Source organism: Mucilaginibacter endophyticus (assembly GCF_003351025.1).
Classification (GTDB): Bacteria; Bacteroidota; Bacteroidia; order Sphingobacteriales; family Sphingobacteriaceae; genus Mucilaginibacter; species Mucilaginibacter endophyticus.
This window is the reverse complement of the sequence record NZ_QPCG01000001.1, coordinates 1,557,132-1,614,802: the sequence shown is the minus strand read 5'-3', so window position 1 is coordinate 1,614,802 and position 57,671 is coordinate 1,557,132. Positions and strand designations below refer to the sequence as shown.

The 57,671-nt window shown below is 42.6% G+C and carries 48 protein-coding genes and 3 tRNA genes (2 of these 51 cut by a window edge); 22 read left to right on the top strand and 29 right to left on the bottom strand.

The features are described from left to right. Positions 1-1,206: the 5' portion of a DHA2 family efflux MFS transporter permease subunit gene (locus DUL71_RS06575; RefSeq protein ID WP_114937270.1), read on the bottom strand. The gene continues 342 nt to the left of window position 1, outside the view; the window shows 1,206 of its 1,548 coding nt (coding positions 1-1,206); its start codon is at positions 1,204-1,206; its stop codon lies off the left edge, out of view. Between the two features lie 234 nt (positions 1,207-1,440). On the opposite strand from DUL71_RS06575, the gene DUL71_RS06570 reads away from it, so the two are divergent. Continuing rightward, entirely contained in the window at positions 1,441-3,126 is a 1,686-nt protein-coding gene (locus tag DUL71_RS06570; RefSeq protein ID WP_114937269.1) for a hypothetical protein, read from the top strand. Positions 3,127-3,187: 61 nt separating this feature from the next. On the opposite strand, the gene DUL71_RS06565 is transcribed toward DUL71_RS06570, so the two are convergent. From DUL71_RS06565 to DUL71_RS06555, 3 genes are all read right to left on the bottom strand, one after another. Beyond that, a complete protein-coding gene (locus tag DUL71_RS06565) occupies positions 3,188-3,550 on the bottom strand; it encodes a VOC family protein (protein ID WP_114937495.1) in 363 nt (120 codons plus the stop codon). Positions 3,551-3,639: 89 nt separating this feature from the next. Then, entirely contained in the window at positions 3,640-4,086 is a 447-nt protein-coding gene (locus DUL71_RS06560) for a GNAT family N-acetyltransferase (protein WP_114937268.1), read from the bottom strand. A gap of 309 nt (positions 4,087-4,395) precedes the next feature. Further along, positions 4,396-5,379: an aldo/keto reductase gene (locus DUL71_RS06555; RefSeq protein WP_114937267.1), complete on the bottom strand. Its 984-nt coding sequence runs from the start codon at positions 5,377-5,379 to the stop codon at positions 4,396-4,398. Positions 5,380-5,555: 176 nt separating this feature from the next. Here DUL71_RS06555 and DUL71_RS06550 point away from each other — a divergent pair, with 176 nt between their 5' ends. Further along, positions 5,556-6,452 (top strand): helix-turn-helix domain-containing protein, encoded by an 897-nt coding sequence (locus DUL71_RS06550; RefSeq protein WP_114937266.1) that lies wholly within the window; start codon positions 5,556-5,558, stop codon positions 6,450-6,452. A 71-nt stretch (positions 6,453-6,523) separates the two neighbouring features. Here DUL71_RS06550 and DUL71_RS06545 read toward each other — a convergent pair whose 3' ends face one another. The 15 genes from DUL71_RS06545 to DUL71_RS06480 form a co-directional block, all read right to left on the bottom strand. After that, on the bottom strand, positions 6,524-7,198 hold the full coding sequence (locus tag DUL71_RS06545; RefSeq protein ID WP_114937265.1) for a peroxiredoxin: 675 nt from the start codon (positions 7,196-7,198) through the stop codon (positions 6,524-6,526). Positions 7,199-7,219: 21 nt separating this feature from the next. After that, positions 7,220-7,381 (bottom strand): hypothetical protein, encoded by a 162-nt coding sequence (locus DUL71_RS31890; RefSeq protein WP_154402331.1) that lies wholly within the window; start codon positions 7,379-7,381, stop codon positions 7,220-7,222. A gap of 84 nt (positions 7,382-7,465) precedes the next feature. Beyond that, positions 7,466-8,113 (bottom strand): Crp/Fnr family transcriptional regulator, encoded by a 648-nt coding sequence (locus DUL71_RS06540; RefSeq protein ID WP_244228707.1) that lies wholly within the window; start codon positions 8,111-8,113, stop codon positions 7,466-7,468. Between the two features lie 116 nt (positions 8,114-8,229). After that, entirely contained in the window at positions 8,230-9,438 is a 1,209-nt protein-coding gene (locus tag DUL71_RS06535) for an FAD-dependent monooxygenase (RefSeq protein WP_114937263.1), read from the bottom strand. A 138-nt stretch (positions 9,439-9,576) separates the two neighbouring features. Continuing rightward, on the bottom strand, positions 9,577-12,183 hold the full coding sequence (gene ppsA / locus DUL71_RS06530) for a phosphoenolpyruvate synthase (RefSeq protein WP_114937262.1): 2,607 nt from the start codon (positions 12,181-12,183) through the stop codon (positions 9,577-9,579). A gap of 136 nt (positions 12,184-12,319) precedes the next feature. Next, positions 12,320-13,330, bottom strand: a complete 1,011-nt coding sequence (locus DUL71_RS06525) for a phosphotransferase (protein ID WP_114937261.1) — start codon at positions 13,328-13,330, stop codon at positions 12,320-12,322. 13 nt (positions 13,331-13,343) lie between these two features. After that, entirely contained in the window at positions 13,344-13,775 is a 432-nt protein-coding gene (locus DUL71_RS06520) for a MarR family winged helix-turn-helix transcriptional regulator (protein WP_114937260.1), read from the bottom strand. A 220-nt stretch (positions 13,776-13,995) separates the two neighbouring features. Beyond that, positions 13,996-15,324 (bottom strand): hypothetical protein, encoded by a 1,329-nt coding sequence (locus DUL71_RS06515; RefSeq protein ID WP_114937259.1) that lies wholly within the window; start codon positions 15,322-15,324, stop codon positions 13,996-13,998. A gap of 466 nt (positions 15,325-15,790) precedes the next feature. Then, positions 15,791-16,972, bottom strand: a complete 1,182-nt coding sequence (locus DUL71_RS06510; RefSeq protein WP_114937258.1) for a GAF domain-containing sensor histidine kinase — start codon at positions 16,970-16,972, stop codon at positions 15,791-15,793. Positions 16,973-17,119: 147 nt separating this feature from the next. Further along, positions 17,120-18,556, bottom strand: a complete 1,437-nt coding sequence (locus tag DUL71_RS06505) for a DUF3863 domain-containing protein (RefSeq protein WP_114937257.1) — start codon at positions 18,554-18,556, stop codon at positions 17,120-17,122. Between the two features lie 21 nt (positions 18,557-18,577). Continuing rightward, positions 18,578-23,140, bottom strand: a complete 4,563-nt coding sequence (locus DUL71_RS06500) for a DUF3320 domain-containing protein (protein WP_114937256.1) — start codon at positions 23,138-23,140, stop codon at positions 18,578-18,580. 219 nt (positions 23,141-23,359) lie between these two features. Continuing rightward, positions 23,360-23,449: transfer RNA gene (locus tag DUL71_RS06495), tRNA-Ser, on the bottom strand. A gap of 83 nt (positions 23,450-23,532) precedes the next feature. Further along, positions 23,533-23,619, bottom strand: a tRNA-Ser gene (locus tag DUL71_RS06490). Between the two features lie 83 nt (positions 23,620-23,702). After that, a tRNA-Ser gene (locus tag DUL71_RS06485) sits at positions 23,703-23,789 on the bottom strand. 83 nt (positions 23,790-23,872) lie between these two features. Then, entirely contained in the window at positions 23,873-25,942 is a 2,070-nt protein-coding gene (locus DUL71_RS06480) for an HD family phosphohydrolase (RefSeq protein ID WP_114937494.1), read from the bottom strand. Positions 25,943-26,056: 114 nt separating this feature from the next. Here DUL71_RS06480 and DUL71_RS06475 point away from each other — a divergent pair, with 114 nt between their 5' ends. The 10 genes from DUL71_RS06475 (at position 26,057) to DUL71_RS06430 (ending at position 35,963) form a co-directional block, all read left to right on the top strand. Further along, the gene (locus DUL71_RS06475) at positions 26,057-26,914 is read left to right on the top strand and encodes an SPFH domain-containing protein (protein ID WP_114937255.1); all 858 of its coding nucleotides are present in this window, start codon (positions 26,057-26,059) and stop codon (positions 26,912-26,914) included. A 4-nt stretch (positions 26,915-26,918) separates the two neighbouring features. Then, entirely contained in the window at positions 26,919-27,446 is a 528-nt protein-coding gene (locus DUL71_RS06470; protein WP_114937254.1) for a hypothetical protein, read from the top strand. A gap of 1 nt (position 27,447) precedes the next feature. Further along, the gene (locus DUL71_RS06465) at positions 27,448-27,621 is read left to right on the top strand and encodes a type II toxin-antitoxin system antitoxin (protein ID WP_114937253.1); all 174 of its coding nucleotides are present in this window, start codon (positions 27,448-27,450) and stop codon (positions 27,619-27,621) included. A gap of 219 nt (positions 27,622-27,840) precedes the next feature. Then, positions 27,841-29,019, top strand: a complete 1,179-nt coding sequence (locus DUL71_RS06460) for an acetyl-CoA C-acyltransferase (RefSeq protein ID WP_114937252.1) — start codon at positions 27,841-27,843, stop codon at positions 29,017-29,019. Positions 29,020-29,117: 98 nt separating this feature from the next. Beyond that, positions 29,118-30,044, top strand: a complete 927-nt coding sequence (locus DUL71_RS06455; protein ID WP_114937251.1) for a hypothetical protein — start codon at positions 29,118-29,120, stop codon at positions 30,042-30,044. A 121-nt stretch (positions 30,045-30,165) separates the two neighbouring features. Then, the gene (locus DUL71_RS06450) at positions 30,166-31,644 is read left to right on the top strand and encodes a POT-type proton-dependent oligopeptide transporter (RefSeq protein ID WP_114937250.1); all 1,479 of its coding nucleotides are present in this window, start codon (positions 30,166-30,168) and stop codon (positions 31,642-31,644) included. Between the two features lie 111 nt (positions 31,645-31,755). Then, on the top strand, positions 31,756-32,487 hold the full coding sequence (locus DUL71_RS06445) for a polyprenol monophosphomannose synthase (protein WP_114937249.1): 732 nt from the start codon (positions 31,756-31,758) through the stop codon (positions 32,485-32,487). Between the two features lie 153 nt (positions 32,488-32,640). Next, positions 32,641-33,663, top strand: coding sequence for a Holliday junction branch migration DNA helicase RuvB (gene ruvB, locus DUL71_RS06440; RefSeq protein WP_112574353.1), 1,023 nt, complete (start codon positions 32,641-32,643; stop codon positions 33,661-33,663). 28 nt (positions 33,664-33,691) lie between these two features. Further along, positions 33,692-34,894 (top strand): Gfo/Idh/MocA family protein, encoded by a 1,203-nt coding sequence (locus DUL71_RS06435; protein WP_114937248.1) that lies wholly within the window; start codon positions 33,692-33,694, stop codon positions 34,892-34,894. Positions 34,895-35,069: 175 nt separating this feature from the next. Next, the gene (locus tag DUL71_RS06430; protein ID WP_114937247.1) at positions 35,070-35,963 is read left to right on the top strand and encodes a polysaccharide deacetylase family protein; all 894 of its coding nucleotides are present in this window, start codon (positions 35,070-35,072) and stop codon (positions 35,961-35,963) included. A 97-nt stretch (positions 35,964-36,060) separates the two neighbouring features. Here the strand turns inward: DUL71_RS06430 and DUL71_RS06425 are convergent, their stop codons facing one another. Both DUL71_RS06425 and DUL71_RS06420 read right to left on the bottom strand, forming a co-directional pair. Next, positions 36,061-36,249, bottom strand: a complete 189-nt coding sequence (locus DUL71_RS06425) for a hypothetical protein (protein ID WP_114937246.1) — start codon at positions 36,247-36,249, stop codon at positions 36,061-36,063. 10 nt (positions 36,250-36,259) lie between these two features. Then, positions 36,260-36,628, bottom strand: coding sequence for a SpoIIAA family protein (locus DUL71_RS06420; protein WP_114937245.1), 369 nt, complete (start codon positions 36,626-36,628; stop codon positions 36,260-36,262). 161 nt (positions 36,629-36,789) lie between these two features. On the opposite strand from DUL71_RS06420, the gene queG reads away from it, so the two are divergent. Then, positions 36,790-37,722 (top strand): tRNA epoxyqueuosine(34) reductase QueG, encoded by a 933-nt coding sequence (gene queG, locus DUL71_RS06415; RefSeq protein ID WP_114937244.1) that lies wholly within the window; start codon positions 36,790-36,792, stop codon positions 37,720-37,722. Positions 37,723-37,856: 134 nt separating this feature from the next. Here the strand turns inward: queG and DUL71_RS06410 are convergent, their stop codons facing one another. Continuing rightward, entirely contained in the window at positions 37,857-38,882 is a 1,026-nt protein-coding gene (locus DUL71_RS06410) for a 3'-5' exonuclease (protein WP_114937243.1), read from the bottom strand. A 125-nt stretch (positions 38,883-39,007) separates the two neighbouring features. On the opposite strand from DUL71_RS06410, the gene DUL71_RS06405 reads away from it, so the two are divergent. Beyond that, on the top strand, positions 39,008-40,981 hold the full coding sequence (locus tag DUL71_RS06405) for a DUF3857 domain-containing protein (protein WP_114937242.1): 1,974 nt from the start codon (positions 39,008-39,010) through the stop codon (positions 40,979-40,981). Continuing rightward, on the top strand, positions 40,981-42,891 hold the full coding sequence (locus DUL71_RS06400; protein ID WP_114937241.1) for a DUF3857 domain-containing protein: 1,911 nt from the start codon (positions 40,981-40,983) through the stop codon (positions 42,889-42,891). The genes DUL71_RS06405 and DUL71_RS06400 overlap by 1 nt, the downstream gene beginning before the upstream one ends. On the opposite strand, the gene DUL71_RS32280 is transcribed toward DUL71_RS06400, so the two are convergent. Together DUL71_RS32280 and DUL71_RS06395 are read right to left on the bottom strand one after the other, a co-directional pair. Further along, positions 42,878-43,018, bottom strand: a complete 141-nt coding sequence (locus DUL71_RS32280; protein ID WP_167443287.1) for a hypothetical protein — start codon at positions 43,016-43,018, stop codon at positions 42,878-42,880. The genes DUL71_RS06400 and DUL71_RS32280 overlap by 14 nt on opposite strands. 47 nt (positions 43,019-43,065) lie before the next feature. Continuing rightward, entirely contained in the window at positions 43,066-43,632 is a 567-nt protein-coding gene (locus DUL71_RS06395; RefSeq protein ID WP_114937240.1) for a C40 family peptidase, read from the bottom strand. A gap of 161 nt (positions 43,633-43,793) precedes the next feature. Between DUL71_RS06395 and DUL71_RS06390 the strand changes: the two genes are divergently transcribed. Continuing rightward, positions 43,794-44,210, top strand: coding sequence for a hypothetical protein (locus tag DUL71_RS06390; RefSeq protein WP_114937239.1), 417 nt, complete (start codon positions 43,794-43,796; stop codon positions 44,208-44,210). A 172-nt stretch (positions 44,211-44,382) separates the two neighbouring features. Here DUL71_RS06390 and mutS read toward each other — a convergent pair whose 3' ends face one another. Further along, a complete protein-coding gene (gene mutS / locus DUL71_RS06385) occupies positions 44,383-46,992 on the bottom strand; it encodes a DNA mismatch repair protein MutS (RefSeq protein WP_114937238.1) in 2,610 nt (869 codons plus the stop codon). Positions 46,993-47,213: 221 nt separating this feature from the next. Between mutS and DUL71_RS06380 the strand changes: the two genes are divergently transcribed. Further along, complete coding sequence (locus DUL71_RS06380) at positions 47,214-47,996, top strand: hypothetical protein (protein ID WP_114937237.1); 783 nt, start codon at positions 47,214-47,216, stop codon at positions 47,994-47,996. A 3-nt stretch (positions 47,997-47,999) separates the two neighbouring features. Here DUL71_RS06380 and DUL71_RS06375 read toward each other — a convergent pair whose 3' ends face one another. Both DUL71_RS06375 and DUL71_RS06370 read right to left on the bottom strand, forming a co-directional pair. Continuing rightward, positions 48,000-49,934, bottom strand: a complete 1,935-nt coding sequence (locus DUL71_RS06375; protein ID WP_114937493.1) for an LTA synthase family protein — start codon at positions 49,932-49,934, stop codon at positions 48,000-48,002. 232 nt (positions 49,935-50,166) lie between these two features. After that, a complete protein-coding gene (locus DUL71_RS06370) occupies positions 50,167-50,730 on the bottom strand; it encodes a KilA-N domain-containing protein (RefSeq protein WP_112574341.1) in 564 nt (187 codons plus the stop codon). Positions 50,731-50,939: 209 nt separating this feature from the next. Between DUL71_RS06370 and DUL71_RS06365 the strand changes: the two genes are divergently transcribed. Further along, entirely contained in the window at positions 50,940-51,338 is a 399-nt protein-coding gene (locus tag DUL71_RS06365) for a ribosomal maturation YjgA family protein (RefSeq protein WP_114937235.1), read from the top strand. Between the two features lies 1 nt (position 51,339). Further along, a complete protein-coding gene (locus DUL71_RS06360) occupies positions 51,340-52,110 on the top strand; it encodes an oxygenase MpaB family protein (protein ID WP_114937234.1) in 771 nt (256 codons plus the stop codon). Positions 52,111-52,121: 11 nt separating this feature from the next. Here the strand turns inward: DUL71_RS06360 and DUL71_RS06355 are convergent, their stop codons facing one another. Further along, positions 52,122-52,673 carry a sugar O-acetyltransferase gene (locus DUL71_RS06355; protein WP_114937233.1) on the bottom strand — a complete coding sequence of 184 codons (552 nt, stop codon included), beginning with the start codon at positions 52,671-52,673 and terminating at the stop codon, positions 52,122-52,124. A 210-nt stretch (positions 52,674-52,883) separates the two neighbouring features. On the opposite strand from DUL71_RS06355, the gene DUL71_RS06350 reads away from it, so the two are divergent. Next, entirely contained in the window at positions 52,884-53,342 is a 459-nt protein-coding gene (locus DUL71_RS06350; protein ID WP_114937232.1) for a hypothetical protein, read from the top strand. A 66-nt stretch (positions 53,343-53,408) separates the two neighbouring features. Here the strand turns inward: DUL71_RS06350 and DUL71_RS06345 are convergent, their stop codons facing one another. Continuing rightward, positions 53,409-53,975, bottom strand: coding sequence for a DUF6252 family protein (locus tag DUL71_RS06345; RefSeq protein WP_146750091.1), 567 nt, complete (start codon positions 53,973-53,975; stop codon positions 53,409-53,411). A gap of 164 nt (positions 53,976-54,139) precedes the next feature. On the opposite strand from DUL71_RS06345, the gene ppnP reads away from it, so the two are divergent. Both ppnP and gltB read left to right on the top strand, forming a co-directional pair. Then, positions 54,140-54,421, top strand: coding sequence for a pyrimidine/purine nucleoside phosphorylase (gene ppnP, locus DUL71_RS06340; protein WP_114937231.1), 282 nt, complete (start codon positions 54,140-54,142; stop codon positions 54,419-54,421). Between the two features lie 686 nt (positions 54,422-55,107). Further along, positions 55,108-57,671, top strand: the 5' portion of a protein-coding gene (gene gltB / locus DUL71_RS06335; protein WP_114937230.1) for a glutamate synthase large subunit. It continues 1,954 nt past the right edge of the window; only the first 2,564 of its 4,518 coding nucleotides appear in the window; the start codon lies at positions 55,108-55,110; the stop codon falls past the right edge of the window.

The following is a 57,671-nucleotide window of genomic DNA, read 5'->3' as shown; positions in this document are numbered from 1 at the left end:
GCGCATCATATTGTTTAGGCCTGTACCCTGACCTATCTCCGCCCCTTTTAAACCGCCGATGGCGATAGTAGTAAGCGGCACAAAAAGCAAGGATAAACCGATACCCCTGATGGCTAATGGCCAAAAGAAATCACCGGTACCTGAGGCCAAAGTTGAGCCGCTCATAAACCAGGAGAAAACAAAGAACAATATCATGCCAAATACAGCCATAAACTGCGCTGGTAATCCTTTATTCAGCATAATACCTACAAAAGGCATCATCATAATGGTGAACAAACCACCAGGCAACAAGATCTCGCCGGTTTGTTGTGCCGAAAACCCCAGCAAATTCTGACAAAAAACAGGGAACACGAATTGGGAGCCGTACAAACCGACACCTAATATAAACGAGGTAACCATCCCTGCCGAAAAGCTCCGGTGCCGCATGATCTTGAAGTTAACAATGGGATGGTCGGTACTTAACTCACGCCATAAAAAAAGCAGTAATCCAATAACCGCGGTGCAAGTAAGTACGATGATGTAAGTAGTGGCAAACCAGTCTTCGTCCTCCCCTTTTTCTAATATAGTTTGTAAGCTACCTACTGTAATAGCCAGTAATGCAATCCCCCACCAATCGATAGGTTTATCTTTTCCATCGCGGGATGTTGCCTTTACATACATCACCGTAAATATGGCCGCCAGAATCCCTACAGGTATGTTCACATAAAAGATCCAACGCCAGGCGGCATGGTCTGTTATGTACCCACCAATAGTTGGGCCTATAGTTGGCCCAACAACGGCACCTAAACCAAACAGCGCCGTAGCGGTACCCAATTGCTCGGCAGGCCATGTTTCAATAAGGATGGCCTGTGATGTTGAAAGTAAACCTCCGCCTGCTAAACCCTGTAAAATCCTGAAAGCAACAAGCTCAGTTAAGCTATGGGCATTACCGCATAAAAACGAGGCGATGGTAAATACAATGATGGAAGTTAAAAAGTAATTTTTACGTCCGAAAAAGCTGCTCAGCCAGCCCGACATGGGCAAAATGATAACGTTTGCCACGCTGTACCCGGTAACAACCCAGGCAGCATCTGTTATGGTGGCCCCCAGGTTACCTTGAATCTGAGGGATAGAAACGTTAACTATGGTGGTATCTATTAATTCTAACAATGAAGCGATAATTACCGTAATGGTAATTATCCACTTTTTAAATCCTGACTCGGCCATTTGATAAAAGTTTTGTGTCTTAAATAATGGCTCAAAATTAATCAATCGTTTGATTAAAACATTTGTTTAAAACACAGACATGGTTTTATTACGCTTAGGTGACAGGCAACTTTAAACCGAACCATTATAAGACAGTTCAGGACAGTTGAACTTTTTGTTATAAATAGCTTAGCCTACCATTATAAGCTTTAACAAAGGAATAATCTTAGATACCCTGTACGCGTCACCTTTGCCATGAAAAACATCGTTCATATTTTCCGAATCATTACCGGTATTTTTTGCATCTGTATATCAGGATGGCTTCCCTCCTACGGCCAAACTACTCCTGCAAAAGAGCCTTCAACGCCAAGGATAGTTAACATCGTTAATTTCATTCGCTTGCTTGAACCACGTGACGCGGCTATTACCGAGGATGTGCTTTACCAAACTGTAGTAAAGCAAGTGGAGATCATGAAAAAATATAAGCTTGGCGGCACATTTCTATTACAGTACGATGCGCTGATAGATCCCCGGTATCAGAAACTATTAAAAGCTTTACCACGCAATTCATTTGAGATTGGCGCCTGGTGGGAAATTCCGCAGCCGCAAGTTGAAAGGGCTGGCATGAAATGGCGTGGCCGCTATCCCTGGGACTGGCGCGCAAATATTGGTTTCTCTACCGGTTATACTCCCAAAGAGCGCGAAAAACTGATAGATGTTTACATGACCGATTTTAAAAAGATCTTTGGCTATTATCCAAAATCTGTCGCTTCATGGTTCATCGATAGCTACAGTTTAGAGTATATGTATCAAAAGTACCATATTGTAGCATCCGCCAATTGCAAAGATCAGTATGGTACAGATGGCTATACCTTATGGGGAGGCTACTGGAACCAGGCTTATTACCCCAGTAAGATTAACTCATACATGCCTGCACAAAATGCTGTCAACCAGATTCCGGTGCCTATTTTCAGAATGCTGGGCAGCGACCCGATTCGCCAGTATGATAACGGCCTTGGCACAACACGCCAGGGCGTAGTAACACTGGAACCTGTTTACAAATTTGGAGGCGGCGACGCAGATTGGGTTAATTGGTTTTTCAAATCGTTTACAGATGATAAGGCACTCGGCTTTAACTATACGCAAGCAGGTCAGGAAAACTCTTTTACCTGGGATGCCATGGCCAAAGGTTTTGAAATCCAGATGCCTTTGATTGCTCGCCTGAGGGATGAGCGTAAGATCAGGGTGGAAACGATGGAGACATCAGGCCGTTGGTTTAAAAAGCAGTATCAAGTAACTCCGGCCACCTCATTTACCGTAAGCCATGATCTTGGCGAAAGTGATTTAAAAACCGTTTGGTTTAACAGCCTTTTTTACCGCGTTAACCTGTTATGGGAAAAGGGCAATTTGCGAATCAGGGATCTTCACTTGTTTGATGAAAACTTTCCATCAGTTTATACCAAGCAGGTAGCCACATCAAACGAATGCACCTTTTTCACTTTGCCGGTGATTGATGGTTATATATGGAGCAAACCCGATCAGATTGCCGGGCTCAGGCTTAAGGCTTTAATTAATGGCAATGAAGTTCTTCTGGAAGGAAAAGATCCGGTTTATACCCACCCCACACCCGGGAGCTTGCGTATATCGTGGCCACTCACAACGATTAAAGGCGCTTTGGAGATAAACCTGAACGAAAAACAATTATCCATGAAACTGGTAAGCGCACAAACTAACAACTGGTATTTTGACATGACAACAGCTTCCGGAATAAAATTGCCTTTTGAAAGCATCAGGGATAAGCAGATCAATTGCCGCTTTGAGGAAACACGATATGCTTTTAAAGCCATCAAAGGCACTTTTTCCGAACCAGGAAACGGAACCATATTTCGACTAAAACCTAAGGGCAATAGCATAGTTCTCGATCTGTCGTCAATTAAATAGTGTTAAAAACAACGAATCAGTTTATCGGCTTTTGGCTTTGTGCCTTCTGCTTTTAGCTCTATTAAAAGAACTCGCCAAAATGCCAGAGTATCCCGGAGGGATCGTGCAGAAAGCACTCCCTCCCCCAATGATCAACCCTGATGGGAGTTAATCGCACACCTGCATATTTGGCAGGGAGGTTTAAGGCTACCAATTCGTTCCAATAGCGATCAACGTCATCCACCTCTAAAAAAAGCATGGTGTTATCTATCCAGTCTTTAACGTAGGCATTCTGCAGGTAAAAAGCAAGCTGACCGGTCTTAAACACCGACATACCGGCATCCAGTACAACCTCTTCAAACCCCAGATCACGATAAAAGCTCCGGGATATTTCAAAATCTTTAGCGCCGATAAACGGTCTGAGCGATGTTGCCTTGTGTTGCATATTTGCAGCTTTAATATTGGCTGATGCCGGTAACAAATAATCAAAAACTAAATTACCTGATTATTGCCGGTTTTCATAATTGGCTATTGTTAAAGCGTTAGTTCAAATACACAATACGCCTCATTTCGCCCTACATAGGTAAAACCTAACCTCTTACAGATATTTACTGCTTTTGTATTATCGGCATTTACCTCGGTACGGCATTTTTTAAAGCCTTTCAGTGTTAAATCTTTCACTGCAAATTCAACAAGCCTGCGGCCGTATCCCATTCGTTTAGTAGATGGGTCAATAATCAGCATCGAAATAAATCCAATTTTATTAACGTAATCGTTAGCGTAATAAGCTAAAAAACCAAGTAAGGCATCCTGTGCCATAATGGTTATGATAGATGCTCTATCAATAAGTTTGTCAATGTAACCATCCAGGTCCCCAACTTCAAACAAACCACTTTCGTCGTTGATCATCAGGTTCATCAGATCATAAATTTTCGGTTTTAAGTAAGAGCTTTGTTCAATCATAATCGGTTCAAATTTCATTTAGTGAAAAAATCATTTAAAATCGGTTATATCAGCTCAAGGGAGCGGCAACAATACAGAAACGTTAATATCCGGAAGGTGTATTAACAGGGTACAGAAATCAATAGTAGCGATGTAAAGGTGACTGATATTTAGATTATGAGCCTAATTTATAGGTCTGCTTTTAAACAAACAAGGAATATAAAACAATGAGATTAAATTGTAAACATGCTGCATACAGGCTTTACAGTATTTGTAAACCGGTTTCGCAAAAACAGAAGAGGCATGAAGTATATCCCTCGTGCCCCGTTTCGGTAATTCAAGTATAAATTATTTTCCAACCCTTTTTTGCAGATGCTCGGGGTAGCGTGCGCCTTCTATCTTAATTTCTGAGGCAGCTTTTTCGATCTGGCTCAGATCATCGGCTGTTAATATTATATCTACAGCGCCAAGGTTTTCTTCCAGGCGATGCAATTTAGTAGTTCCGGGGATAGGAGCAATCCATGGCTTTTGAGCCAATAACCAGGCCAATGCTATTTGAGCAGGAGTAGCTTGCTTTTCATGGGCTATTTTGGTGAGCAGATCAACCATTGCCTGATTTGCAGCTCTTGCGTCGGGGGCGAAACGTGGTACAATGTTTCTAAAATCTGTCTTGTCAAAAGATGTACTCTCGTTGATTGCACCTGTTAAAAAACCTTTCCCAAGTGGACTGAACGGAACAAATCCGATACCTAACTCTTCCAGCAAAGGCATTATCTCATCTTCGGGTTCGCGCCACCATAAGGAGTATTCGCTTTGTAAAGCGGCCACTGGCTGCTCGGCATGTGCTTTCCGGATGGATTGTATACCGGCTTCTGACAAACCAAAATGTTTCACCTTTCCTTCCTGTATCAGATCTTTAACTGTCCCGGCAACATCCTCAATAGGTACATTTGGGTCAACCCGATGTTGATAGAATAGATCAATACGACCGGTTTTTAATCTTTTAAGCGATGCTTCAACAACTTCCCTGATACGTTCAGGACGGCTATCCATACCATCTCCCGGTTTGCCATCTTTGAAACCGAATTTAGTAGCAATAACCAATTTATCGCGGTAAGGCGTAAGTGCCTCGCCCAAAAGCTCTTCGTTTGTAAAAGGGCCATAAGCTTCGGCAGTGTCAAAAAAGGTAACCCCTCTTTCAACCGCGGCATGTAACAGCTTAACGGCATCTTTTAAATCAGTTGCGGGGCCGTAACCAAAGCTTAAACCCATACAGCCTAACCCCAATTCGGATACTTCGAGGCCGCTATTACCTAATCTTCTCGTTTTCATATATTTAATAAGTTAAACAGATCATCATTCTAATTATCAACACAAAGGTGGGATGTATTTTTAAAGCAACTGTTATACCAATTACTGTATTGCTTACCAATATCACTGATTAAAACGTCAATATAAGGCAAACCTTAAAAGAAGGTTTAACTTTGATATAATTGAAAGGGATAGTTATGGAAAATATCATTAAGGTGGACTCGATAAGCCAATTCAACGCGCTCAACAACCATGAAACGCTTCATCCGCTTATCAATATTGTTGATCTGTCGAAAGCAGATATACGCCTGAACCGCCGCGTCAACTACAACTTTTATACTGTATTTTTAAAAGAAATCAAATGTGGCGATCTGAAATATGGTTGCAATTACTATGACTACCAGGAAGGGTCGTTGATATTTGTCGGCCCCGGACAAGTGATAGGTCAGGATGACAACGGGGAGTACTACCAGCCAAGAGGCCAGGCATTGGTTTTTCATCCAGATCTGATCAGAGGAACCTCACTTGGCCGCCATATTCTGGATTATACCTTTTTTTCGTACGATGTACATGAGGCGCTGCACTTATCCGAAAGTGAAAGAAAGATCATTACCGATTGCTTTGAAAAGATCAGATACGAACTCGAACACGCTATAGACAAACACAGCAAAACCTTAATTGTAAGTAACATCGAATTGTTCCTGAACTATTGTCAACGTTTTTATGACCGCCAGTTCATCACCCGCGACCTTGCCCATAAAGGTGTATTACAACGGTTTGAAAGCTTGCTGGATAATTATTGGACATCAGATAAACCAACTACGATAGGTTTACCTTCCGTTGGTTACTGCGCAGATCAGTTAAACCTGTCGGCCAATTACTTTGGCGATCTCATCAAAAAAGAAACCGGAAAATCGGCCCAGGAGTATATTCAATCAAAAGTAATTGATGTTGCCAAGGAGAAGATCTTTGACACCAGTAAGTCGCTAAGCGAGATTGCATATGGCTTAGGCTTTAAATACCCGCAGCATTTCACGCGTTTATTCAAGCAGCGTGTCGGATACTCTCCTATTGAATACCGCTCGTTAAATTAATATTCCAATGCAAAGCGCGCATGTCCGGGCAAAAAATGCGCGCTTTGCAGATGGATTTCTCTTTAAAAAAATTAATTCATAACAGTTTCACCCGGTTGCGCTACTATACGCAGGTAAGGCTTAACGGTTTTCCAGCCGTTGGGAAATTTTTCTTTAGCCTCTTCATCAGATACGGCAGGAACAATAATTACATCTTCGCCGTTTTTCCAGTTTACCGGTGTAGCCACTTTGTAACCGGCTGTTAGCTGCAATGAATCCAGTACACGCAATATCTCGTCAAAATTGCGGCCTGTAGCCATTGGATAGGTAAGCATCAATTTAATTTTTTTGTCCGGGCCAATGATAAACACCGAGCGCACGGTTTGATTGGTAGCTGCAGTGCGTCCTTCTGAGGTTCCTGGTTCATCGGCAGGTAACATATCGTATAATTTTGCTATAGCCAGGTCAGGATCACCTATCATGGGGTAGTTTACCGCGTATCCCTGTGTTTCGTGGATATCTTTTGCCCACTCAGCATGACGACCAACCGGATCGACACTTAAACCAATCACTTTACAATTACGCTGCCGAAATTCGGGCGCAAGTTTAGCCATGTAACCCAGTTCGGTAGTGCAAACAGGGGTAAAATCTTTAGGGTGCGAAAAAAGAATTGCCCAGCCATCCCCTATCCAATTATGAAAATTGATAGTTCCTTCAGTTGTTTCTGCCTGAAAATCTGGTGCTGTGTCGTTTAGTCTGATACTCATGATGTTTATAGTTTTAGATGGTTAAAAAATAAATTGATCGTCTTTACAGGTCGCCAGGTTTACAGAGCCAATAAAACGAATAAGTTTTACAAGAATACTCATGCAAAAACCAGCAGGGCTTTTAAAGCCTGCAAATGGTTTTATATTAAAACTTACAGTGGATTGAAGGGCTTGGGTTTTCATGGTCTGTTGCTTTTGACATAACAAAGATGCAACAGAAAGCAGGGCATATTTTGTAACAAAGGATACAATTGCATGTAACAAAAGTTACAATTCGCTCAGTAATTTGATCTGATTGTAGTAAAGCAGCAATTTATTATCTGTTTCCAGTTTCTTCAGCAGGCGTGATACAACAACCCGGCTTGTCCCCAGATCGTCACCAATTTGCTGATGCGTTAGGTTAATGAGTGAAGAGCCAGTTGTTTTAGCCTTTTCCTTGAGATAATTAACCAGCCTGTCATCTAATTTTTTAAAAGCAATATCATCAATGCTTTTCAGGATCTCGGTAAAACGGTTCAATATGGTTTGCATTACAAAGCGTTTCCAGGTTGGGTATTTTATCATCCATCCGTCCATCACATCCATTGGTACGCAAAGCAATTCGCTGTCCTCCTCGGCAGTTCCCCTAATCACACTGAAATGCGACATCATACAGCAGGTAAATGTCATGGCACAGCTCTCGCCCTCTTTAACATAATACAGCAGTATTTCCTGCCCCTCGTCATTTACACGACTTACTTTGAATGTACCGCTTAACAGCAGCGGAACCGCCCGAATGGTTTGCCCCGGATTAAGCATGGTATCACCGCCTTTTACATTCATCAGCATAGAACTGGCTTCAAGTTCGGCTAATAATGCGGGTTCAAATGTGGTTTCAAACTTTTTAACGGCGGCTTTTACATCAAACATTGTCATAGGTTTTTAGGAAACCTAAATTAGTTAAATTATAACATTTCAGGATGATAAGGGCCGTTGTGTGAAGTAAATTGTATAAGTAAAATCAATAAAATGGTTATCGCGAAATTTTAATATCAACACACTGTATCAGCTAAGACTCCCATTTGTTCATAACCGGGTAAAACGATGGCATTTGCAGCTTTTAACGGCATTTCAATCATCATATTTTTCCATGGGGTATTAGGGAGTATTTTCCAGATCTGACGACTCATCCATAGTTTGAACCTGGTTTGCGGTACAAACCATTCGGCCCCTTCTGCCAACTTCTGGCATGCCGTTGTTAAGGGACGCATTTTTGTTTCGTAGTTTTTAAAGGCTATCGAATGATCTCCGGCTGAGGCTTGCAGTTCGCCTGCCAAAATGTAGGCACCAACTACGGCCATGCTGGTACCCATACCCGACATTGGCGATGCGCAATAACCGGCATCTCCCAACAATACCACCCTGCCTTTGCTCCAGCGATCCATCCTGATCTGGCTTACCGAATCAAAATAAAAATCGGGTGCTTCATCCATCAGCTTTAATAGCTGCGGCACCTGCCATTGTTCAGCACTAAAACGGCCACGGATCATTTCTTTTTGCTGCGCGAGATCCCTGTAATTATAGTCGAGTTTTGGCGATGCGAAATAAAACGAAGCACGAGCTTCGGTGTCTTCTTTGGCACTAAACACACCCACCCTTTTACCCAAAGTGCCATAGTATAAACCTGCCATATCTTTGAGGTTCATAAAATTGGGGGTGCTAAAAATGGCAAAGTAAATATTCAGGTGGTGCATAAACCGCGCTTCATCGCCAAAGGTCAGCGTGCGTACGTTGGAGTGTAATCCATCGGCACCGACAAGCAGGTCAAAACGCCGCGTTTCGCCGTTGCTAAAGCTTACATCAACGCCGTCCGAATCTTCCTGTATGCCGGCGATGCTATTATCAAACAAGTATTCGGTATCGTTTTTTGTCGCTTCGTAAAATACGCCCGCCAGATCTCCGCGCATAATTTCCAATTCACCACTGGTAAACGCATCGGGCATACTGGCCAACTTTTTATTATTTTTATTTGCGATGGTAATCTTACCAGCACGGGTTTCATGTTTTTTGATAGCATCGATCAAGTCCATTTGCTCCAAAACCTGCATGGCGGGCCCGCGAAAATCAACAGCGTAGCCACCTGGCCTAATGCCTGGCGCACGTTCAATAATGGTTACTTCAAAGCCATAACGATTGAGCCAGTAAGCCAAGGCAGGCCCCGCAACGCTGGCACCTGAAATCAATATTTTATTCGCTTTCATGGCGCCAAAACTATGGCTAAGCTATATGCAGGGCAATCACAAACAGGTTAAGCAACAAGGTTAATCGGTAAAAGCACCTTTTTTAGCGGTGAAGTTGAATGACACCTGCTCTTATCCTTTTCCCATGGCTATTTCGCCTCACAGTATCTCCACAAAACCATCCGTTCCATTAACCCTGATCCGCTGTCCGTCTTTGATTAGTTTAGTGGCATTCTCCACTCCCACTACTGCCGGTAAGCCATATTCGCGGGCTATAACGGCGCCATGGGTCATCAGGCCACCAACTTCAGTAACAAGGCCTTTTATAGATACAAATAAGGGTGTCCAGCTGGGATCAGTAAACGTGGTGATCAATATATCACCCTCCTCCAGGTCGGCATTTTCCATGTTTAAGATAACCCGTGCCCTCCCCTCAATAACCCCGGCAGAAACAGCTAAACCAACCGTAGCCCCGCCAGGAAGATTTTCACGGTTATACTTACCTGAAATAATTTCACCATCGGATGTAATAACCCGCGGCGGGCTTAGCTTTTCATGCAGTTGGTGCTCAATTTTGCGTTGATGGATAAGTTCATAATCCAGTTTGCCCACGCTTATAACTTCTCTAAACTCTTCAAAACTGAGGTAATAAATATCCTCTTCCTGGGGTATAATACCGGCTTGCACGAGCAGTTCGGCTTGTTTCAGCAATGCATGCTTATAAACCCACAGCCGGCTAACTATGCTATATTTTGGATATTCGCGATACCCGGCAAAATTCCTGATCAACCCGATCTTTTGTCTTGTTTCTTCTGCTTTTTGATCTCCATCCGGCAATTGTTTCAATCGCTCCATCAACTCCTGCTCTTTTCTTAAAGCCGCTTGTAACCCCATTTCAAATTTTTGTTTGCCTGCGCCAGGCTCAAAATTTTTAATATTATTGAGGATCATAGGGACAAGCGTAACCGGCTTTTCCATCCAGCGGGCTTTGGTAATATCAATTTCGCCGGCACAACGCATTCCGTATTTATCAAGATAGGAATTGATGGCAGCCAAAGATTCTTGTCCGCCGTTAAGCTTTGTCAATTCATCCAGAAAGTCACCTTTTGCCTGTTGCAGATAATTAATTACTTCCGGATAAGGACGGATTACATCGGCAACATCCAGTAGCTCAAGGCCCATTTCTGAGGTGATATTGTTTGTTACCGATTGTGAAAGTATATCCGCGGCATTCTTTTCGCCCAACCACTCCTGCATGTTTTCATTGATCCATAACGCGGCATTCATGCCAGCCATAATAGCAGCAATGCTTTGCGGGGCAAATAGTTCTTTCCTCATTTCCTGAAGATCTTCCAGGATAAAATCAAACAGATCAGTTCCTGACCTGGCTTGAATAGTTTGCTTTAATGTAGCCAGGGATGACTGACTGTTCCGGATCAATTCGGCAGCAATTGCCGGGTCATTAGCTAATTGCGGCGGCTGTGCCCAGGTTGCCGTAACCTGTTTGCTTTTAACTGTATCTTGTTGTTCTTCCGGTAAAACCTTTACAAAATCGCCACGCGCTATAATTGTTGTCAACGCATCTTTTATCAGCGGATCATGCTGCCCCATCGCTTTTAACAAAGTTGCCCGGCCCGTTGCAGAAGCCAGGCTATCGGTTACATCAACAAACAATCTTCCACCAGCTTTATACATTGGCCGGGCGGCTGTTAGCTGCCATAAAGATAGCCCTAAAGGCCTCATAGCATCGGTCATCATTTGCTGGTGACCTACGGATATGAAAACGTGATTCTTTCCGTCGTTAATATCAGGAACAGGATATAGCTTGGTAATCGGCCTGCTTTGTACAATGTAGAAAGTATCATTAGCCATGCACCATTCAATATCCTGCGGATTGTTGAAGTGCTTTTCGATTATTCGGCCGATGATGTTCAGTTGTGAAATTTGCTTATCCGTCAGCACCTGATCATGCTGCAACTCGGGTTCAATCCCCTGCTCTTCGGTACCGCCATCTTTTAAAGCATAAACAGCCAGCTGCTTAGCCGGGATCTTTTTGCCGATGACGTTGCCATCGCGAACTTTATAGTTGTCGGCATTCACCAGGCCAGATACCATGGCCTCTCCAAGCCCAAAGCCTGCATCAACAGAAAGTATCTTCCGGTTACCGTTAACAGGATCGGCAGTGAATAAAATCCCCGATGCCTGCGGAAAAACCATTTGCTGAACAACTACTGCGAGCCGAACTGTACGGTGATCAAAGCCGTTTTGAATACGATAGGTTACCGCCCTATTGGTAAATAATGATGCCCAACACTTACTAATGTGTTTAAGGATAGCGGTCTTCCCAATGACATTTAAATAAGTATCCTGTTGCCCGGCAAAAGAGGCCGTAGGTAAGTCTTCCGCAGTAGCACTTGAACGTACAGCAAACGCGGTATTTTCATCAAACTTTGAGAGATAGCAGGCGACTTCTTCAGCTACAGCTTTGGGAACAGGTCCTGTTTGAATTACAGCCCGAATCTTTGTGCTGATCTCATTAATAATTCCTCTATCATCGGCTTTGGCATGTGATAGCTGACTCAACAGATCATTAAACTCCAGATTGTTTTCCGTTATGATTTTATAGGCTTCCGTGGTAATGCAGAAGCCGTCAGGTACTTCAATTTCTTCAATCCCCGACAGCTCGCCCAAATTAGCCCCCTTGCCGCCAATCAAGGCAAGTTTTGAAATATCTGCATCCTGAAAACCGATCACATAATAGCCCATACTTTTCCTGTTAGTTTGATTAACAAGCCGAAAATAATGAGCCTGTGATAACTTTTACAGGCTTTTGAAGTATATTTTTTCACACGCAATAAGCATGCAAACAACACGTTATCTTTACAACAAAGCGGAAGAAATCTTAAATCATTTCGGCAATAGATGAGGCAAATCGTGGGGATTGCATACTGTTCAGCGCTTCATTAATCAAAGCTTTACCAAATAGTAATTGGCCTTTGTAAGCAGCAAGGCTTATCTCTCCCGTGCCTAATTTTTCTTTTACATTTTTCAGGCTGATGCCCTCCATATCCGGATCATGAGCTGTACCGCTATTTGACATATATACCAGTTTAAACATTAACATAGCATAAACCAACCTGCATATTTGGCGCATCAGAAAGAAACGTGCCCTATGATAATCTGTTAAACTGTCGCCAAAGTAGGTTTCAAGGAAAATATTTTCATGTTCGTCATTAGAAACATAAAAATTTGCTGTTATAGCCAGGTCAACGTAGCGGTCGTTTGTAAAAGCTGCGTCCCAATCAATAATCCATATTTTTTCACCATCAAAAACCATGTTGTTAGGGTTAAGGTCATTATGACTAAAAACCTTATCAGCATCATTCCATGGGTAATGTTTTCTAATTTCGTCGTAATAAGCAAAACCCTCATCAAAAGCCGCTCCCGTTAACATTCCCGAAGTTCTAAACTGAACGATAAGCCCATCCACAGTATCTGCTAAACTATTCCCGGTTGGCAAAGCCGGCAACCCATGTATTCGTCTGATCGTTTTGGCGATTTCGGGCAACAAAAATTCAGGCGACTTATAAATAGCCTGCAATGGCATGTTTTTTATAAAGCCCGTAATGGTTACCCCTGCTACCCTGTTCAAATAATAAACGGGCGGAGCAATGCCTGCTTGAGCGGCAACTTCCATACAGCTGATATTTTGACCATCAACAACTACGGGAGAGCTATCTATTTTTAAAATGTAGGGTTGATCGTTAACCACAATTTTAAATACTGAGGATGCTGATAATCCGCCAGCTAATAATATTATTTCCGCTACTGTAGTTGTACCAAAAGTCTGTAATAACGCGCTTTCAACTGCTAATAAACTTGAGGCAGGGATAATGGAATTTAGTGTTTGCATTTGTAACAGGCAATTAGGTGATATTACCGCCAAGTTTGGCGAGGATATTTGTTAACGAAGTAATATCTTTTGATTCTTTAGCGGGTATAATTTCAAGCGCAAGGGCATTGGCTGTCTTTTCTGCATCTGTAAACAATTGCTTGCCGGCAGGGGTAAGTACTACATAACTTACCCTTGCATCACGCTCATTGGCTTCGCGGGTTACCAATCCTATTTTTTCCATTGGCAACAGCATGCGAGTTATCCCGGAAGCGGTTATCCCAATTTTATCTGCTAAATCAATTCTCCGTGCCTTTCCGTCTGCCGATTGCTGCAAAAGATAGAGGATCACAAATTCGGTAAATCCAATGCCATGCACGTTCAGACGGTCAAACCTGCGGGCCATAACGGCTTGCACTTTCGCAAGGTTTATTAGGGTTTTGAGCGATGGATTAATTACCGACATATACTTGATTACTCAATGATTTTACAAGTATAAATATATTTCATTAAAGCACGGAATTAATAAATTAAAAACATTGCTAAAACGAAGAATATAATTGAGGTTATAACTTTACAACACAGCTCAGATGTAGAAATTCATTTAAAATCCATTCGCACATCTGAGCCGTTTCCGATTAATGAACTTAACCGGCAAGTTCAAAGCATCTTCTCTTACCCGATATTTATTTATTTGACACTGGCTTTTCCAGTTGGCTCACCCGTTTCTGAAGGGAACGTAATTGATCATCCTTTTCCTTCATTTCCGATTTCAGATCAATCAGGTAAAGTGTTAGTTCTTCTACCTTCTTCAATAACAGCTTATTCATTTCGCCAAGGTTTTGTCCGTCTTTTTCAATTTGCTGAGCCGATGGCATTTCAGGGAGGTGCTGATTTTCGCTGATAAACTGTTTCACGGAATTTAGCTCCGGAAGCTTGTAGTCTTTTTTAAACACATAGTCGGGCCAACCGGTTGTTTGCACAGAAACCGCTTTTGCATAGGTTACACCGTTAGCACCAACTTTAAATGTAATACTACTCTTAATATCGAGGTCGGTAAGCGTTTTTTGTGTACCGCCCGTAGTAGGTAAAGGGGCGAAGTAAATATTTCCGGCAAGATCTCCGTAAATAACTCCCCCGCCATTATTAACGTTATCGCTGTCAATTATCCAACTTGCATTTGAGCCACTCCCGCTGCGGGCGGCATTGAATCCCATATATGATGTACCGTAGGCAAGGTTAACACCTGCAGCGTTACCGGCACTAAATTTTGCAGAATTGTTATTTACCTGAAAATTAGAAACCGGGGCTGTTGTGCCGACACCCACATTCCCCCCCTTTATAATCAATGATGGATTTGAAGGGGCTGTACCAATATTACTGAAATTAATACTGCTGCCCTGGATGTTGACCGGAAGAAAAGTAGTTGCTGCACGGTCATAAGCCTGAAAATAACCTCCGCTCGTTGGATAATAAAATACTTCAACTCCGGCTCCAACTCCTCCAGTAGGATTACTACCGGTAAAGCGTCCGGTGCCGTTAACCTCAAGAGAAGACGTCGGTGTTGCAGTACCTATACCCACATTACCATTATAGTCTATGGAAAGGCGGCGGACGTTACCGGTTATCAAACTAAGTGATGGCGTATTTCCATAAGGGTTACTGCTTTCAAGTATCATCCCCCCCATTTTGTTGGTTTCCGTAGGTGCTTCGTTAGAAAGTTTCATTAGAAAACCCATCTGCCGCTGAACAGCGTCTGCATTCACTCCCTGGTGATACATAGTTACCAATTCGGAAAAAGGAGTAATACCCTGTCCGGTTACAATATTAAATTTGGGCGTAACCCCGGGAAAAAGAGCGGCCGCACTATTGATAGTGAGCGGGGCGGTAGTACCTACAACGACACTGCCGACATTAGTATTGCTGATATGATCGCCGTTTGTGGCCCATTGTTGGGCAAACACGCTACCTAAAGTTCCTAAAATGAGGGTACCGGTTAAGATTAACTTACGCATTGCTTAAATTTTATTGCTTTATGAGAAAATTGTGAGGTTTTTAATTATTAAGGAAATAGCCACTTTCCGCAGAAGGATAATGCTTTTCATTCGCTGTTCAATGATGCTTAGCGAGTGCCACACTGCTAAAGGTGAGTGGAGACAATTTCTGTTTCAATAAGTGTTTGATGAAATGTAAAAGAATGATAATTCCTAACCTTATCTGGTTCTAAGGTCGGCCATAGTCAAAAAAATAGCTCGAAAATAACTTTTGAGATTTGCGCATGTGAATAAGGTTTTGATTGCATAAAAGTAGCGTTTTATTTGATATGATAAAAAGTTAGACAACAAAAGTCTTTTTATTATCAGCCAACATTATAATTACCTTATTTGGCAATAAGAGACAAACCTTTGAAGCTAATATCAAATAAAAAACGTCATTAATAAATGACAGATTAATTACCAGATACGTCTAAAATCCAAGGATTTAAACAGGTAATGTAAACCAAAAATTGCTCCCCCTGCCCTGCTCGCTTTCAACACCAATTTCGCCACCGTGTTGTTTAACAATTTCGGAGCTTATGTATAAGCCTAATCCAAGACCGGCCTGAGGGGCTCCGTTCTCAGAACGAAAATAGCGCTTGAATATATGCGGCAGCTGATCAGAATCAATGCCGGGCCCATTATCTGATACCTCAACGCGGACATGATCCGACCACCGGGAAATCCGGATTAAAATTATCCTGGAGTCCGGGGCATATTTCATTGCATTTTCTATAAGGTTAACAAGTACCTGTTCTACCCTTTCCTCGTCGGCAACAACCCGAACAGATAAATCACCTTCAATATCCAGCTCGTGTTTACCCGAAACCTTAAGCAAATCACAACAATGATTAATGAGTTTGCCTAAATCAAAATACGTTTTGTTTAAACTGTATTTACGCGCTGCAAGTCTGCTGGCGTCAAATAAGTCGTTTACCAGGAAAGCCAATTTGTTTACGCTTCTGTTGGCCTGCTCTATCATAGCTTTTTGCAGGGCTACAGTGCCGTCATCCTGATGGGTATGTAAAATCTGTACCGCAGCCTTTAACGCTGTTACCGGGGTTCGCATCTCGTGGCTGGCTACGGCAATAAATTCGTCCCGTTGCTGAAGCAGTGCAAGATTTTCGGCCCTTAGCTGCGTTTGCTCCATCGCCACAACTGCGAGCTTTTTTAATAATTTCTTTTCCTTTTCTGAAATAGATCGCGGCTCCGTATCAATCAAACATAACGTACCTATGATATAACCGTCGGGAGTAATGATGGGCGCTCCGGCATAAAAACGGATTCGCAGTTTATCTGTAACATAAGGGTGATTAACAAAAAGTTCATGTTGATGAGTATCTTCAACCAGGAGCAAATCAGGCTGCAAAATGGCTACAGCGCAAAAACCTTCATTACGACTTACATATTGAATACCGTTCAGGCCCACTTCGGCTTTAATAAACTCTGTATCAGAATTCAAAAACGAAATATGACTGATCGGGCATGAGAACAATTCGCATGCAAGCTCACATATGCTATCGAAGGCTTTTTCTCGGTGTGAATTAAATATTTGGTAACGGTCAAGCGCGGCAACTCGTTCCGCATCATTATCCGGTATCAGGTTAATTCCATAAACGTTGTCCATAAAGCGGTTGTAGGTTTCTCTAAAGCTAATATATTATTTATTAATTAAATACTTCATAAAATACCTAATAAATACAATACACCATTTTGATTTCTTTTAAAAACTTCGATTATTCTGTAAGACAGCTTAGGTCTAAACTTAATAACCCTATTTAAACAGCTCTGGATAATGCCTTGCAATCATATCTTTTTCGTCATTCTTCAGGTCCGATAATAAAACCGGTGTATCCTGGGGCCTTACACCTTTCTGGTTGATCCGGTTCATCAAACTCCAGTCTTTTACCGGCTTTTCCGGCGATGGATCGGCCGGTTCTTTTGCAGGCAGATCGTAGCGCGTAAAATCTACAACCATTTCCGGTGTATTTTTATGCCAGTTCCTTAGCGTTGCCAGGCGAAACTCCTTATTCATATACCACTTGATTTCCTGATTGCCCCAGGAATTGCCTATACCAAGTCCTCTTTCTTCAAACCTATAGTTCCAGCGGCTATTATCCCGGTATTGGCTGCGCCACAGCTCGCCATACTCTCCAAAGGTTACGAACTTCACATCGGGCCAGCGCTGCACTGTGGCACTTGTCCATTTCTCCAATGCCCGGTAGGCCAGCGTGTCATCCCAATTTTTACGTTCGGCTATTTTAACCAGGGCGGCCTCCCATATGTTGGGGATCCAGCCGAAACCGTTAAGTTCAAACCCGCGGTCAAAATGGATAGACTGCGTATGCATAACCGAAAGATGCCCAATCTCCAGCCCCCAATCGCCATAACTCTCTATCGGACCAACGCCACGGCGACTTGCAGCGCCATTAAAAGGTGTTGTTCCCCATACATTTCCGCTTTGGAGCGCGCACAAAAAGTCGACACTCCAGCCATCCAGATTTACACAATCAATAAAATCACTTTTACCTTGTGCGGGCTTACAAAAGTGTTCTTTTGATGGATAGAACGGATACGACGGAGATCCATCCGCACCGCCGCCATCAGTTTCATGCTGGCTCCAGATCACTGCATGTGCCACATGGATATTTTCCTTTTCGGCCAGATAAGCCAGGTTATCAGCAGATAAAAAACCTCCCATTACGCTTTTGGGGCGATATCCCTTACCAACCATTGCAGTTATACGCTGCAATGCCTCGGTCATCTCCTGGTTTACACGGTGCCGGGGTAGGTACATGGCGGGGAAATATCCCGGAAAATAAGAGACCTCATCACCAAATTTAAGCTGACACTCCGCGGCATAATTGCGGATATCTACATAATTCTGGCGGTTATCTTCAAGTGCGTTTAACGTAAAGCCCCAGGTTAGCCGCCCTCCAGGTACATTCTTCGCAAAAGTTTCCCTTAAACGCTGCACAACTTCCAGCGTATGCGCAAAACCTTCATCACGTTTGATCAGCTTCACATCCCGCGATACCTCCCATGGCGAAGTGCGGATCATGATACAAAAAGTTACAAAACGGTTGCCCATTAAAGATGTAGGAGGATTTCCGGTCAGGAAACCTAAGGAATCAGCTTTCCCGATTAAGGGATTAGCCAATACCGCGGCACCGCCAAGCAATGTATTCTTAAAAAAAGTTCTTCTTTCCATTTAGCAGAAATATAGACCGGCTTATGCCAGCTTCAGGTTGACGCCTTCAAAAGTTAAGATCCCGGACTGAATTGTTTTTCCTATCGCTTCAGAAAGCTGCTGACGCATTTCTTCAGTAAGCCTGGCAAAGCCCAATTGTTTGGCTACTAACGGCAAGGCATCTTCCTCGGTAATTGAAATAGCACCACGCACCACATCCCTAATGGCCTCATAAATTTCTTCGGGCGCTATCAGTGCTATTTTTTTATAGGCAGATGGTAACTTACTCCGGTCGCGCACAATGGGCCGCTCCATTTCCGGCGCCCACAAAAAATCATCTTTAACAATCACCCTGCCTTCATCTTTAGCTTGTTGAAGGGCTTGTGTTAGCGTGTAACGGATCCTCGACCCCATTTTGGCTATCCCGGCTGCTTCGGTGATCCGCTTGGCCATTTCATCGAAATGAACCGGGCTTTCTACCTGTACAACCTCCGAGATCCAGTTCCCCAATTCGGCGAAAGTATATAGCTGAAATTCGTCGCGAAGATGTTCAATGTGAATATCTACCAACTTGTATTCCTGAACCACAGGAGCGGCTTCGGGTATGGCTTCCCGGCGGATCTCATCCGGTAAAATATCGGCCTCCACATCATTACTTTCGGTTGAATGTTTAGCTGCTTCAATAGCGCTAAGTAAGCGGTTCAATTCACGTGCCGGGTTGCGGTACCAGTCGGTACTCCATACCTGGTATAAATTCCAGCCAAACAGCTCCAACACCTGCCCCCTTAAACGGTCGCGATCTGTTGCTGATGCCGCACTGTCATAAGCCTTACCATCACATATAAGTCCTAAAATATAACGGCCCGGATTTTCAGGATCAACAACAGCCAAATCCAGATAGAAACCTGGAGAGCCCACACGGTCCCGCACAATGTAACCGGCTTTTTTGAGTTGTTGTGCTACTTCTTCTTCAAACGGTCTGATCTCTTGCGGGATAAACGTCTCAGGCTTATCAAATTTGGCGTGCTGCGCAAAATACAGGAAGCTTTTGAGTGCACGGATACCGAAGCGTGCTGACTCACCCGTTTTGATGTCTTCAGCAGTGATATTGGTAAACACTTCGCAGCGCATCTTGGCCCTTGTAATCAAAACATTCAATCTCCGTTCGCCGCCTTCGTTATTCAGCGGGCCGAAGTTCATTGGTATTTTGCCATCTTCTGTACGGCCATAGCCAATACTGATCAGGATGACATCCCGCTCGTCCCCTTGTACATTTTCAAGGTTTTTGATAAAGAACGGTTCATCCGGTCGCCCGGCAAAAAAACTTTCCGTTGCGGGGTTAGCCTTTCGCTCAATTTCAAGCGCCGCCTGTATAGCTTGCGCCTGGGCTGTGCTGAATGCAACTACACCAAGACTTTGTGCAGGATATTTGCCGGCATGTGCTATTACCGCTTTGGCAACGGCCTGCGCCTCTAAGGGATTGCTGCGCGTTTTACCACGGTCATAAACAGCATCGGGCAAATGATTAAAACGTAAGCCAAGGTTCTGTCTTGAACCCGGACTTGGAAATATCACCAGCTTATCCTCGTAAAATTCATGGTTAGATAACGTGATCAGCGATTCGTGCTGACTGCGGTAATGCCATTTGAGCATGCGGGTAGGAGCTCCCTGCCCGTCGCACATCCCCAAAATACTTTGCATATCTGCCGTAACGTTCTCTTCTTCCTCAATATCGGTATTCAACTTATCAAAAAAGCTGGTTGGAGGCAACTGGCGGGTATCACCCACTACCACTAATTGTTTACCGCGCGCAATGGCTCCGATAGCATCTACCGGTCGCACCTGGCTGGCTTCGTCAAAAACAACCAGGTCAAAGTCGATAGCGCCCGGCGGCAAAAAGTTGGCTATAGACATAGGGCTCATCATCCACACCGGTTTAACAGCCTGCATGGCTTTGCCCGCCTCTTCTACCAGTTTACGAATTGGCATGTGCCGTGCTTTTTTGTTGAATTCGGTTTTAAGGGTATTTACCTGCCCACCGGCGCCGTTTTTGGGCAAACCTTCCCAATGCCTAAGCGCCACTACTGCCCTGTTATAATAAAGATTAACCTGATCAAGCTTTTTAAACTTAGCTATAACCTCTTCATGACTGGCCCGCTCGAACTTGGTAATTTCCGGACTGGTTCTAAAAGCCTGTTCTATCAAATACTCATACCAGGTTTTCTGCAGGCTGATCTTTAGCAAATCCCTGGCTTCGTCCCAGTTTGCGGCCAGTGTGGTCAGGAACGATAAACCTTCTTTGTCGGCCTGCGCACAAAGCTGGTTCCAATCGATAGCCAATTGCAACTCTCCAAAATGCGCTATCCAGCTTTTCCATGTATGTTCCTGCTCTGCATAAGTTTTCGGAAACGCATTCAATTTCAACGCAAGCAATGCCCTAACCCGCTGCTCACTGTTCACTTTTAACCCGTTACGGAGCTTGCTTAGATGATCGGCCGCTATCGCAGGCGATTCGAGCTTGCTTAGATAGCTTAATAAAACCGGATCGTTAATACCCGCTAAATAGTTAGCAGCCGCGTGTAATGACCGCCAATCCGAACGTTGTTTAAGCCAGCGGTTACCAAAAATACTTAGCGCAAAGGCATCATATTGCTGTAATTGACTTTCCAGCCTGCGTGCCTCCGAGATAGCATCTACTAATCTGAGTTTTTCAGAAGCATCATCCGGTAAGGTAATTTTTAATAAAGATGCCAGTTGCTGTTTGCTTTTGCGGTAATCGCCATTGAAGATTTTATACCATTTATCGCCGTAGCTAACGATATTACGCCGAATCTCGAGGATATCCTGCGACCATGCTTCGGCTACAAAAGTATCTTTATATTGCCGGTATAAATTTTCAAGTTCTTCGCCGGTATCCAGTAACTCTTTGATATCGGCAGCCTTAGTACGCCAGATAGGATCTGTGATATTTAGCTCTTTCAAATCTGGTGCCGAAGCTGCTTTTTCCAACAGCACTTCTAACGCGGGGACACCTTCGTCTGTCAAGGGAATTGCGAAACCCGTACCTGCATGGATACCATTCAATAAGCTTAACAATTCGCTTACTGCCTGCTGCGCGGCTTCCATATATGATAAAATTGTTCCCTTTTCGTGCGGGAGCAACACCATCAACCCGGTTCCGTAAAAGATCAGGTTGGACGGCGTTCCGATATCTTTAAGCCGTGCCTGTATACGGTCGGCCCATTCTTCGGCCAGTCGAACTTTTTCGGCATCCCAGTCTGCCATATTTTCAATAGGCAGCTTAATCAAGTTACGGCCAGCGGCAAGTCCATCAATCTGCAATAAAAAACCGATTACCTGCTGCGCGGTTAAACCGCTTCCTGAAAGCTGGTTGTTGATTGCACGGCAATAATCATTAAGCTCGGCCCGGTAAATCTCCAGCATCCTGATCTCGAGTTCAAGCTTAGCGGTTTGAGGTTTACCGAGATCCATAACACGTTTTATTTCCTGCAACACATCTCGTTTGTTGGTTTTATGGCTGTGCAGTTCAAGACATACCGTACCCAGATCAATATTATCCAGCCTTCGTTTTACTACATCAAGCGCCGCCATTTTTTCGGCCACGAATAAAACTTTCTTCCCCTGCCCCACGGCATTGGCAATAATATTAGTGATAGTTTGAGATTTACCGGTACCCGGCGGCCCCTGTATCACCAGGTTACTGCCTTCCTGTACCGCCAGCATTGCCATTAACTGAGAGCTATCAGCATCAACCACCCTGAAAAGTTCGTTAGCTTTGGTATCAGCATCAAGGTCCTGCTCATCCTCCGGTACATCTTCATGAAACCCATTATCTAAAAGCGACTGCACATTAGGATGATTTTCCGGCTTTACAGTTTTTGGCCATTGATCGGTATCCAAATCATTATAGATGAGAAATTTGCCGAAGGAAAAGAAGCCAAGCTCAATGGCATCAGGTTTAACCGACCAATTGGCTTGTTTCCCGATATGCGACCGGATATCGGCAATATAATCGTTAAAAACAAACTCTTCATCATCCGGCATGTCGGGTATAGTGATATTAAAATCACTTTTCATTTTGGCCTGAAGGGACAGGTTTGCACCAATCTCGGCACCGGTATAACGTAACCTGAAGCGTTCCTGGGCGCTTGACCGTTCCAAGCTTACCGGTACCAACACCAGCGGTGCCGAACGTAATGTTTCGGCGTCCCCGGCATCACACCAATGCAGCATACCTAATGCAAGGTATAACAGGTTAACGCCCTGCTCTTCAATGCTGGTTCTTGCAAAATAATAGGTATTTAGCAGCCGAGTCTGGAGTTTTTGTTCATCCTCATCGGTTTGCAGCCTGGTGTCCTGGTATTTGCCCTCATCCTCCGGAAAAAGCTGCCCTTCCTTTAGCGCCAGAAAGGTCATGGCTTTTTGCTGCCGTACTAAAATATCATAAACATATTCCGCTTTTTCATCTGCGATATGTACGCCTTTACCTTTGGTGAGCTTATAATTCAGCAAAGGGTTCCGAAGTCCCAGGTCGAGCAATTCCTTCCTGGAGGATGCTAACCGGGACTGTATAGTTTCCTGCATATTTTCAAAGCTAATAAAAGGACAGTAATTTTTAAACTTCCGTTAGTTGCAATACGGTTGCCATTTGTAACAATATTTATGCCTTATGGGAAGATGTCTTTAAACGAAGCAGGATGCTAATTTATAAATGCAGTCAAAGCTAACTATTATGAATAAAAAAACTCATTGTTAAGTTATAACAATGAGTTTAAAATCTTTCGCGACTTGTGAACTTTTTCTTGGCGGAGAGAGAGGGATTCGAACCCTCGGTACCGTTTCCAGTACGACAGTTTAGCAAACTGTTCCTTTCGGCCTCTCAGGCATCTCTCCGGGTTTCACCATCTACAGCACCAAATAATTTAATGCTATAATCGTGACATCATAAATAAAAAAAGCCCTCTTTGGGCTTTTTGCGGAGAGGGAGGGATTCGAACCCTCGGTACCGTTTCCAGTACGACAGTTTAGCAAACTGTTCCTTTCGGCCTCTCAGGCATCTCTCCGGGTTTCACCATCTACAGCACCAAATAATTTAATGCTATAATCGTGACATCATAAATAAAAAAAGCCCTCTTTGGGCTTTTTGCGGAGAGGGAGGGATTCGAACCCTCGGTACCGTTTCCAGTACGACAGTTTAGCAAACTGTTCCTTTCGGCCTCTCAGGCACCTCTCCGTTTTGCTTTTCAGCTATGTCCCGTTTTTCAGGGACTGCAAATATAGTAATTCAAGCCTCCCGTCAAAAAAAAAAATCATTTTCTAATAATCTATCCTAACGTGGTAAATACTCATCAGCATCCGCTTAAAAATAGCCTTAATAGTTTCAATATCTTTTAAAGTTATATTACTGTCTTTCAGTTGATTTTGATCAAGCTTATATTTCACGATGCGATCAACCAGCACACTGATCGATTCCTCGTCCGGTTCTTTTAATGAGCGCGAAGCGGCCTCAACCGAGTCGGCAAGCATCAAAACAGCCCCCTCTTTGGTGAAAGGAATAGGCCCGGGATACCGAAAAATATTCTCGTTGATGAATTTTTCAGGAAAATTTTTCAACGACGACTGGTAAAAATAGTCGACACGGGTATTACCATGATGGGTACGTATAAAGTCGATCACAACTTCGGGCAAATTAGCCTTACGCGCCATTTCAATACCCTTGCTCACGTGACGGATGATGATCTGCGCACTTTCCTCATAAGGCAGCTTATCATGCGGGTTAAAACCCGAGCTCTGGTTTTCGATAAAGAACAGCGGGTTCTCCATTTTACCAATGTCGTGATAAAGCGCACCCGCCCTAACCAGCAGTGCATTTCCTCCAACGGCATAAATGGCATTCTCGGCCAAATTAGCTACCTGTAACGAATGCTGAAAGGTACCCGGAGCATTAAAGGCAAGCTCGCGTAACAATGGCGCGTTGGTATTAGTAAGCTCAATAAGCGTAATTTCAGAGGTAATGGCAAATATCTTCTCGAAAAGGTAAATAAGCGGATAAGCCAACAGGGTAAGCAGTACGCTAACCACAAAAGGCAAAAAGTCCATCCAGTCAATGTTCATGAAATCACCCTCACGGATAAATGTGATGCCTAAAAACGCGACAAAATAAGTGAAGATGATGATCACTGCCGAGATCAGGAACTGTTCCCTGCGTACCAGGTTTTTAATACTATAAATAGATACCATGCCTGCCGTGATCTCATAATAGGCAAACTCAAAGCTATTCGGCACAAAAAAGCCGGCAATCAACACCACCAATAAATGAATTTCAAGTGCCAAACGCGTATCAAACAATATGCGGATGATGATTGGTACAATGCAGTAAGGGATATAATACAGATTGGTAGGAAACTGTAGCTTGATAGCCAGCGACAAAGTGGCCAGCATGGCGGTAATTACCAGCAATATCAAACTTACCAGCCTGTTATCGGCATAAATATCCTTACGGAAAAGGTAAAGAAAAATCATGAGTAGCGATAAAGCAATGGCTACCAGGAAAAACTGCCCCAGCAATACCAGGTTCCGGTTGCCGTTAACGCGCGCATTATCCTCAAAGGCTTTTTTAAATGATTCAAGCTTTTGATAAACATCATCATTAACTACTGAACCTTTATAAACTATTACCTCCCCTTTTTGCACCATACCACGGGTTACCGAAAGGCCGTCAACAACTTCTTTCTCCAGTCTTGAGGTAAGGTTATTATCATAAGCAAGATTATTTTGAAGACGGTTACTGATCAAATCGAGCAGGAAAGCCTTGTCCAGATCGGTATGTTTACTTAGCACCTTATCACAATAAGCCTGTGCTTTTTCTTTAGTGAAAAGCTCGTTGGTATTTTTATCAGTTGCAACATTTTTATCCAATATTCTTATGGGATAGTTTTCTGTGCTTTGCTGATATTTTGCATTCGGTTTAAAAACACCGGTTTGATAAATTTCTGTAAGCAGATCAACACCTGCAGCAATATATTTTGGTTTTAGTTTATCGTTAATACCCGCATTATGCCATTTGATTTCCAGATCGGCCTTGAAACCATCTATCTGTTGGTTTTGCATAGCCGCGTCCAACTGGTAAATTGGTGTTATACTTTCCAGTGCCGATTTCTGATCGGCCATGATTTCCTGGGGTGTTTTTAATATGGCAAAATTATAGGGCGATACCAGGTCTTTTTGGTTCCAGATCCTGCCTTTTTCGTGCTCATAGCTAAATTTTGCCTGCTTCGGTAAAAAATAAACAATGAGTATGACACTGAGCAGCATCATCAAAAACTTAACATTACGGGCGTATTTGCGCAGTAAAGCCTTTTGGCGCGAAGTGGATAGTTTTGCCATGTAAATAATTAACCTGCCAAAAATAATATAAGTTTCTGTTATATGCAGTTTTTCTTGCTTTTGAGAAAACAAATTTGATATCTTTGTGATATCACTTTAAAATCAATTTAAATCATGAATACCGAAAAAACAATCAACCCGCCATCCGGCTTTGCCGTGTTCTTTATATTTCTGGCACTACTGGCAGTAGCCGCATTTTGTTTTTGGGCCGGTGAAGAACCTATTGGGGCCATATTAGCTATCGTAGGTTTCGTTTTTCTGCTCCCGGGACTTGTTGTCGTTAACCCAAACGAATCAAAAGTGCTTACCCTTTTCGGCAAGTACCTGGGCACCGTAAAAAAGGACGGCTTTTTCTGGGTAAACCCTTTCACTGTAAAAAGAAAAGTATCATTAAGGGCTTTTAACCTTAACGGGCAGCAATTGAAAGTAAACGATAGCATTGGTAACCCTATTGAAATTGCGGCCGTTATTGTATGGCAGATCAAGGATACCGCCGCCGCTGTATTCGCGGTTGAAAACTATATACAATATGTAAACATCCAGAGTGAGGCCGCGGTAAGGCATCTGGCCAATTCATTTCCTTATGATAACCTGGAAGATGAAAACGCGGCCATTACCCTGCGTGGCGGTGCAGAACAGGTAAGCACTATGCTGGAGAAAGAACTGAACGAAAGGCTTGACCGCGCCGGCATTGAGGTGTTAGAAGCCCGCATTTCGCATTTGGCATATGCTCCTGAAATTGCACATTCCATGTTACAGGTACAACAGGCATCGGCCATTATTGCTGCACGTAAGCTTATTGTTGAAGGCGCGGTTGGCATGGTTGAAATGGCGCTGAACAAACTATCTGAAAAAAACATTGTAGAACTTGATGAAGAACGCAAAGCAGCTATGGTGAGTAACCTGCTGGTTGTATTGTGCGGGGATAAGGCCGTTAACCCGGTTGTTAATACCGGCACTTTATATCATTAATACTATGGATCAGTTCAGAAGTTTTGATCTTTTGCGTGTACAGGAACTACCTGTTTTAAGGCATGGCTTTTGGCGACCATGGTATGAGCTTACTGATGGGCAATTCAGCTATGGCAAGCTCACCTATACCGGTTCTTTAAAACGCAGTTGTACATTGGAAACTGCCAATGGAAGCTGGATAGTGAAACGCAAAAGCTGGGTAGGCAGAAAACTTATAATTGAACAGCCCGACGGCATGGAAACGGGCTTAATAACGCCTGAGATCTGGAGCCGTAAGATAACACTGGAATTAAACAATGGGCTTACAGTTACATTTTACAATAAAAAGATCCTTTCACGTACCTATACATGGGTAAACGAACAGTTGGGCGATATACTAAGTGTTGAAACCAAGCTTTGGAGCAGGAAACAGCCTTTTATTATAAAAATCGATCCGGATATGATCAAAAAAGTACCAGAACTACCTTTATTGGCGTTACTGGGCATAAATTTAGTTTTGTTAAAACAGGCCGAAGCTGCGGCCACAAGTTGATATGGCGGAGAAGAAAGCATTTGTATTACGTATTAATCCGGATATGTTGAAGGAGATTGAAACCTGGGCTGCCGAAGAATTCAGAAGCACCAATGGCCAGATCGAATACCTGATGCAACAAGCCCTGCTTGCCCGTAAAAAGGGAACTAAGAAGAAAAAGGAAAGTGATGATTAGTGATTGGAGGTTAGAGGTTAGGCCTAAATTGACGAGATTAAGGAATAGCAGGATAACGAACTAAACCTTTGCCGGAAAAATCATGGCTTCAGCATGCTCAAAATCACTAATCTCTAATCTCCAACCTCTAATCTCTCCTCAAATCAATTTATTATGCATGCATAGCATTTTCTTTCATCCAAATCACTAAATTTGCCCACCAATTTTAATGAGGGACACATGAAAGAAGTAGTAATAGTAGCGGCTACACGCACACCTATAGGCAGTTTTGGAGGCAGTTTAGCAGCCATAAGCGCCACGCAGCTTGGTGCTGCAGTCATCAAATCGGCAGTGGAAAAAGCGGGCTTACGGCCCGACCAGGTGCAGGAAGTTTACATGGGCAATGTTATGTCGGCCAATGTAGGGCAGGCACCGGCTACCCAGGCAGCTATTTTCGCGGGGCTCCCCTATTTGCCTGCTACAACAATTAATAAAGTATGCGCATCTGGCATGAAAGCCATTATGCTGGCTGCTCAAAGTATCGCCATAGGCCAAAATGATATTGTAGTAGCCGGTGGTATGGAGAGCATGAGTAATGTTCCCTATTATCTTGATAAAGCCCGCAACGGCTATCGCTTAGGCAACGGGCAGATTATTGACGGGCTGGTAAAAGATGGCCTTTGGGATGTATATAACGACTATCATATGGGTTCGGCAGCCGAACTTTGTGCTACCGACTGCAACATCAGCCGCGAGGAGCAGGATGCCTACGCTATATTATCTTATCATCGCGCTCAGAAGGCCCAGAGCGATGGCAAGTTCAAAGACGAAATTACCCCTGTTGGTCTGAAAGATAAAAAAGGCGATATCACCATGTTTGCCGAAGATGAGGAGCCTAACACCGTAAAGTTTGATAAGATCCCTACCCTAAAGCCGGTATTTAAAAAGGACGGTACCGTTACAGCTGCCAACGCCTCAACCTTAAATGACGGCGCGGCGGCGGTAGTACTTATGAGCCGTGAAAAGGCTGATGAACTGGGCATAAAACCGCTTGCCAAAATAGTCTCTCACGCAGATGCGCAGCAAGCGCCGGAGTGGTTTACAACCGCGCCATCAAAAGCTATTCCGCTTGCATTGCACAGGGCAGGTCTTCAAGCTTCGGATATTGATTTCTTTGAAATCAATGAGGCTTTCTCGGTAGTATCAATAGCCAACAACCAACTTTTAAACCTCGACCCCGAAAAGGTGAACGTTAATGGTGGAGCCGTTTCATTGGGACATCCCCTTGGTGCTTCAGGTGCCCGGATCATTGTAACACTTTTACACGTATTAAAGCAAAATAACGGCAAATACGGCGCGGCCGGCATTTGTAATGGTGGCGGCGGCGCGAGCGCAATGGTTATCGAAAATTTACGTTAATACCCTAAAACTTATATAATTGTAAGGTATAACAGCTTTCATAAAGCTTGTGTTTACCCGGCACTGATATAAATAAGCTCACCTAACGAATTAAAATAGTGACAAAAAAAGCGCTTCTGACTGCCTTTTCAATATTACTTTGTCTGCAAAGCTTTGCACAGTATTACGATGAGGGAACCCGGCTAAAAAAGCTCAACGAATACCAGGATAGCCTGGCCAAACTCGGCAAAAAAATTGTGAATGATGAAAATGATATGGAGCGCAAAAATGCCAATTATCAGTTCATCAAAACATTGGTACAAGCATTAAAGATCAATAACTCTTTCCTGTTCCCTTTTGATTCGCTTAAAAGTATAAGCATTGTTAACTCGCCCGATAACCGTTTTCGCATTCTGAGTTGGCATGTCATCAACCTTGATGGCAGCTACCGCTTTTACGGCACTGTACAAATAAATACCGGTGGCGCACTTAAAATGTTCCCGCTTGAAGATTACTCACCGCTCCAAAAAAACCCGGAAGACTCCGTAACCGATAGTCATAAATGGTATGGTGCCCAGTATTATAAGATAATGCCTGTTTATGGCCCTAAGCCATACTATGTATTATTGGGTTGGAAAGGTAACACCGTAAAATCCACCAAAAAAGTTATCGATGTAATCTCCTTTAATAACGGTGTTCCTGAATTTGGCATGGCCGTATTTAATGGTAATGGCAAAACCCGCGACAGGGTGGTATTTGAATACGCCAGGCAAGTATCTATGCTTTTGCGATACATCCCCGAACAAAATCTGATTGTGTTCGACCACCTTTCGGCCCCCGATGGCAGAAGCAAAGATAAACCCGAAACGTTCGGTCCCGATCTGAGTTACGATGGCTATAAACTCAAAGAAGGACGCTGGACTTATGTAGAAGACCTCGACATGCGTAATATTTCCAACGGAGAATCTTCAGCTACCGATACGGAATATGTTGATCCTAAAAAACAGGCGGCGAAAGATCGCGCCCTGTTGCCAACACATCATTAAGAAATTAAATAACAGCAATAATCGAAAATTAACCATTTTGTTACAGAAAGTATCTCACTTTCGGTATTAAATTTCGGTTTGGAAGATTTATATTACCTTTAGCAAATTTTTAAGTTAACTGATGCAAGAAAAAACTGCTCCCCTAAAATCACGATTCCCCAAGAGCGTCCCTTACATTATTGGCAATGAAGCCGCAGAACGTTTTAGCTTTTATGGCATGCGTTCTATACTTACCCTATTTTTGGTAAAACAATTCTTTAACCCTGCAGCTAACCCCGCATTAGCTCAACAGGCTGATGCCCACGCCAATAAACTGAACCATTTGTTTGTTATGGTGGCCTACGCTTTGCCATTTGTAGGCGGCATAGTGGCCGACTGGTTTACCGGCAAATACAAGCTCATCCTTTATATCTCTATAGTATATTGCTTTGGGCACCTGTTGCTGGCCATGTTTGATACAAGCCTTAGTGGTTTTGAGATAGGTATGCTTGTTGTAGCTATCGGCGCCGGTGGTATCAAATCGTGCGTTTCGGCTAACGTGGGTGACCAGTTTGATGCCAGCAATCAAGATTTGCTCTCAAAAGTTTATGGTTGGTTTTACTTTAGCATCAACGCGGGTTCTATGCTATCAACAGTTGCTATCCCTCTTATTTACAAATACTACGGCCCTAAATGGGCTTTTGGTGTTCCCGGACTTTTAATGGGTTTGGCAACTGTGATATTTTTCATGGGACGTAAAAAATATGTAAAAGTACCTCCGCAAGGTGTAAACCGAAATAACCTGGTATTTATTACATGGTATGCACTTACCAATTTAAGTAAAAGAAAACCCGGCCAATCATTACTTGATATTGCTAAAGAAAGTTATGATCCTGAACGTGTTGAAGGCGTTAAAGCGGTATACCGTGTAATTGCCGTATTCTTTTTTGCATTGGCGTTTTGGGCTGTTTGGGACCAGTGCCTTTCAGAATGGACGCTTTATGCTGCAAAAATGGATCGAAACATCAATCTTGGGTTTACTTCATTCCAGATAGAGCCGGGCTCAATGTCTACATTTAATACTATTTTCCTTTTGCTGTTCATACCACTTTTTAACTATTTGATTTATCCTAATTTAGATAAGATCGGATTAAAAACAACGCCATTACGCAGGCTTGGTGCCGGTTTGGTTTTAACGGCATTATCCTTTGTAGTTATTGGTTTTACACATGTTAGCATTGATCATGGCGGCTCACCTTCAATGTGGTGGCAGGTATTGGCCTTTTTAATACTATCGGCTGCAGAAGTATTGGTATCAATTACCGGCCTGGAATACGCTTACACCCATTCTCCAAAATCAATGAAAAGCACCATGTCGGGCATTTGGTTCCTTGTTGTTTCATTTGGAAACCTGATCACCGCCCTTGTTAACGGACTTATTGAAGACGGCGGCTGGTGGGCAAGAAACCTGAAAGGCGCCAATTATGAGTGGTTTTTTGTGACCTTTATTTGTGTATTCATCATCATATTCCTGTTTGTTTCTCCACGTCTTAAAGAAAGAAACTACATTACAGATCCGTACGAGGAAAACCAGGTTATTGCCGACACGAATAATCTTTAAAATATTAAAACAAGAAAAGGATAGCGCAAGCTTTCCTTTTTTTGTTTTGATGCCCTTTAAATTGATTAATTTCGCACCCTAAATATTACCTAATTTTCAAAATACTGTTCAGTGCCCGATAGCGTTGTAATCATACCCACTTATAATGAGAAGGAAAATATCGAGCGGATGATCCGCAAAGTATTTTCTTTGCCTCATGATTTTCACATACTCGTTATTGACGACGGGTCACCCGACGGTACGCCGGAGATAGTAAAAGGTTTACAGGCCGAATATGACGGTAGCCTTTTTATAGAGGAACGTGCCGGTAAGCAAGGCTTGGGTACCGCCTACATACACGGTTTTAAATGGTGTATTGCCCGCCATTACGATTATATTTTTGAGATGGATGCCGATTTCTCACACAATCCGGATGATCTGTTGAAATTAAGGCAAGCCTGTATTGACGGCGCCGACGCTGCGATAGGTTCACGTTATGTAACCGGCGTAAACGTGGTGAACTGGCCAATGAGCAGGGTGTTGATGAGTTACTTCGCATCCGTTTATGTACGTTTTATAACCGGCATGAAAGTACAGGATGCCACCGCCGGTTTTATGTGTTACAAACGTAAAGTACTGGAAACAGTACAGCTCAATAAAGTCAAATTTGTGGGCTACGCCTTCCAGATTGAGATGAAATACACCACCGTTAAACATGGTTTTAAGCTTGTTGAAGTACCCATCATATTTACAGATCGTACTGCCGGTACTTCTAAAATGTCCACCAGTATTTTCCGCGAAGCATTTTTAGGTGTTATCCAAATGAAGATCAACAGCATTTTCAGGAAATATCCGGAAGGATGATTTGATTTCGGATTTGGGAATTGTGATTTCGGATTTATTTTTGATTATTCAGAGTAAATTCGGAATCATTTTTTTTGTAAAGATTTTAAAATAAACATCCGAAATCGAACATCCGAAATTCGAAATCAAAAATAAATACTAATTTCGTTGGCAATGAATGAGCATCTTGATCCTAACCGTGAACGTCTCAACAATGCCGAACGTGATATTGAAAAAGTATTACGGCCTCAGCAGTTTGAGGATTTTACCGGTCAGCATAAAATATTAGCCAACTTAAAGATCTTTGTACAGGCCGCCCGTCAGCGGGGCGAGGCGCTTGACCATGTATTGTTGCACGGCCCCCCGGGTTTGGGTAAAACCACACTATCCCACATTATTGCCAACGAAATGGGCGTTGGTATCAAGATCACATCGGGCCCTGTTTTGGATAAACCAGGTGATTTGGCAGGCTTGCTTACCAACCTGGAAACAGGCGACATCCTTTTTATTGACGAGATCCACCGTTTAAGTCCGCTGGTTGAGGAATACCTGTACTCGGCCATGGAGGATTTCAAAATTGATATTATGCTGGAGAGCGGCCCAAATGCCCGCTCGGTACAAATCTCCCTTAATCCGTTCACATTGGTTGGGGCTACTACCCGTTCGGGCTTACTTACCGCGCCATTGAGGGCCAGGTTTGGGATCAACTCCCGATTAGAATATTATGACGCTAAACTACTTACCACCATCGTATTACGTTCGGCGTCGATATTAAAAACTCCGATTACCGATGAGGGGGCCTATGAAATTGCCCGCCGCAGCCGTGGCACCCCACGTATTGCTAACGCTTTACTTCGCCGCACACGTGATTTTGCCCAGATCAAAGGCAACGGCAAAATTGATACGGAAATAGCTGAATATGCGCTAAACGCCTTAAATGTAGACAGCCATGGTCTTGACGAAATGGATAATAAGATCCTGTTGACCATCATTGATAAGTTTAAAGGCGGCCCTGTTGGTTTAAAAACCGTAGCCACGGCAGTTGGTGAAGATGAGGGCACCATTGAAGAAGTTTACGAACCATTCCTGATACAAGAAGGCTTTATCATGCGCACAGCGCGCGGACGCGAAGTTACCGAAGCCGCCTATAAACATTTGGGCAAGATAAAGCTGGGGGGAAATCCATCATTATTTTGATATAAACCTACATACATTACCACCAACCATGAAAACCAAATTAAAACTACTGCTAACTACAACTGCGCTTATTTTAAGCGGCATAGGCATTACATCGGCACAAACAACACCTCCGCCGCCTGTTTCTGCACCCGCTCATTCTCCATCGGTGACTTTACCTGCCGATTCGGTCAACAAGGCAAAAAAAGATACAGTACCAGCGGTACACAAACCTGTACCTACTTTAAAAGTGGGAATCATGGGCTTAAACCACGATCATATTCACCTGATATTAAGCGAGTACCGTAAAGGTAACGTAAATATTGTAGGTATTGCCGAACCTAACAAGAAGCTTTGGGAAAAATTTGGCAAAGCATATAACCTGCCCGATTCCCTGTTTTTTGACGACCTGAAGAAAATGTGTACCACCCGCAAACCTGCTATTGTATTAGGTTACAATGAGGTTGGCAAACATGTTGATATTGTGGAAACCTGCGCCCCCCTGGGTATTTCTGTTATGGTTGAAAAACCGCTGGCAGCTACTTTGGAACAAGCTAAACGCATGGAATTCCTGGCGCTTAAATATTACGTTAAGGTATTAACCAACTATGAAACTACCTGGTACCCTTCGTTCCAGGATGCGTACAATACAGTTAAGCTGGATAGCGTAGGCATGATCCGCAAAATGGTGGTTCATGACGGGCACCAGGGACCCCGTGAAATTGGTTGTAGTGAAGACTTTCTGAGCTGGCTCACCGACCCTGTTCTGAATGGCGCAGGTGCGCTTAACGATTTTGGCTGCTACGGTGCAGATTTGATGACCTGGTTAATGAAAGGTCAGCGTCCCATAGCGGTAACTGCTATTGCAAGGCATTACAAACCCAACGTATACCCTAAGGTTGAAGATGACGCCACCATAATAGTTGAATACGCCAATGCCACCGGCCAAATAGAGGCTTCATGGAACTGGCCTTTCAGCATTAAGGATATGGAGATTTTTGGCGCTAAGGGCTATATCCACGCTTTTGACAAGGATAGCGTGGAAGTAAAAGTCAATAACCGTGTGCGGGGTTATAAAGCAACACCGCTCGTTTCGCCTGCCGATGCGCCGGTAGCGTATTTTACTACAGCGTTGCAAAACCCGCTCAAAAATCCGGACGACCGTTCATCATTAAAATATAACATGATAGTGATGCAGATCCTTGACGCTGCTAAACGCTCAATAAAAGACGGTAAACGCATTGTTTTATAAGTCCAATTAGTATAATTATAAAAGCCCTGCAAAGTTTGCGGGGCTTTTTATTTTAGTTTCCATCTTACGGTTAAATTCTAAATTGATAATTAATTTTATTTACATGTCGGGGCTTGCATGTTATATAATTATTAATTTAGCCGCCGTTAATTAAGGAATAAAACCAACCTATAATATGATAAAACAAACATTAGCCATGTTGGCTCTTTGTGCTTTCGGTGCTGTTTCATGCCAGTCAAAGCCATCTGATAAATCAACTACTGCCAGCCCGGCTACTGAAACTCCGGCAACTACTAATAATGCTGCCCCGCAAGGCGATGCTGCCGCGATTTTAGCTCGTAAGCAGGTGCCGATCCTTTGCTACCACCAAATCCGCGACTGGAAACCTACAGATTCAAAAAATGCTAAAGATTACATAGTACAGATTGCTGCTTTTAAAGAGCACATTAAAATGCTTGCCGATAGTGGTTATCACACTATACTACCCGATCAGCTTTATGCCTACCTTACCAAAGGCGCGCCGCTTCCGAAAAAGCCCATTATGCTTACATTTGATGATACCGATCTGGATCAATTCACTATCGCTAACCCTACCCTTAAAAAGTATGGTTTTAAAGCGGTTTATTTTGTGATGACCGTATCATTAGGCCGTCCGCATTACATGACCAAAGAGCAGGTAAAACAACTATCTGACGAAGGTAACGTTGTTGCCAGCCACACCTGGGACCACCACCGTGTTGACCGTTATTCACATACCTCAACCCTGAAAATCATTGGCAAAAACGGTAAGATCACCAATCGCCCGGTTGATGATTGGGTTACCCAGATTGAAAAACCAACCAAAACTTTGGAAGAGATCACCGGTAAAAAAATGGATTACTTTGCTTATCCGTTTGGTATCTGGAACAAAGCCGCTTTGCCTGAATTGCGTAAACGCGGCTTTAAAATGGCTTTCCAGTTAGCTGATAAACGAGATCAAACAGATCCGCTGATGACCGTACGCCGTATTTTGGACAGTGGCTACTGGAGCACTAAAACCCTGAGCAACAGCATCAGGAATAGCTTTTAGCCCCCCGGCCCCCTAAAGGGGGAGTGTTCGGAGAATATTTAACAAAAAATGCCCGCTTTTTAAGCGGGCATTTTTTGTTCCTTTTTGGGGACGGGGTCTACAAATCCTCCCCTGCCGGGCCCTGCCCCTTGTTTGATGACGGCATTTTACTAATATCCTTTTCGTCCGGCGCTAAATGAACAATTTCGGCTATTATGGTATCATCGCCGGTGTTTTCACCTAACTCATCGTTGTGCAGGTCCGAATCATCATTATTCAGCACTGCTGCTTTATGTATTGTTTCCATAATGATATATTTATTTAATCCCCGTTACCCATTTTACCGCTTCGTCTAAATCCTCCAGCCGGTATCCGGCAAACTTACCCGGTAAAATATATTTAAACAGATGGCTGAATTCGCGCACGCCATCCTGATCAGTCACTACTGCAACCTTGTTCCAACGGGTAAAATACTTAAGTCCAAGCCTGACATTGCCACACCAGGCACCTGCTGTAAAATTCTTAATATTGGTTTCCAACACCAGTAAAAAGTTTATCCTCCCGGTTTGTCTTACCTGTTGCTCAAGCAAAGGCTGTAAAGCTCTTTCATAATCGTCTACATTAACGTGGCCAACTGCATGTATCCCTAACACATGCGCAGGCAAATATCTTATATGCTCAAGCATGCCATAAATCCGTATTGCTTATAAGTTACAAAAACTGAACCAATAGTGATTTTATAGCCAAACGGAGTATTAATACCCTTTTATAGGTACGTAATACCGTTAAACATATTGCGACATATCGTATACAATCATCAATTTTAATTTGTACTATCTTTGCAGCAATGCAGCAAAACAAGGCCACATATAGTCAACTCATTAAAAACGAGGCACAAAAGCTTGGTTTTTTATTTTGTGGTATAGCTAAAGCCGAGTTTTTGGAAGAAGAGGCCCCACGCCTCGAAGCCTGGCTCAATAAAAATATGCATGGCGAAATGGCCTACATGGAAAACCATTTCGATAAACGCCTCGATCCGCGTTTATTAGTAGATGGGGCAAAATCTGTTATATCATTAGGCATTAATTATTATACCGATCAGCGCCAGGATGATCCTTCTGCGCCCAAAATTTCCAAATATGCTTATGGTATTGATTACCATACCGTAATTAAGGACAAACTAAGGCAATTACTAAAGATCATCAACGAGCAGATTGGTGAAGTAGGTGGCCGCGCGTTTGTTGATTCGGCACCGGTGCTTGACAAAGCCTGGGCGCGCAAAGCCGGTATGGGATGGATTGGTAAAAACAGCAACCTGCTCAACAAAAAGGCAGGATCATTCTTTTTCTTGGCCGAACTGATCATCGATCTTGAACTGGAATATGATATAGCTCCTACCGCCGATCATTGCGGCACCTGTACCAACTGTATTGATGCTTGCCCTACGGATGCCATCGTTGGCCCCTATGTGGTTGACGGCAGCCGTTGTATCTCCTATCTAACCATCGAGCTTAAAAACGAGATCCCCCAGGAGTTTAAAGGAAAAATGGACAACTGGATGTTTGGCTGCGATGTTTGCCAGGATGTTTGCCCCTGGAACCGTTTCTCTGTTTTGAACACCGAGCCGGCCTTCAGCCCCCACCCCGATCTGCTGCACTTAAAAACCGCCGACTGGCAAGACATCAGCCAGGATATTTTTCAAAAGGTATTTAAAAACTCGGCCGTTAAGCGCACAAAATTTAGCGGTTTGAAGCGGAATATTGATTTTTTAAAAGGCTAAAGGCTAAAGGCTAAAGGCTAAAGTGGAACGAATTCACGAGACTAAGGTTTCGGGATATTATCAACAAAAAACCCCTGCATAAATTCTTGCAAGGGTTTCAATATTAAATTCTGAAAATTCTGATTCAGAAGCTATCAACCTTTCTTAAACTTTAAAGCTAATTGAGCAAGCATATCGTCGTTAACGGGCTGTGCAGGCTCATCCTTCTTTTTGTAAGGTTTGTTTTGATATTGTTGATTTTTGGTATGATCTGGCTTGGTATATTCCTTTTTCTGGTACTCTTGCTTTGGAGCTGCAGGCTGTTGATCGGCCGGTTTAGGCTGGGCTGCTTTGTTAGCCTGGCGTTCTGCTGCTTTTTTAGCGTTCCAGCGGACGTGGATCTCCTCGAGTTTACGTTTGGTATACAACGGAAAATCTCCCTGCATCATCCATGAGTAATAGCTTGGTTCGGCAGTTAATACATCCTCTACACGTTTTCCTTTATGCTTGCCAAAGTTTATCAGCTCTTCACCCTGCTCGTTGTACACCATTCTGCCGGCAAAGTCAACAGGTTTACTCAGGTTGGTAAAAACATGTAAAGCCTCAACATCGCCAACAACAGGGACTAATTTATTTCCTTTTTTATCTTCCCACTCTACGTTTTCATAACGTTCTATCTGCGCCAGCAAAACCTCCATGGTTGCACGGGTATCAGCTTCGGCCGAGTGGGCATTTTCAATTACTTTATTGCAGTAAAACTGGTAAGCGGCCTTTAAGGTACGCTGCTCCATCTGGTGGAATATATTCTGCACATCAACAAAATGACGGGCATCCAGGTTAAAATCAACACCGGCACGCAAAAACTCCTCCATGATCATCGGAATATCAAACTTATTGGAGTTATATCCGGCCAAATCGCTATCGCCAATAAAGTCGGCAATTTCCTGGCCAAGTTCTTTAAACTGTTTTTCGTTTTGTATATGCTCGTCGTAAATACCGTGTACCAGCGACGACTCCAGCGGAATTGGGATGCCCGGGTGAACACGCCATGTTTTAACCTCCTCGCTACCATCGGGGTTAAGCTTAATAACCGATATTTCAACTATGCGGTCGGCACCGATATTGGTACCAGTTGTTTCAAGATCGAAGAAAGCGAGGGGGCGTTTTAATTTTAATTTCATTTGTAAGTGTTCAGAGATGCAAAGGTCGCAAATGTCCTAAAATTAATCAGCAGAATAAATTTTTTAATTTATTTAATATACCAATTTATTATTTAATTTCATTATCCCTAATTATCACAATTTGTATGAACAGATTTTTTCTTATTCTTCTGATTTTTATCGGCTTATCAAATTGGGCTTCGGCACAGGATTTTGAAACCGGGGTAAGCAACGATGAAATTGAAATGGCCAAATATGATAAAGATCCTCAGGCCAACGCTGTTTTTTTAAATGAATTTGGTAATACCCGTATTGATGAATATATGGACCACATCAGGCTCATCCATACATATCACGCCAAAATTAAAATTTTCACCAAAGAAGGCCTTACCCACGGCACCATCGAAATACCGATCCATAACGGCGATAACTCAGCGGAAGAAGTTAATAATGTTACCGGTTTTACCTACTATAAAGACGATAACGGTATTATCCAAAAGGTAGAATTTGAAGCTAAAAAGGTATATACAGTTAAAGATTACAAATACGGCAGCACAGTAAAATTTGCTTTACCTGCGCTACGCCCGGGTTGTGTTATTGAGTTTAAATATGAACTTATTTCGCCATATTGGGACCATTTCAGAGGATGGACATTCCAGGATGATATCCCCAAAATAAACTCGCAATACGAAGTACATATCCCCGGCTTCTGGAACTTCAACGCCTCAATACGTGGTGTATTGAAGTTAACCAAAAGCACTTCGGAGGTTGAGCGCGAATGTTTTTCATCCGGCGGCTCAAAAGCAGACTGCTCGCATATTACTTATGATATGAAGGATATTCCTGCCTTTGTTGATGAAGACTTTATGACCGCGCGTAAAAACTTTCTATCGGCCATTTATTTTGAGCTGGTTGAGTTCACCAATCCCTATACCAGTGTTAAAACAGTAGTAACCAAAGAGTGGAGCGATGTAGACCGTCAACTAAAAATAGCCGATGAATTTGGTTCGCAGGTAAAACGCACAAGCCTGCTTAAAGAAAGAATAGCATCAGTTATAGCGGGTAAAACCGATGAGCTTGACAAAGCAAAAACGTTATATACATGGATAAAAAGCCAGATTAAATGGAACGATTATATTGGTATTTACAGCAGCGAGGGTGAAAAAAAGGCATTAGATACCCATTCCGGAAGTATTGCTGATATCAACCTTACACTGATTACCGCCTTGAACGCAGCCGGTCTTAATGCAGAAGCTGTGTTACTTTCAACCCGCGACCATGGCATGGTGAATACGCTTTATCCGGTACTAACCGACTTTAACTATGTTATAGCGAGGTTAACCATTGGCGATCAAACTTACCTGCTTGATGCTACCGATCCGTTACTTTCATTCGGTTTGCTGCCACTTAAATGCATCAATGACAAAGGCAGGGTTATCAGCATGACTAAACCATCTTACTGGATGGAATTAAGCACTCAGCAAAAAGCCGCTACAACACACATGTTCGATCTTACATTGCTTGACAACGGCAAGCTAAAAGGCAGCATCGTGAATTATTATAAAGGTTACGATGCTTATGAGAAACGCAAAGCCATTAAAAAATTCAATAGTATTGATGAATATGTTGAGGACTTTGACGAGAAACAACCTAAGTTAAAAGTGCTCAAATCAGACATCACCAATCTCGATAGTCTTGAAAGCCCTTTAAGGGAAACATTCGAAGTGGAGATTGACGCATTTGATAATACCAATCATGACAAGCTTGCATTTAACCCTTATTTCTGGGAGAAACGCACTACCAATCCGTTCAAACTTGCCGAGCGCGACTACCCTGTAGACTGGGCTTACGCTTCTGATAAACGCCTGGTTTTGGTAATGCACCTGCCGGCTCAGTACACTGTTGAAACCCCGCCGCAGGTTGTAGCCTATTCTTTACCAAATAAGGGAGGCATGTTTGCCACAACGTTTGAAAACCAGGACAATAACACCTTTACATTTTCAAACATTACACAGTTTAATAAGTCGGTTTATGATCCGGCTGAATATCCTTATCTAAAGGAGTTGTTTAATAAGATCATCCTTACCGAAAAAGGTGATATGATCTTCAAGAAAAAATAATGAAAGCATTTTTAAGTACGTTGTTTTTACTTTCGGCAATAACCTGTGTAAAGGCGCAGGACAACTTTGATGTATCACTTATCTCGAAAGACCTTTTGCCTTATGCCAGTTCGGTTGTACGGAACGAAGAAATAACAACAGAGGTCCGTGACTTTGACAATGTGTTGCTCCACGTAAAAAGGGCTATAACTGTTTTTAATAAAAACGGAGATGAGGATGTTGAGATTGGCATCTGGCATAATAAAAGCCGTATTATAAAAGATGTTAAAGGGATAATTTATAACCAGTACGGAAAGCCGGTTAGTAAATTCAGCGAAAGCGATTTTGATGATGATAACAGCCATGACGGCTTTTCTCTTTTTACCGATGTTAAAATCAAACATTATCGCCCACTGGTAACCGATTATCCTTATACGGTGAGTTATGAATATGATGTAAAATCCAAACAAACGCTGGAATTTCAGGACTGGCAACCTAATCCATCAACCGGAGTAGCTGTTGAAAAAAGTTCGTATACATTTATTTGCAAACCCGATTTTAAGATCAGGTATAAAGAAGTAAATATCCCCTCCAAAGTAATCATAGGTAGCAATAAAGATGGGCTTAAAACCTATACATGGGTGGCAGCTAATTTAAAAGCCATAAAGTACGAACCGTTTAGCCCGCTTCGCACAGCAAACTTAAGCTACGTTAAAATAGCACCCGAAAAATTTAGCTATGGCGGTATCCCGGGCTCCTTTACTAACTGGAAAGAGCTTGGTATGTGGCAATACGAAAAGCTTAATGCAGGCAGACAGGTTTTATCCCCACAAACCGTAAGCCGTATGAAAGAGCTTACTGGTGATATCACCGATCCAAAGCAAAAGGCCCGCAAAATATATGAGTATATGCAAAGTAAAACGCATTATATCAATATTTCAATTGGTATTGGCGGTTATCAGCCATTCCCTGCATCAGACGTTGATCAGCAAAATTATGGCGACTGCAAGGCTTTAGTTAATTATACCCAGGCGCTATTTAAAACGGTAGGTATCGATTCATATTATTGTGTGGTTGAAGCGGGCAGCGCCAAGGTGGGTGTGTTTCCTGACTTTGCCAGTATGGATCAGGGTAACCATGTTATTTTGTGCCTGCCTTTTAAAAGCGATACCACATTTTTAGAGTGTACCAATCAAAACATGCCTTTTGGCTTTTTAGGCGACTTTACCGATGATCGTCTCGTATTTGCCTGTACGCCGGAAGGTGGCAAACTGATACATACACCAAAGTATGCCGCCCAGGCTAACATGGAACAGCGCACCGCCGCATTTACTATTGCCGACGACGGCGGCCTTAAAGGTTCAATCACCACTAACTTTAAGGGAGCCAATTATGAAGACCGTGACCATGTAATTTATGAATCGGCAAAAGAGCAGGTAAAAGACCTCAAAAAGATTTACCCGATAAACAACCTCGAAATTGAAAGCGCTGATCTGAAACAGTTTAAAACCGCGCAACCATATACCACCGAAAATCTGAAGATCTCGGCAAGTGATTATGGGTCTGTAGCCGACGGAAAGATCATTTTTCTGGCCAATCCTGTCAACAGGTTAAATACCCCGCTGCGTGAGGTCCGTAACCGCCGTAATGATGTTTACATTAACAGAGGGTACACCGACGAGGATGAGATCACCTATACCCTGCCTGCTGGCTATAAGGTTGATACCCGGCCCAAAAAAGTAAGTATCGAAAAACCGTTCGGCAAATTTGAATCAAGCACAACAGTAAACGGAGATAAATTGATCTATAGCCGCAAGATGCAGCTTATTGATGGCACCTATAGCAAAGATACCTATCAGGCACTGGTAGATTTTTATCAATCAATAGCCGATGCTGATCACGATAATGTAACCCTGATTAAAGGTAACTAAATATTACAATGCCGAGGATAATGCCGAGGATAATGCCAAGCACCATGATCACATAAAGCATGATCTCGGTACCGGCAAAGCGTTTATATTTAGTCCAGAATGAATAATCTTGTTTTTTATCGGCCATGATGGCGCAAAATTATTGAAATTACCGCAAAAATTGAACGGGATTATTTAGTTCATGCTGGTGGTAACATTTTCAATTGACCCGGCCCTTGAAAAGTATTTATATAACGATGGATCACGAAGTTTGACGATGATCACCCCCCGGCGTGAACTGGCGTGTACCACATAGCCGTTCTGAAGGTATACCCCTACATGACTAAATTGCTTACCGTCGAAATCAAAAAATACCAGGTCCCCTTCCTTTAGCTCATCCTCGTATTTTCGTTTTATTACGGTGATCTGCTTACTGGTCATGCGCGGAATGGTGATACCATAAACCTGTTGCTCCAGTAAAAAAGTCAGTCCGGAACAATCAACCCCGTCTTTATCAAGGCCGCCAAATTTGTAAGGCGTCCCCATCCACTGATCAATAAAAGCATAAAGGCGGCCATTCTGGATATCTCCCCTGCTTACTCCCATAATTTCAGAGTATTTTGAAGCGATATCAGGCGAAGGATTAACCACCTCACCCGGCTGGCCGCGCATTGCGGCCTTGCGCGAGTGACATGAACTTAATATAAATGGGGAAAGGAAAAATATAAACAAATAAAAACTACGACGCAGGTATATGCTCATGAAGTAAAATTAGCTTTAAAGTTTATTGCTATGATACAGATGTTTTTAACATATCAACATGGGAGTAGATGTGCAGGTGTGCAGATTTCAGATGTGCAGATGCTAAGTCGCCAGCAGTATAGTTTCGCTAATTTTATTATTTTGCAGCATAATATGATTTAATGAAGAAGCTATTTTTATTTATTCCCTGTTTAATTTGCAGCATTAGTTTATACGGACAAAGCCTGACTTTTGATAATCTGCACCATCTTTTAAAAGAAAAAGATTCAAATTATCTCATTAGCAAACCATTTCTCTTTTCAAAGGATGCAAGGCCGTATCCAGTACCCAGATTTATTAAAAACGCATCGACCCTAAACGAAGAACTTATTGATTACAATCATAGAGGAGCAACTTACAGATCTCCCAACAAAACTTTTATTAATGCCTTAATTAAACAAATAAAATACCCGCTCATCCTCAAAGACAACAATGGTGCATCCATCTTTTATCAATATGGAGACACTCATGTAACTATTATGATTGATGTTTACAAAACAGCCGGCAAAGGCGGAAACATAACAATTACTGAAAAATAGGTTTATGAAAGGCACAAGTAAGCTCCCCGGAGGCAGTTGCACAATACTTGCGCCAGAGAAGGCTGAAAAAGCCAAACTTACGAAGTTTTAAAAACTTCGTAAGTTTCTGAGCGGAAGATCAGGGTTCGAACAATCTGCACATTTGCACATCTAAAATCTGCACATCTAACAATCAACCCTTCACCACCCTTTGAATTTCATCCAGCTTCATGAGTGCTTCAACCGGGGTAAGTGTGTTTACATCGAGGTTATTCAGGGTATCGCGGATTTTTACCAGTACCGGGTCGTCAATAGAAAACATCTGCATCTGTACAGCTTGTTTCTGCACCTTACGGATACTTTCTTTGATATGTTCGCCGCCGGTGCGTTCGTTTTCCAGTTTCTTTAAGATTTCGTTGGCACGGGAAAGTACTTTTGATGGCATGCCGGCCAGTTTTGCAACGTGAATACCAAAGCTATGCTCGCTGCCGCCGGGTACCAGCTTACGCAAAAAGATGATCTGCTGGCCAACCTCTTTTACCGATACATTAAAGTTTTTAATGCGGTTAAACGAATTGCTGAGTTCATTCAACTCATGATAATGCGTAGCAAAAAGCGTTTTAGCCCTCGCGGCTGGATGATTATGCAAATACTCGGCAATTGACCAGGCAATGGAGATACCATCATAGGTTGATGTACCGCGACCAATCTCATCCAACAGGATCAGGCTCCTATCGCTCAGGTTGTTGAGGATACTGGCAGTTTCGTTCATCTCTACCATGAACGTTGATTCGCCGGACGAAAGGTTATCTGATGCCCCTACCCTTGTAAATATCTTATCAACCAAGCCTATAGTAGCAGCCTTGGCAGGCACAAAGCATCCCATCTGGGCCATCAGTACAATTAAACCGGTTTGTCTTAACAAGGCTGATTTACCGGCCATATTGGGGCCTGTAATAATGATGATCTGCTGGGTTTCCGAATCGAGGTATACACTGTTGGTAATGTATTCCTCACCTATCGGCAGGTTCTTCTCAATAACCGGGTGGCGGCCACCTGCAATATCAAGTACCTTACTTTCATTAATCTCCGGCTTTACGTAGTAATTTTTTATGGAGATGGTTGCAAAGTTCAGCAACACGTCCAAACGGGCAATAAGCTGGGCATTAAGTTGGATAGGCTTAATATATTCGGCAAGCGAATACAGCAAGTCATTGTATAGCTGAGTTTCAAGTGCCAGAATCTTTTCTTCAGCACCTAAAATTTGCTCTTCGTATTCTTTAAGTTCGGGGGTAATGTAACGCTCGGCGTTAACCAGCGTTTGCTTACGGATCCATTCGGTTGGTACCTTATCACGATGACTGTGCGTAACCTCCAGGTAATAACCAAACACATTATTGAACGATACTTTAAGTGATGGAATTCCGGTTAACTCGGCTTCGCGTTTCTGAATCTCCAGCAGGTAGCCTTTGCCCCCAAAAGCGATCTTGCGCAACCGGTCAAGCTCTTCATTAATCCCCTCGTTCATCACCGAACCTTTTACCAGCATTACCGGCGGCTCGGGATTCAATTCTCGCTCTATCTTTTCGCAGATCAGCGTGCAGGGATTCAATTGTTCACCAATAGCGCGTAACGGTGCGCTTTCCGATGATTCGGCTATACGCTTGATGTATGATATGGCTGTTAAGGCCTTTTTTAATTGGCAAACCTCGCGTGGGTTGGCTTTTTGCAAACCTATTTTTGAAATAAGCCTTTCCAGATCACCTATCTGGCGCAGGTACTGCAATAACTCTTCTCTCAACTCCTCGTTGCCAATCAGGTATTCAACCACACCTAAACGGTCGTTGATAGCTTTGATCTGCTTTAACGGCATCACAATCCAGCGGCGCAGCAAACGTGCCCCCATTGGCGAGCAGGTATGATCAAGCACATCAACCAGGGTCATGGCATTTTCATTGGCAGAGCCTACCAATTCCAGGTTACGGATACTGAACCTGTCGAGCCAAAGGTACCTGTCTTCCTCTATCCTGCTGATGGCAGAAATGTGCCCAAGATTCCTGTGTTCGGTTTCGTTGAGATAATGGATAGCGACCCCGGCAGCAATAATGCCTAAATTCAGCTTATCGATACCAAAACCTTTTAACGATTTAACGCCGAAATGTTTAAGCAATGTTTCGTTGGCATAATCGCCACTGTAAGGCCACTCATCAAGGGCATAGGTATAAAAGCGGTCGCCATAGGTATCCTTAAAATCGCGTGTGCGACTTTTAGGATAGATCACCTCACTGGGCGAAAAACTTTGCAGCAATTTATCAATATAGTCGCTGTTACCCTGCGCGGTCATGAACTCGCCGGTCGAAATATCTATGAGGGCAATACCGATGCTGTTTTTCTCAAAATGAAGCGATGCCAGGTAGTTATTGCTCTTTTGGTGCAGGATGTTATCGTTAGTAGCTACACCGGGTGTAACCAACTCGGTTACGCCACGCTTAACAATAGTTTTGGTAGTTTTAGGATCTTCCAGCTGATCGCAGATGGCCACACGCTGCCCTGCCCTTACCAGTTTAGGCAGGTAAGTATCCAGTGAATGGTGCGGAAAACCGGCAAGCTCAATATGTGTAGCAGCGCCGTTTGCCCGGCGGGTTAGTACTATGCCCAAAATGCCGGCAGCCTTTACGGCGTCTTCGCCAAATGTTTCATAAAAATCGCCCACCCTAAACAGCAGCAAAGCACCGGGGTACTTCACTTTGATAGCATTATATTGCTGCATTAAGGGGGTTTCTTTGGTAGTATCTTTAGCCAAGCGGTTACTCCTTCTGTTAATCGGGTAAAGTTAATGCATTGCCAGGTGTTTTAGGGCATTGTTGAAAAGTTGAGGAGGTGTGGAATATGTGGGTAAAACAAACTATCCGCCTTATATTACTTTTGAAAAACTTATAATCTATTTCACAACAAACGCTAAACCTTATGTGCGTAAATACCATACATAAGCTAACAATCTCTTACATATTTATTTTAATACCAATGCTGGCAAGTGCGCAAAATATATACAGCGCTTTACACCTAAATGAAGAACGCGACTATAAAGGTGCCCGACCTAAAAAAATAACTGAAACCACGACATTTTATGGAAACAGAGGTAATAGCAAAAACAAAAGCGTAAAAAAGTTTGATAACGCAGGCATGCTTGTAACAGAAGAGCGTTTTGATGATGATAACAAACTTAATTTACGACTTGCCCGAATCAATGACACCACCAACAGGTTGATTTTATCAAGTACTGCGGAAAGCTGGACTATCTTAGGCTTGCAGAAACACGTAATAACATATCAATACAATAACCAGCATTTTTTGGTGCAGATCATCTACCAAAACATAGCGGGCAATGTATTTGAGCATTACGAAATTGCAAATAATGAACGTGGTAACCCTGTTGAAATTTCTGGATTTGCGGCTGACGGTAGTCCTTACGGTAAAGAAACTGCGACTTACTTGTATGACAAGAATAAGGTAATCACCTCTGTGATAAAACCGGATGGCACCATCTTGAATACAGATACCTCAACAATCAATTTTAAGAAAAACATCATAATGCCAGATGAAGGTATGACTTTTAATCCACAAGGCGATTTAGTAAACTGGATAAGAAAAGATTACAAAGGAAATAAAACCTTTTTTGAAGCCACATTAACCTATGATTCCCGCGGCAACTGCATTAACGAAACCACTTACGAAATAAGTACCAAATCAAACGGCGAGCATAAAAAACAACTATATTCTGATAAAAAAAGAGAATATACCTATTAATTACTACTTCGCCACCAGTTTCCCATTCACAATCCTGTCCGCATAATCCTGGATCAGGGCTTTGCAATCCTGCATACCTTTTTGCATTTCGGCGTTAGGCTGTGTGGCCATCAGGTTTTTCTCCAATCCTTTATCGTTCACATCAAAAATGCCGGTGAAGTTTTTGCCGTCGAACAAGTAAGTATAATTGCCCTGCATAAACTGGTAAATATTACCCGTTGAATTGATCACTTTAGGCTGTTCATCTGGCAAATTACTTACCAGGCTCCTCCCCCATGACCTGAAGGGTTTGTTATAACCTATCAGATCAACAACCGTTGGATAAACATCCATTTGCGAAGCCAGATCTGTACGTACACCTTTTAAGTTATAGGCGTTATTGGCGCTATAAAAAAGGATGGGTACGGCAAAACGGTTAACCTGTTTACTGTATTCGGGATAATATGTCTGGCTGGTATGATCGGCAGTGATCACAAAAATGGTATTATTGAACCATGGCTGTGTTTTAGCGTAGTTAAAAAAGATTCGCAAAGCATTATCCGTATATTGAACGCATTTATCAATAGCCAGCGGCCCTCCTTTAAATCTTGCTTTATATTTTTCGGGCAACTGATAAGGGTCATGCGACGACAGGGTGAAAAGTGTGGCCATAAAGGGTTGTTTCTGCGCGCTAAGCGTGCGACCCATGAACGGGAAAAAGTGCTCGTCCCAAATACCCCAGATACCGTCAAAGTCTTTATCATCATTGTACTCCGTACGGCCATAATAATGCTGGTATCCCAAAATACTGCCAAAACCCTGAAAACCCATCGAACCGTTAGCGGCACCATGGAAGAAAGAGGTTTCATACCCCATGCTATCACAAATGGATACCACCGACTGGATTTTTTGCTTGGCGTAAGGCGATGATGTAAAGGCATTCTGAAACGAAGGAATACCCGCTATAACCGACGACACCGCATGAATAGATTGCCTGCCCGTTGCATAAGCATTAGTAAATATCAGGCTACTGTTGGATAAGGAATCTAAAAACGGTGTGTATGATTTAAAGCCCGGTATATTAACATCGCGGTTCATGCTACCCCAATACTCGCGGGCCATGCTTTCCAATATGATGATCACTACATTGGGTTTATTAGCAGGTTTGGTTTTATATTGTTTTATGGGTTTTATGTTGGTGCTGATGTAAGCCTCATCCGCCCAATGCTGAAGCTTATAATTGTTGGTACCCAGTGTACGAAAAATAGCGAAAGGCGTATTTAGCACGATATCGCCCTGATTAGGTACCGTGATATGTTTATAGGCATCAACCATATTAATGGGCCTTGTGCTATGGGCAAAATCACCACGAATCCCGCCAATAACCAATGCAAGGATCAGCAGAAACGAAACTACAGATGATGAGAAATATATTTTCTTATCAGTCACCTTCGAGGGTTTCAACTTTACACGCCGATACAGCCAGATCCAGCAAACAGCGCACAGAATAAATATGAACACTACATACCAATAAGCCTCGGAAAAATGAGTGAACAACAACTTCTTATTATTCTCGTCGGCAAGTACATCAAGTGTAGCTTTGGTTGAGCGCACCTGGCTAAAGCGGTAGTAAATAATATCGACAAAGTTGGTAGCGTACGCAAGTAAATTGGTAACAAAGTACAGGATGGCCATCCCCTTTTGAAACTTAGGCCGGGTATTAATGGTTAGCGGCAAAACGCTAAGTAAAATAAACAGGCTATTGATGTAAAGCAGCGCGGTAGTATCAAAGGCCATACCGTAATAGCATAACCTAAGCAATGCCCAGGAACTATCAACAGCAAACAAGTGCGTATTAAATGCAAAGAACAGTACCCTTGCAATAAAATAAAACAAATACCCCAAAAACAGCCTGTATAAAAGCACTTTATATTCGGCCAACCTTAATTTACTTTCCATGAAAAACACGTTGCTTTTAGCTTCCCCCAAGGACTGATCGGCAGGAGATGATCAAACCTGGTTTGCGCCGGGAACTAATAAAAAGCGAAAGTAAAAAAAATAGGATTACAATTATTTAATACTAAATCAACAGCGATTTAATGACATTAAGTTGGCAAAACAGGGTTTGGCAATATTGTCGAAAGAGGAAAGTAAAGCGGAGAAGGCGACATGCCTTCTCCGCAGAAAATTATTAGATTGCCTTTAACTGCCTATACTGTCTTAAAGTAGCCTGGTTATTTCGTTTGATCCTGTAAGGCAGCTTTTTCAGCTTTTCCTGCAATAGCATATACGATTGGAAATCTGCATTGCCTTGTAATTTTTTCACCAGCTTTTCCAGTTGATCTTCAAACTTTACAATTTGCTTGTAGGCTTCATTATTATCCCGCAAATTGGGTAGAAACTCCCGTATGGTACTGTAAACCCAAACCTCAAATTTAGGGTTTAGCCAGCCGGCAAATTTCAATGCCAGGATCTCGCACATCCATAAACCATCTATCTTATTTACAAATATCATCGATTCCAGATCGGCCTGACTATCGGCATAGCTCCGCTCTTCGTTTGCTTCATTAAAAGGTAAGGGCAAATTTTTCAGTTCTTCTATAAAATCTTTGGTTTGCTTCAACTTTAAAAACTCGGCCGGATTTTTTCCGAATATTTTGCCCATCTCTGTGGCGTTTATCATCAAATCCTTATCGCTTATATCAAACTCAATAACCTGATTATTAAATTCAAACTCAAAAACTGCGTTTACCATATACCTGCTTAAATTAAAATACAAGTATACCAGTTGCAATTTAAAAACTATAAAAATTAGCATTCAAGTTTTAAACAATCATAAAAGACCACAAAAGTTAGCAGCTCAGATAAAGAACAGCCCTCCCCAAGGATAAAAAATAGGTTTGCCGATTGCGGATATAAAAACATTTATTAACTTTGAAACACAAAGTACTTTTATAAAACCAAATGAAATTAAACAAAACATACGCCATCTTAACTTTACTACTTTTTATAATTGAAGTGTTTATCGGTGTATACATACATGATGACCTTATTCGCCCTTTTGGCGGCGATCTTTTAGTGGTTATCCTTATTTATTGCTTTGTAAAAACCGTGATCGATATCTCCTGGATTAAAGCTGCAATCGGTGCGTTGTTCTTTTCTTACATAGTTGAAATTTCCCAGTACTTTAACTTACTTAAGCACCTTGGTTTACAAAACTCAAAATTGGCTGCCATACTACTTGGGCAATCATTTTCATCGGGAGATATACTTTGTTATACTGTGGGCATATTTATAGTAATAATAGCCGAACTATTTTACAGGCAGGCCAAAAACAACTTGTCAAAAGCTAACATTATATAGTATGGAACTTTTTGTGGATGAACATTCGATAGTGCGCAGGATTTGGGGGAAGGCAGATACCATCCTGTTTATTTTTGCGGGCGCGGCAGCTGAGTTTGCGCTAAATAAAGCCGTCGATTGGCTTTATTTTACAGGTAAGCTTCCGGCAGATCCTTTGGGCCGTCTGTTTAGCACGGTGGCTTATTCCCGGCAGATTCTCTTTTCGGAGCGTGAAGCAGCTTTGAAGGCTATCGATAAAATAACTGCTATTCACAAAGGCGTTGAAACATCTCGCGGCTCACAAATACCTGACTGGACCTATCGCGATGTATTATTCTTACTCATAGACCTATCCATCCGCTCATATGAATTGTTGGAAAATCCCTTAAGTGTAGCCGAAAAGACTGAAGTGTTTAACGTATTTAATCAGGTTGGTGAACGGATGCGTTTAACAGGTTTGCCTGCCGATTATCAGCAATACCTGCAAATGCGCGGGGAACATCTTGAAACCGACCTCATCAATAGCGCTTTTACTATTGATTTGTATCATCAATACAAAAAGCATCTTGGTTTTGTTCGTTATCAGATCCTAAAACAGGCGCAATTACTAACCGTACCAACACAAGTTAGCCAACAACTACCGTTGGGCAAAACCGCCTGGCTTTGGCCCGTATTAAAAATATATAAGGTTACAAAAAATCTTAAACCAGGAAAGTTTTTAAGGGATGCTCTTCTCCCTGCACAATACAAAATCCAGATCCAGGGAATGGATCAACCTTATGCTTTTGGCTAATCCTAACCAAATCAAAGCGACCTGATTACCCGGCAAGGGTTTCCGACGGCTAACACATTTGCGGGGATATCTTTGGTTACTACACTTCCGGCACCTATGGTAGTATTGTCGCCGATAGTAACACCCGGGCATACAATTACGCCACCGCCCAGCCACACATTATCGCCAATGGTAATGGGCGCAGCATATTCCGGTCCTTTAATTCGTTCAGCAGCTATTAGAGGGTGATACGCTGTATAAAGCTGTACATTAGGCGCAAGGAAAACATTATCACCAAAGGTAACACGGGCACAGTCCAGTATGATACAATTGAAATTCAGGAACAGGTTATCGCCGGCTGTGATATTAAAACCATAATCGCAGTAAAATGGCGACTGGATATCTATATTACCTTTAAAATTTCCAAGCAATTGTTTTAGCATGGCAGTTTTAGTTTCCTTGTCGTCATAACTGGCAGCATTATATTGTGTAAATAGTTGTCGCGCTTTTGAACGAGCGGCTACAAGCTCAGCATCGCCGGCGTTATAAAGTTCGCCGGCTATCATTTTTTCAAGTTCGGTCATAGGTAATGTTTGCAGGTGTATTGCAAATATAAATGCTTGCGGTTTAAACTGGCAATACATTAATCATTTACGAATCCGGCTACAGCATCACGAATAGCAAAATCACCATTAACAAGTACGGAGCTTAGATTCATTTCAATTTTTTAAAACTCTTACAGTCTCGCTACGTTATATTATTAGTTAACTTTTCATAAATAAAAAGAAAAAAATATGAAAAATCTAAGAATTGCAGCAGCAGCTATCGCCCTGTCATTAGCTGGCTCATTTGCATCAGCCAACGGCCACAAGTCTCAAAATAACGGCGTTTCAATAGCGAAGTACAGCATGGCAACCGATACCGTACCAGGTAAAAATAAAAAGAAACCAAAAACACCGGATCCAACCCCAAAACCAACAGATCCGGCGCCAAATCCTGCACCTACACCAACACCTACGGATCCAAACCGTGTGCCGATGCCGGTGCCAACACCGACACCTGCTCCTACACCAACGCCTACGCCAAACCCATCACCAACACCTAATACACCAAACCCGGTGCCTCAGCCAAGCACACCAAATATGCCAACTCCGGCGCCAACCCCAAGCCCAACACCTAATCCGTCGAGCCCAACTACACCAAGTCCAACACCTAATCCATCAACACCAACAAACCCTAGCCATTATCAATAAGGAGATCAAAATAAAAAGCCCTGAAGCATAAACACTTCAGGGCTTTTTATTTTATAATTTGATATCTTATTGAGCGCTTTGACCAAATGTATAAGGTAAATTAGTGAACGTTCCACTTGCAATCTGAGACGTTTCAATAGATTCAATAGAACCATCCTGATTATAATTCACTTTCTTAGTGGTCATGCTATATGTACCTGTTATCAAGTTTTTGGTTGGATCAATAGCGGTAATTATAATAGATCCAGATCCCGATTCAACAACACCAACCTGGTCATATTCCACCCCACCTGCCGAAGTAAAATAAGCCATCTGTACCCTGTTGGTAGCATCAACCTTATAAGTGGCGAGTGGAAAAGTGTTAACATTGGTAGCAGTGGCATCACTTAATGTAATAGTCCATTTTACCCTTTTCAGGTCGGCAGTACCAACAACATTAAATGATTTTGTTTTAGCGTCGGTATCATAAGTTATCGTAGCGGTAACATCATCCGGAATCCACGATGTACCGTTTATAGTAGCAGCAAGTATTTGATCGGAAGTAGTAGAAGCAGAAGTAACAACGTCCTTTTTACAGCCCTGGAATATTATAGCTGATAAAACGAACAGCATTAATAGTTGGATTTTCCTCATATATAAATTTTATGCAAATAACGATGTTTAAGAAGTAATAATCACAACCGAAATTACTTTTTTCACATATTTTAACATTCGCCAATGCGGCGGCTTTCAATAGTTAAGCCCCAATTATAATACAAATCATTTTATTTAACCATATTAGGCCGAAATTTTTAAACATGATCAACGTAAACGAATATTTTGAAGGTGCCGTGAAGTCACTGGCATATACTACCCCTCTGGGGCGCTCAACCATTGGTGTTATTGAACCCGGCGAATATGAATTTGGCACATCAAGCCACGAAACCATGACCGTAATTGAAGGCAGTCTTGAAGCCTTGCTGCCAGGCCAGGACAATTGGCAAACATTTACAGGCGGGCAAACATTTGAAATTGAGGCCAACACCTCATTTAAAGTAAAAACAGAAGTACAGAGCTCTTATTTGTGTACTTATAGGTAGTTGATAGTTCATGGCCTATAGATCATGGTTCATGGTTGATAGCACATGGTTAACTAAGGGTAATCGCTCCCACCAATACAATTTATAAGGAAAACTTATTTAATTAATATTCAGACTTACGAAGTTTTGAAAACTTCGTAAGTCTTTCAGTAATTCCTTTATTCTATAAATTCCGGTTCAGGCAATTAAACTATTCGTTCGTTTACCTTGCAAAAGGGTTGTGTACCTTCGGCACAAAAAATTCTTCGAGCATATTTCACAAGGCTTTTGCATCTCAGTTGCTTTCTGCCGTTTATTGCTCCGATAGCTCGACTTCCCTCAATTAATCCAACCCCCAACCATCATTGGTGAACCGCTAACTACGAACCGATCTCACAATTCCTACTAACCATATAGAAAAACACCACAAAATTTAATTTGGTTATAGCTAAAAAGTCAGCTTTAATAAATGTATTGCACAAGTTTGGTATAACTTTATATTGATTCTAAATAATTTTTTTCGTACTTTCATTTTGTACATCATAATATTTATCTCTTTTTGTTGAGATAATGTTAAATAATTATGATTTAAATAATTGATTTTTTAGAATTCTTTAAAAATTACCGTAAATTTTATAATTTATTTGAGTTTTGGTAACTTCGTGGTTACACCCCTTATAAATATTATAAACGGTTTAATTTAAACAATGGATCAAACTGATAGCCACCAGGGTCTTTACAGACCGGAATTTGAACACGATTCGTGCGGAACGGGATTTATAGCCAACATCAACGGTCATAAAACCAACGAAATCATCGATAACGCGTTGACCATGCTTGAAAACATGGAGCACCGTGGTGCGTGCGGATGCGACCCCGAAAGCGGGGACGGAGCGGGTATATTGATACAATTACCCCATGAGTTTTTAATGGAAGAATGCTCAAACCTTGAGATCAGCCTGCCGGAACCCGGCGAGTATGGTGTAGGTATGATTTTCTTACCCAAGGATTCGGCCCAGAAAAAGGCCTGCCGTACCATTATTAACAATGCAATTGAAAAATTAGGCTTGCAAAAACTGGGCGAGCGTAAACTTGTAGTTGATTCGTCGGTTATTGGCGAAACAGCCCGTCAGGCCGAGCCCGATGTTGAGCAAATTTATATTGCCCGTCCGCATCATATTACCAATGCCGATGATTTTGAGCGTAAGTTATTCGTGCTCAGAAGGTATATCAACAAAACCATTACCGAAACCGTAGCCGGTGCTTCTGAAAATTTCTATTTTACATCATTAAGCTGTAAAACAATTATTTACAAAGGCCAGCTTACTACTTACCAGCTACGTAAATACTATTCAGACCTTTCTGATCCGCGTATAGCATCTGGCTTTGCCATGATCCACTCGCGTTTTTCAACCAATACATTCCCGTCATGGAAATTGGCTCAGCCATTCCGCTTAATTGCGCACAACGGCGAGATCAACACCTTAACAGGTAACTTAAACTGGTTTTACGCAGGCTTAAAATCATACGCTTCTTCATACTTCACCGCCGAAGAAATGGAGATGCTATTGCCTGTGATTGATAACAACCAATCTGACTCTGCCTGTTTGGATAACATCATCGAAGTGTTATTGCACTCAGGCCGTTCATTACCACACGTAATGATGATGCTGGTACCCGAAGCATGGGATGGCAACGAAGCAATGGATCCGCTTAAAAAAGCTTTCTATGAGTTTCACGCTACGCTGATGGAGCCATGGGACGGCCCTGCTGCAATTACCTTTACCGATGGTAAACTGGTAGGCGCATTGCTTGACCGTAACGGCTTGCGTCCGCTGCGTTTTGTGGTAACTAATGATGGCCGTGTTATAGCTGCATCAGAAGCTGGTACTTTAACTATCGACGAAAGCACTGTTTTACGTAAAGGCCGCTTACAGCCTGGTAAAATGTTGTTGATCGATACTGAAAAAGGCCGCATCATTACCGATGAGGAGATCAAGAAACAAGTAGCATCACAACAGCCTTACGGCCGTTGGCTTGAAAATTATAAAATTAACCTGAGTGAACTTTCAGAACCACGTTTGGCTTTCGCCAGCCTATCTGAAGCTTCTGTATACCGTTACCAGCAGGTATTTGGTTACAGTCGCGAAGATATCGATACTATCATTAAGCCAATGGCGCTTGATGGCAAAGAGCCTGTAGGTTCAATGGGTACCGACGTGCCATTGGCTATCCTTTCGGATAAACCACAGCACCTGTCAAGCTACTTCAAGCAATTCTTCGCCCAGGTAACCAACCCGCCGATTGACCCAATCCGTGAGCGCTTGGTAATGAGCCTTGCTACCTTCATCGGTAACAATGGCAACCTGTTGGATGAAGATAAAATGCATTGCCATTGCGTGGTATTAAAACACCCGATATTGAAAAACCACCAGTTAGAAAAACTGCGTAGTATCGATACCGGTCTATTCCACGCTAAAACACTGCAAACATACTTTAAGGCTGATGGCCTGCCTGGTTCATTGGAAAAGGGTATTGCCCGCCTTTGCCGCTACGCCGAAGATGCCGTTGATGACGGCTTCGAGGTATTGATCCTTTCAGATCGCGCGGTTGACTCTGAGCATGCCCCTATCCCTACCCTGCTGGCAGTTTCTGCCGTACATCACCACCTGATCCGCAAAGGTCGCCGTGGCGCTGTAGGCTTGGTTGTTGAAACCGGCGATGCATGGGAAGTACACCACTTTGCCTGCTTACTGGCCTTTGGTGCTACAGCCATCAACCCATATCTGGCGCTTTCAACTATCGAAACGCTTAAAAACAATGGTAGCCTTGAAACCAGCTACGATCTTAAAAAACTACAAAACAACTACGTTAAATCAATTAACGATGGATTGTTGAAGATCTTTTCAAAAATGGGTATCTCAACCTTACAGTCATACCATGGCGCGCAGGTATTCGAGATCCTTGGTCTGAACAAAACTGTAGTTGACAAATACTTCCATGGTGCGGTTACCCGTATAGGCGGTTTAGGCCTTGACGAAATTGCCCGCGAAGCACTTTGCAAACACAAAATGGGCTTTGAGGCAAAAGGTGCTGATAACCTGTTGCCTGAAGGTGGTATTTACCAGTGGAAACGCCGTGGTGAGGCCCACTTGTTTAACCCAACCACTGTTCACTTGTTGCAGCATGCTACACGCAGCAATAGCTACGAGGTATATAAAAACTACGCTAAGGTTGTTAACGAGCAAACTGAAAAGCATTTCACCATCCG

Excerpts from the sequence above, each read along its gene's own strand:
- DUL71_RS06450 (WP_114937250.1), top strand. The coding sequence starts at position 30,166 with ATGCAAGAAAAAACTGCTCCCCTAAAATCACGATTCCCCAAGAGCGTC.
- DUL71_RS06425 (WP_114937246.1), bottom strand. The coding sequence starts at position 36,249 with ATGGAAACAATACATAAAGCAGCAGTGCTGAATAATGATGATTCGGAC.
- DUL71_RS32280 (WP_167443287.1), bottom strand. The coding sequence starts at position 43,018 with ATGGCCGATAAAAAACAAGATTATTCATTCTGGACTAAATATAAACGC.
- DUL71_RS06380 (WP_114937237.1), top strand. The coding sequence starts at position 47,214 with ATGCTGGCAAGTGCGCAAAATATATACAGCGCTTTACACCTAAATGAA.
- DUL71_RS06500 (WP_114937256.1), bottom strand. The coding sequence starts at position 23,140 with ATGCAGGAAACTATACAGTCCCGGTTAGCATCCTCCAGGAAGGAATTG.
- DUL71_RS06350 (WP_114937232.1), top strand. The coding sequence starts at position 52,884 with ATGAAAAATCTAAGAATTGCAGCAGCAGCTATCGCCCTGTCATTAGCT.
- DUL71_RS06555 (WP_114937267.1), bottom strand. The coding sequence starts at position 5,379 with ATGAAAACGAGAAGATTAGGTAATAGCGGCCTCGAAGTATCCGAATTG.
- DUL71_RS06540 (WP_244228707.1), bottom strand. The coding sequence starts at position 8,113 with ATGACAATGTTTGATGTAAAAGCCGCCGTTAAAAAGTTTGAAACCACA.
- DUL71_RS06395 (WP_114937240.1), bottom strand. The coding sequence starts at position 43,632 with ATGAGCATATACCTGCGTCGTAGTTTTTATTTGTTTATATTTTTCCTT.
- DUL71_RS06435 (WP_114937248.1), top strand. The coding sequence starts at position 33,692 with ATGAAAACCAAATTAAAACTACTGCTAACTACAACTGCGCTTATTTTA.
- DUL71_RS06360 (WP_114937234.1), top strand. The coding sequence starts at position 51,340 with ATGGAACTTTTTGTGGATGAACATTCGATAGTGCGCAGGATTTGGGGG.
- DUL71_RS06520 (WP_114937260.1), bottom strand. The coding sequence starts at position 13,775 with ATGTCGGTAATTAATCCATCGCTCAAAACCCTAATAAACCTTGCGAAA.
- DUL71_RS06470 (WP_114937254.1), top strand. The coding sequence starts at position 26,919 with ATGGATCAGTTCAGAAGTTTTGATCTTTTGCGTGTACAGGAACTACCT.
- DUL71_RS06420 (WP_114937245.1), bottom strand. The coding sequence starts at position 36,628 with ATGCTTGAGCATATAAGATATTTGCCTGCGCATGTGTTAGGGATACAT.
- DUL71_RS06405 (WP_114937242.1), top strand. The coding sequence starts at position 39,008 with ATGAACAGATTTTTTCTTATTCTTCTGATTTTTATCGGCTTATCAAAT.
- ppsA (WP_114937262.1), bottom strand. The coding sequence starts at position 12,183 with ATGGGCTATTATGTGATCGGTTTTCAGGATGCAGATATTTCAAAACTT.
- DUL71_RS06475 (WP_114937255.1), top strand. The coding sequence starts at position 26,057 with ATGAATACCGAAAAAACAATCAACCCGCCATCCGGCTTTGCCGTGTTC.
- DUL71_RS06535 (WP_114937263.1), bottom strand. The coding sequence starts at position 9,438 with ATGAAAGCGAATAAAATATTGATTTCAGGTGCCAGCGTTGCGGGGCCT.
- DUL71_RS06465 (WP_114937253.1), top strand. The coding sequence starts at position 27,448 with ATGGCGGAGAAGAAAGCATTTGTATTACGTATTAATCCGGATATGTTG.
- ruvB (WP_112574353.1), top strand. The coding sequence starts at position 32,641 with ATGAATGAGCATCTTGATCCTAACCGTGAACGTCTCAACAATGCCGAA.
- DUL71_RS06390 (WP_114937239.1), top strand. The coding sequence starts at position 43,794 with ATGAAGAAGCTATTTTTATTTATTCCCTGTTTAATTTGCAGCATTAGT.
- DUL71_RS06410 (WP_114937243.1), bottom strand. The coding sequence starts at position 38,882 with ATGAAATTAAAATTAAAACGCCCCCTCGCTTTCTTCGATCTTGAAACA.
- DUL71_RS06375 (WP_114937493.1), bottom strand. The coding sequence starts at position 49,934 with ATGGAAAGTAAATTAAGGTTGGCCGAATATAAAGTGCTTTTATACAGG.
- DUL71_RS06460 (WP_114937252.1), top strand. The coding sequence starts at position 27,841 with ATGAAAGAAGTAGTAATAGTAGCGGCTACACGCACACCTATAGGCAGT.
- DUL71_RS06480 (WP_114937494.1), bottom strand. The coding sequence starts at position 25,942 with ATGGCAAAACTATCCACTTCGCGCCAAAAGGCTTTACTGCGCAAATAC.
- DUL71_RS06510 (WP_114937258.1), bottom strand. The coding sequence starts at position 16,972 with ATGGACAACGTTTATGGAATTAACCTGATACCGGATAATGATGCGGAA.
- DUL71_RS06550 (WP_114937266.1), top strand. The coding sequence starts at position 5,556 with ATGGAAAATATCATTAAGGTGGACTCGATAAGCCAATTCAACGCGCTC.
- DUL71_RS06370 (WP_112574341.1), bottom strand. The coding sequence starts at position 50,730 with ATGGTAAACGCAGTTTTTGAGTTTGAATTTAATAATCAGGTTATTGAG.
- DUL71_RS06365 (WP_114937235.1), top strand. The coding sequence starts at position 50,940 with ATGAAATTAAACAAAACATACGCCATCTTAACTTTACTACTTTTTATA.
- DUL71_RS06565 (WP_114937495.1), bottom strand. The coding sequence starts at position 3,550 with ATGCAACACAAGGCAACATCGCTCAGACCGTTTATCGGCGCTAAAGAT.
- DUL71_RS06525 (WP_114937261.1), bottom strand. The coding sequence starts at position 13,330 with ATGCAAACACTAAATTCCATTATCCCTGCCTCAAGTTTATTAGCAGTT.
- ppnP (WP_114937231.1), top strand. The coding sequence starts at position 54,140 with ATGATCAACGTAAACGAATATTTTGAAGGTGCCGTGAAGTCACTGGCA.
- DUL71_RS06355 (WP_114937233.1), bottom strand. The coding sequence starts at position 52,673 with ATGACCGAACTTGAAAAAATGATAGCCGGCGAACTTTATAACGCCGGC.
- DUL71_RS31890 (WP_154402331.1), bottom strand. The coding sequence starts at position 7,381 with ATGAAAACCCAAGCCCTTCAATCCACTGTAAGTTTTAATATAAAACCA.
- DUL71_RS06515 (WP_114937259.1), bottom strand. The coding sequence starts at position 15,324 with ATGCGTAAGTTAATCTTAACCGGTACCCTCATTTTAGGAACTTTAGGT.
- queG (WP_114937244.1), top strand. The coding sequence starts at position 36,790 with ATGCAGCAAAACAAGGCCACATATAGTCAACTCATTAAAAACGAGGCA.
- DUL71_RS06505 (WP_114937257.1), bottom strand. The coding sequence starts at position 18,556 with ATGGAAAGAAGAACTTTTTTTAAGAATACATTGCTTGGCGGTGCCGCG.
- DUL71_RS06545 (WP_114937265.1), bottom strand. The coding sequence starts at position 7,198 with ATGAGTATCAGACTAAACGACACAGCACCAGATTTTCAGGCAGAAACA.
- DUL71_RS06570 (WP_114937269.1), top strand. The coding sequence starts at position 1,441 with ATGAAAAACATCGTTCATATTTTCCGAATCATTACCGGTATTTTTTGC.
- DUL71_RS06430 (WP_114937247.1), top strand. The coding sequence starts at position 35,070 with ATGATAAAACAAACATTAGCCATGTTGGCTCTTTGTGCTTTCGGTGCT.
- DUL71_RS06560 (WP_114937268.1), bottom strand. The coding sequence starts at position 4,086 with ATGAAATTTGAACCGATTATGATTGAACAAAGCTCTTACTTAAAACCG.
- DUL71_RS06400 (WP_114937241.1), top strand. The coding sequence starts at position 40,981 with ATGAAAGCATTTTTAAGTACGTTGTTTTTACTTTCGGCAATAACCTGT.
- DUL71_RS06345 (WP_146750091.1), bottom strand. The coding sequence starts at position 53,975 with ATGAGGAAAATCCAACTATTAATGCTGTTCGTTTTATCAGCTATAATA.